The sequence below is a fragment of the Glycomyces tarimensis genome (assembly GCF_054776215.1).
Map to the genome: position 1 here is coordinate 268,905 of NZ_BAAHCB010000001.1, position 54,697 is coordinate 323,601.

The following is a 54,697-nucleotide window of genomic DNA, read 5'->3' on the forward strand; positions in this document are numbered from 1 at the left end:
CGAACATGCCGTTCTCGGTCTCCACCAGGTCGAGCCGCTGCAACGACTGCTGCCCGAGCCCGTCCAACAGCTCCTCACCGGAGTCGAGGGCGGCTTGGAGCTCGTCGAGCTGGGCGTGCACGTCCTTCACCGTCGCGTGAATGCAGTACTCGGCGATCAAGTGCTCCGGGGTGGGGCAGAGGATGTCCGCGTCGAACGGGGAAGGGACCGGTTTGCGGTAGGGAGTCCTCGCGTAGACGCGGAGGGCCTTGGTGGCGTCCAGGCGGCGTACGGCTGCCGCGACTCGGTCGATGCGCGCGGCAGCGGAGGTGGCGGTCTGGGCGAGGACGGTGAACTTACCTGCGGTGCGGGCGATGGCGGCGAGGTCGGCGGCGACGCGGAGGTGGAAGTCGAAGGTGGCGACCAGCCACTCCCGCAAGGCCGAGAAGCCGTCGCAGTCGCGGTGGATATTCCACGCCTTCGCCTCGATCACATCAGCGAGCACTTTGGCATGGGCCTGGTTGATCATGGCCGCAGCTTCGTCAAGGTGGGTGTGGATCGCCGCTGCCCGCTCGGTCCGCTCGGTCCTGCTGGGCTTCGTGCTTGCTTTGGCCATCTGACACCTCCTTGAGGTCTCGTACGAACCTGCTGTTTCCGCCGGTTCGTGCTATACCTCTATTCTCCCAGGTCACAAGACCCCTGTCATCACCCATTAGGGTGGGAAAACACTCACGTTTCCGGCCCGCCAGCCACCAACCGCCCTGCGCTGCAAGCGAAACCGGAAACAAAGGAACCGCCCTGGCCGTGCAGAGGCACATCCCACCGGCATGCCCGCCGACCCAACCTCCACAAAGAACCCAGGTCTTCGTCGCCGCCCGCTTGAAGCCGCATTCACACGGACCCGGAAGCCGAAGAGCTGTCCGCACCTACCCGCCCCCCCCGCGTGGCGATCCGCATTCCTCCCTCGTTCGGGCTAGGCTCGTCCGATGTCGATCTCGGATGCCAAAGCCCAACTGCTGCAAGCCGTCGAGCAGGGCGAAGAGGCCGCCCGTATGGCCCGTGAACTCATGTCCAAGGCCGAAGAGGCGGCGGGCACGACCGCGAGCGCGGCCGAGGACAGCGCCCACGACAAGCCCGGCGAGGCGATCGGCCTCTACCAGCAGGCGCGCGAGAAGGCCGAGGAGGCCGCGCAGTCGCTGACGGCCGCGAACGCCGCCGTCCAGGACTACATCGGCGCGATCTGACCCCGATTGTCGGTGGTTCGCGGGACCATTGAGGCGACGAAGGGAGCCTCACCATGCCGACATGGGACGATGTCGTGGCGATCGCGAAGCGGTTTCCGGAGGTCGAGGAGACCACGAGCTGGCAGACGCCGTCGTTGAAGGTCAAGGGCCGGTTCTTCGCCAGGCTGCGCACCGAGGCCGAGGGCGGTCTCGCGATCGTGTGCGACCCGAGCGAGAAGGCCGCGCTGCTGGCCGCTGCCGATCCGGCGTTCTTCACGACGCCGCACTACGACGGGTACGCGATGATCCTGGTCGACCTCGATCGGATCGATCTCGAGCGGCTGGAGGACCTTGTGGAGGACGCCTGGCAACGCAAGGCGCCGGTGCGGGTCCGCAAGGCCTTCGAGGCCGCCCGCTGACGGCGGTTCGCGGCCCGTCCTGCCTCGGGCCGCGAACCGTCCCCGCTCACGCCTTGAGGCAAGCTCCAGACCTGAACCGTCTCCGTGCCGGAGCCGTCGGTCCCCATGCCGCCGGGACTGTCGCCGGGCCGAGGCCGCCGAGGGCCTGCCCGCTTCGCGCGCGACGCGGCTGAGGACGGCGGCGATGACGCTCGTGACCGGCAAACCCTGGTCGCCGAGGAGGATCGTGCCGTCGTCGATGCGGCGCTTGGGATTGGGTTCGTACCGCTCGGGCTTGCTGCGTCCATGTGGTGGACGGCGTCTGAACCGACGACCTATACCGCGACTGCAGTGAGCAGCGTCTCCCTCTCCACCGGAGGCAGGCGAGGCCGGACCCGTGCGGGTCCGGCCTCGATGTCGTTGCGGCGCTGGGTATCACACGATGATGCCGGCGGCGACGGTGCGGTTGTCGGATTCGTCGATGACGATGAATCCACCCGTCAGCCGGTTGCGGCGGTAGTCGTCGCACAGCAGCGGCTTGGTGGTGCGCAGGGTGATGCGGCCGATCTCGTTGAGTCTGAGTTCGGTGGCGCTCTCGTCGCGGTGGAGCGTGTTGACGTCGAGCTGGTACTGGACGTCCTTGACGACGGCGCGCACGTCCGCCGTCGTGTGCTTGATCGCGTACTTGCCGCGCAGGCGCAGCGGTTTCTGCTCGTCCATCCAGCAGACCATCGCCTCGACGTCCTGGGTGACGCGCGGCTGGTTGCCGGGGCGGCACAGCATGTCGCCGCGGGAGACGTCGAGCTCGTCTTCGAGGCGGACGGTGACGCTCAGCGGCGGGAAGGCCTCTTGGAGGGGTCCGTCGGCGGTCTCGATCGAGGCGATCTTCGAGGTGAAGCCGCTGGGCAGGACCATGACCTCGTCGCCGGGCTTCATGACCCCCGAGGCGATCTGGCCGGCGTAGCCGCGGTAGTCGTGGTTGTCGTTGGAGTGCGGCCGGATGACCTGCTGGACCGGGAAGCGCACGTCGACGAGGTTCCGGTCGGAGGCGATGTGGACCTTCTCCAGGTGGTGCAGCAGGCTCGGACCCTCGTACCACTTCATGTTCTCGGAGCGCTTGACGACGTTGTCGCCCTTGAGCGCGGAGATCGGCACGACGGTGAGGTCGGGGATGTCGAGCTTGGTCGCGAAGGCGGAGAACTCCTGCTCGATGCGCTTGAAGGTGTCCTCGTCGTAGTCGACCAGGTCCATCTTGTTGACGCACAGGACCATGTGGGGCACGCGCAGCAGCGAGCACAGGAACGCGTGGCGCCGCGACTGCTCGACCAGGCCCTTGCGGGCGTCGACCAGGATCAGCGCGAGGTCGGCGGTCGAGGCGCCGGTGACCATGTTGCGCGTGTACTGGATGTGGCCGGGCGTGTCGGCGATGATGAACTTGCGCTCGGGCGTCGCGAAGTAGCGGTAGGCCACGTCGATGGTGATGCCCTGCTCGCGTTCGCTTCGCAGGCCGTCGGTGAGGAGCGCCAGGTCGGTGTACTCGTCGCCGCGGCCGGCGGAGACGGCCTCGACGGCGTCCCACTGGTCGTCGAACAGCGTCTTGGTGTCGAACAGCAGCCGCCCGATGAGGGTGGACTTGCCGTCGTCGACACTGCCGGCGGTGGCGAAGCGCAGCAGCTCGGTGGCCTCTTCGGGCGCCTCGGGCGCGAAGGTCTGAGCTTGCGTCATTAGAAGTACCCTTCCCGTTTGCGGTCTTCCATCGCGGCTTCGGAGGTCTTGTCGTCGCCGCGGGTGGCGCCGCGCTCGGTGATGCGGGTGGCGGCGACCTCGGCGATGATCTGGTCGACGGTGCTCGCGTCGGATCGCACGCCGGCGGTCAGGGTCGCGTCGCCGACGGTGCGGTAGCGGATCTTCTCGGTGAAGACCTGCTCGCCGTCCTTCGGCTGGATGAAGCGGTTGACCGCGTAGAGCATCCCGTCGCGCTCGACGACCTCGCGATCGGCGGCGAAGTACACCGGCGGCAGCTCGATGCCCTGGTCGCCGATGTAGCGCCACACGTCGAGCTCGGTCCAGTTCGAGAGCGGGAATACCCGGATCTGCTCGCCGGGGTGGACCCGGCCGTTGTACAGGTTCCACAGCTCGGGGCGCTGGTTCTTGGGGTCCCACTGGCCGAAGTCGTCGCGGAAGGAGAAGACGCGCTCCTTGGCGCGGGCCTTCTCTTCGTCGCGGCGGGCGCCTCCGAAGAGGGCGTCGAACTGGTACTTCTCGGCCGCCTCGAGGAGGACGGGCGTCTGGATGCGGTTGCGGGTGCCGTCCGGCGGCTCGGTGACCAGACCGCGGTCGATCGCGTCCTGGACGGAGGCGACGAGGAGCTGGATGCCGGTCTGGGCGACCCTGCGGTCGCGGTAGTCGATGACCTCGTCGAAGTTCTGCCCGGTGTCGACGTGCATGACCGGGAACGGGATCGGCGCGGGCGCGAAGGCCTTCTGCGCCAGGTGGAGCATGACGATCGAGTCCTTGCCCCCCGAGAAGAGCAGCACTGGTCGCTGACAGGTCGCGGCGACCTCACGGAAAATGAAGATCGCCTCCGCCTCCAGCGCGGCGAGATGGCTGACGCGGTAGTCGCTCACCGGCGCAACACTCCTCTCAGCAGGACCCCTGCAGGGGTTCGGTTCGTCATGGCGGCCCGGCGCGCCTGGTTGAGCCGGGCCGGTGTCAAGCCGCTCCGTTGACCGCCGCGAGCAGCGGCTCGGCCAGGTCGGGGCGGCAGACCAGCAGGTCTGGCAGGTATGGATCGGGGTTGTTGTACCGCAGGGGACTGCCGTCGATCCGGGTGGCATGCCAGCCGGAGGCGAGCGCTACGGCGACCGGAGCGGCCGAGTCCCACTCGTACTGCCCACCGGCATGCACATAGGCGTCCACCTTACCTTCGACGACGGCCATCACCTTCGCTCCGGCCGATCCCCACGGGACGAGGGTGGCGTCGAGGGCCGCGGCGGCGGCCTCGGCCTGTGCCGGGGGCCTGGTGCGAGACACGGCGATGCGCGGGCGGTCGAGCAGGGAGCCGGGCACTCCATAGGCCTTGTCGGTGCGCAAGGTCACACCTTGCGCGGGCAGGGCGACCGCGGCGGCGGTGAGGCCGAGGTCGCGCTGCCACAGGCCCACGTGCACGGCCCAGTCGTCGCGGCCGGCCTCGGAGTACTCGCGGGTGCCGTCGAGCGGGTCGATGATCCAGACCCGGTCGGCATCCAGACGGGCGGTGCCGCTGCGTCCCTGTTCGCCCGCGGCCTCCTCGGAGAGGACGGCGTCGCCGGCGCGTTCGTCGGCGAGGCGGCCGAGCAGGAAGTCGTTGGCCTCCTTGTCGCCGGCGTCCTTGAGAGCGCGGGCGTCGTCGAAGCCGAGTTCGGCGCGGAGCTTGAGCAGCAGCTCCCCTGCGCCGGTTGCCAATGCAGCCGCGAACGCCACGTCGGCTTCGGAGGCGGCCTCCGGAGTCGCGGTAGGGGCTTCGGTCATAACGGGCAGTCTACGCTGCGTCACAACGCCGTCCAAATGGTGGCGGCGTGATCCCGGTGGATGGGAGATGCCCTCGGATGCTAATAGGCTCCGCGGGGCCTCAGGATCGCGGTGACCGTGCGCAGCAGGATCACGAAGTCGAGCGAGAGCGTCCAGTGCTCGACGTAGCGCAGATCGAGACGCACCGCCTCCTCCCACGGCAGGTCGGAGCGGCCCGAGACCTGCCACAGGCCCGTCATACCCGGCTTGACGACCAGGCGGCGGCGCATGTCGGCCTCGTAGGCGGCGACCTCGGTCGCCAGCGGCGGGCGCGGCCCGACCAGGCTCATGTCGCCGCGCAGCACGTTCACCAACTGCGGGAACTCGTCGATCGAGAAGCGCCGCAGATACTTGCCGACCGGGGTGATGCGCGGGTCGTCCTCCATCTTGAACAGGACGCCGTCGGTCTCGTTGAGGTGCGTCAGGTGGGCCAGACGCCGCTCGGCGTCGGTGTACATGGTGCGGAACTTCCAGATGGTGAACGGCTGTCCGTCCTTGCCGATGCGCTCCTGCTTGAAGACCGCCGGCCCCGGGGAGGTGCAGCGGATCAGGAACGCCGCGCCCAGCAGCAGCGGCGCGAGCATGAACAGCAGGAAGGCCGCGCCGAGCTTGTCGACCGTGCCCTTCGCCCAGCGGCGCACGCCGGTCAGGTTGGCGTGGTCGAGGTGCAGCATCGGCAGGCCGTCGACCGGGCGCACCGTGGTGCGGTCTCCGGCGACGTCGACGAGCGCCGAGGCCACGATCAGGTCCACTTCCGACCGCTCGAGCTTCCACGCGAGGCGGCGAAGCGCCTGTCCGTCGATCTCGGGGCACGAGAGGACGATCACGGTGTCGGCGCGCTCGGCGGCGACGGCCTCGCCGATGCGATCGAAGGTCCCGCGGACACGGGTGTCGAACTCCAGCAGCGCGCCTTCGGCCCGCTCGGTCGGCAGACAGGCCGCGACCACGTTGAGCCCGTGGTAGTGCTCGCGCCGCAGCTGCACGATCAGCGCGGCCACGGAGGACTCGTGGCCGACCAGGACGACGCGCTTCATGCACCTGCCCTGGCGCCGCATCCGGTGCAGCCATTTGCGCCAGGCGAAGCGCGCGGCGATGGAGGCGAAGGCGGCGGTCGGGATGGCGATGAGCACGAACACGCGCGAGGTCGGCAGCTCCAGACCGTAGGAGACGAGCGCGACGACGGCGGTCAGGGCGACCGCGGCGTGGACGACGCGCTGGTACTCCTCGGTGCCGACGAACAGGTACCGGCTCTCGAACGCGCGGGACAGCCCGAGCGCGGCGAGCCACGCCGCGGGCATGGCGATCAGGGCGAGCACGTAGAGCTGGCTGTGGTCGTTCAGGCCGCCGAAACGCGCGAAGAAGGCGACCGCGGCGCCGATGAAGCCGGCGGCGATGTCGCTGCCGACGATCCCGGTGAAGTATTTGCGCTGCCAGGCCGGCGGGGCGCTGAATCGGCGCCCCTGCTGCTGATTGATCGAGTAGACGTGCCCGCCGGTCCCGGCCTGTCGCAGATCTCCACGTGCCTCTGTTGCCGTCACATTCGATCTAACGACCGAGGGAACAAAGAGTGACGCCGCGGCTACTTTGCGACGTTGAAGATGTTCTGGGCCGGTTCGACGCCCTTCTCGATGACGGCCTCGACGGCGTCGGCGGCCAGCTCGATGTTCAGATCGAGCTCGGCGCGCTCGGCCTTGGAGAAGTCCTTGAGGACGTAGTCGGCGGCGTCCTGGCGGCCCGGCGGGCGGCCGACGCCGAACCGCACCCGCGCGTAGTCCTTGGTGCCGAGGTGCTTGGAGAGCGAACGCAGGCCGTTGTGGCCGCCTTCGCCGCCGCCGCGCTTGATCCGCAGCTGCCCGTAAGGGATGTCGAGCTCGTCGTGGACGGCGATGACCGATTCGGGCGCGACGTTGAAGTACTTCGCGAGCGGACCGACGGCCTCGCCGGCGAGGTTCATGAACGTCAGGGGCTTGACGAGGATGACGCGAGGCCCGCCTATCCCCAAGCGGGCCTCGCACATCTCGGCGCGGGCTTTGCGACTCACGGCGAAACGACCGCCGACGCGCTGGGCGAGCACGTCGGCGATCATGAAACCGACGTTGTGACGGTTCGCGGCGTACTTCGGCCCGGGGTTGCCCAGGCCGACCACGATGGTCGAGGAGTCGGTCATGTCCTTAGTATTACTCTGCTTCGGCTACTCGGCCGGGGCGGCTTCGCCCTCGGCTTCCTCTTCCTCGGTCTCCTCGGCCGCGGCCTCGGCGCGCGGGACGGTGACCGAGGCGAGGACGGTCTCGGGGTCGGTCAGCAGCGTGACGCCCCTGGGCACCTGGATCTCGGCGGCGGTCCGCTGCGATCCGACGGCCAGTCCTTCGAGGGAGACCTCGATCGACTCGGGAATGACGGTGGCTTCGGCCTCGATGCTGAGCGAGTCGACCTCGTGGACGACCAGGCCGCCCTTTTCGACTTCACCCGTCCAGTGGACGACCACGTCGGTGGTGATCTTCTCACCGCGGCGCACGATCAGCAGGTCGGCGTGGACGATGTCGTCCTTCAACGGGTCGCGCTGGAGGTCCTTGGGAATGACCAGCTCGCGGCTGCCGTCGGTCACCTCGATCTCGATGAGCTGGTTGAGGCCGCCCTTGCGGAGGATGGCCGCGAACTCAAGCGAGGGAAGAGAGATGTGACGAGGCTTCTCGCCGTGGCCGTAGACCACGGCCGGAACCTTTCCAGCCCGGCGTGTACGGCGCGCACCGCCCTTCCCGAAGTCAGTGCGAGGCTCTGCGCTGATACGAACTTCGGACACGGAAATACTCCCCTGGTTCTCAGAAAATTCTCGCGGCGCTCGACGCTCACGTCGGCATCAGAAGGACAGAACAGTCCTGCGTTAGACCTACGCCTTTGCGTCGATAACGGCGCCCATTTGGAGGACACCCTCGCCGTCGGCAACCCCACAAGCCTACTACGAGCGTTCATCCGCGCTTCTCACGGGCGTCGATGTGTGATCCTCACGGTGAAGCTTGCGAGCCGTACATTGGCACCGCGTCGAAGCCCGCGAGCCGTGGACATGTCAGGAGAGGCCACCGAACAGGGTGGTGACCGAGCCGTCGTTGAAGACCTCCCAGATGGCCTTGGCGACCAGCGGGGCGATGGACAGGACGGTGATCTTCTCGAGCTCGGCGACCTTCTGCGGCAGCGGGAGCGTGTTGGTGACGATGACCTCGCTGACCGGGGCGGCGGCGAGCCGCTCGGCCGCCGGGTCGGACATGATCCCGTGGGTGGTGGCGATGACGATGTCCTCGACGCCCTCCTCCTGGAGGAGCTCGGCGGTCGAGCAGATCGTGCCGGCGGTGTCGATCATGTCGTCGATGACCAGGCAGGTGCGGCCGTCGACGTCGCCGACGACCCGATTCGCCACGACCTGGTTGGGCTTGAGCGGGTCGCGGGTCTTGTGCACGAAGGCGATCGGGCAGCCGCCGAGGCGGTCCGACCAGCGCTCGGCCAGGCGCACGCGCCCGGTGTCGGGTGAGACGACGGCCATCTGGCGGTCGGCGTACTTCTCCTCGACGTAGCGCGCGAGCGTGCCCATCGCGAAGAGGTGGTCGACCGGGCCGTCGAAGAAGCCCTGGATCTGGGCGGTGTGGAGGTCTACGGTGAGGATGCGGTCGGCGCCGGCGCACTTGAACATGTCGGCCATGAGGCGCGCGGAGATCGGCTCGCGGCCGCGGTGCTTCTTGTCCTGGCGCGCGTACGGGTAGAAGGGCAGCACCACGGTGATGCGCTTGGCCGAGCCGCGCTTGAGCGCGTCGATCATGATGAGGGTCTCCATGACCCATTCGTTGATCGGCGCCGGCATGGACTGCACCACGAAGGCGTCGCAGCCGCGCACGGACTCCTGATAGCGGACGAACAGCTCGCCGTTCGCGAAGGAGTAGGCGCTCATCGGGGTCGGCGCGACCCCGAGGTGCTTCCCGATCTCCTCCGCCAGCTCCGGGTAACCGCGCCCGGAGAACAGCATGAGCATCTTGGAGTTGACAGCGGACATGCTCGCCATGGCGTTGGATCCCCCATAGGTCTTCACCTGAACCTCGACGGTTCAAGTGTCTCCTGCCCGAACAAGCGGCGCACACCGACGGGGGTGTTAAATGTGCCGTTACTCTCCGGCAACTTCTTCATCTTTGAGCGCACGCTTCGCAGCCTCATCGGTGACGGTGCCGGCGCGGTTCTTGGCCACCCAGCCTTCCTTGTTGGCCTGGCGGCCGCGGGCGATGGCGAGCTCGCCGGGGGCGACGTCGGCGTTGATGGCCGAACCGGCCGCGACGTAGCTGCCGTCGGCGATGTCCACCGGGGCGATGAGGACCGAGTCGGAGCCGACGAAGGAGCCTTCGCCGATGGTGGTCTGGTGCTTGGCGACGCCGTCGTAGTTGGCGATGATGACCCCCGCCGAGACGTTGGCCTTGGCGCCGATGGTGGCGTCGCCGACGTAGGACAGGTGCGGAACCTTGGCGCCGGGGCCGATCTCGGACTTCTTGACCTCGACGTAGGCGCCGACCTTGGCGCCCTCGCCGAGCTTCGCGCCGGGGCGCAGGAAGGAGAACGGGCCGACGGTGGCGTTCTCGCCGACGGTGGCCTGGTCGGCGTGGCTGCGCACGACCGTGGCGCCGGCCTCGACGATGGTGTCGTTCAGGGTCGTGTCGGGGCCGATCTCGGCGCCCATGTCGACGGCGGTGGCGCCCTTGAGCTGGCATCCGGGACGGATGAGCACGTCGGGGGCGACCTTGACGGCGGCGTCGATCCAGGTGGTCTCGGGGTCCTCGATGGTGACGCCCGAGCGCATGAGCTCGGTGTTGATGCGCCCTTGCAGGATGCGGCGCAGCCCGGCGAGCTGGGCGCGGTCGTTGCAGCCGAGGACCTCGGTGGGGTCGTCGACGACGACGGCGCCGATGGGCTTGCCGGCCTCGCGGGTGAGCTCGAGGACGTCGGTGAGGTACTCCTCGCCCTGGTCGTTGGCGGTGGTGATCCGCGCGAGCTGCTCGCGCAGGGTCTCGGCGTCGAAGGCGTAGGTGCCGGAGTTGATCTCGCGGATGGCGCGCTCGTCGGCGTCGGCGTCGCGGTGCTCGACATTGCGCAGGACCTCGCCGTCGGCGTCGCGGACGATGCGCCCGAAGCCGGTCGGGTCGTCGACGACGGCGGTGAGGACGGTGGCGGCGTTGCCGGCCTTCTCGTGGGTCTCGACGAGCTGGTTGAGGGTGTCCGACCGCAGCAGCGGGGCGTCGCCGCAGGCGACGATGACCGTGCCGGTCAGGTCCGGGGTCGCCTCCATGGCGATGCGGACGGCGTGCCCGGTGCCGAGCTGCTCGGCCTGGTGGACCGTCTCGACGTCGGGAGCGTGCTCCTCGAGGTGCGCGGCGACCTGGTCGGCCGCGGCGCCGACGACGACGATGCGCCGGTCGGGCCTGATGGCCTTGGTACTGCGGAGCACGTGGCCGAGGAGGGTCCGGCCCAGCAGCTCGTGGAGGACCTTGGGTTTCGCGGACTTCATCCGGGTGCCGAGACCTGCGGCCAGGATGATCGCCGAACGCTCACTGCTCATGATGGGCAATCCTAATCGGTGACGGTGCGGTGAACCGCGATGGCCCACCTGTGTCCACCATTACCAAATCGTTACCGCTGAAACGTTTTTCTCTGCCCCTCGAGACTTGTGCGACCTTCGTCACTCGTCATATGTTGCTGACAGCAACAAATATCGGAGGTACCTCTCTCATGACCATCTTCAGAACCACAGCAGCGCTCGCCGCCGCCTCAGGCCTCGTCATCACGGCCGCCGCCTGCGGCGGCGGCGACGACTCGAGCGGCGACGAGGACACCCCGCTCATCGGCGTGATCCTCCCCGACTCCGCCTCATCGGACCGGTGGGAGACCGCCGACCGGGCCTACCTCGAGGCGGCCTTCGAGGCGGCCGGCGTCGACTACGACATCCAGAACGCCCAGGGCAGCCGCGAGGACTTCCAGACCATCGCCGACCAGATGCTCACCAGCGGCGTCAACGTCCTCATCACCGTCAACCTCGACTCCGGGACCGGCGCCACCGTCATCGAGAACGCCAAGGACCAGGGCGTCGCCACCATCGACTACGACCGCCTCACCGAAGGCGGCGGCGCCGACTACTACGTCAGCTTCGACAACGAGGCCGTCGGCCGCCTCCAGGGCGAGACCCTCGTCCAATGCCTCGAAGGCGTCGACACACCGCTGGTCGCCGAGCTCAACGGCTCCCCCACCGACAACAACGCCACCCTGTTCAAGAACGGCTACGACTCCGTGCTCGACCCGCTCTACGAATCCGGCGAGTTCGAGAAGGGACCCGACGAGTGGGTGCCCGACTGGGACAACGCCCAGGGCGGCACCATCTTCGACCAGATGCTCACCGACACCGGCGCCCAGATCGACGGCGTCCTGGCCGCCAACGACGGGCTCGCCCACGCCGTCATCACCGTCCTGGAGCGCAACGGCCTCAACGGCACCGTCCCGGTCACGGGGCAGGACGCCACCCTCCAAGGCCTCCAGAACATCCTCACCGGCGACCAGTGCATGACCGTCTACAAGGCCATCGAACAGGAGGCCAACGCCGCCGCCGACCTCGCCGTCGCGCTCGCGAACGGCGACCGGCCCGAGACCGAGTTCTCCGTGACCGACCCGGTCAGCGAAGCCGACGTCCCCGCGGTCCTGCTCGACCCCGTGCCGATCACCACCGAGAACATGCAGATCGTCCTCGACGACGGCTACATCGCCTACGACGACCTGTGCGCCGGCGACTACGCCGCCCTCTGCGACGAAGCCGGACTCTCCGAGTAAGGACCCCGACAAGTGCTGCTCGAACTCTCCCGCATCTCCAAGAGCTTCGGCCCCGTCGAAGTCCTCTCCGAGGTCGACCTTGCCATCGACGCCGGCGAGGTCTGCGCCCTCGTCGGCGATAACGGGGCCGGCAAGTCGACGCTGGTCAAATGCATCGCGGGCATCCACGCCATCGACGGCGGCACCATCGCCGTCGAAGACCGGGTGCGCGAGATCCACGGCCCCCGCGACGCCGCCGCCCTCGGCATCGAGATCGTCTACCAGGACCTCGCCCTGTGCGACAACCTCGACGTCGTCGACAACATGTTCCTCGGGCGGGAGAAGCGCCATGGCGTCGTCCTCGACGACGACGCCATGGAGCAGCTCGCCGCCGAGACGCTCGACTCCCTGGCCGTGCGGACCATCCGCAACCTCCGCCAGACCGTCGCCAGCCTCTCCGGCGGCCAGCGCCAGACGGTCGCCATCGCCAAGGCCGTGCTGTGGAACTCCAGGCTCGTCATCCTCGACGAACCGACCGCCGCCCTCGGCGTCGCCCAGACCAGGCAGGTCCTCGAGCTCATCCGACGCCTCGCCGACCAGGGCCTGGCCGTCCTGTACATCAGCCACAACCTCAACGACGTGTTCGCCGTGGCCGACCGCATCGCCACCCTCTACCTCGGCCGCATGGCCGCCGTCCTCGACGCCGCCGACACGACCCAGTCGCAGGTCGTCGAGCTCATCACCAGCGGCCGGTCCGGCACCGTCGGCCTCACCGAAACGAACGGAGTCCGGCAGTGACCGCGAATCTCCAGACCCGCCCCGAGCCCGAGGCCGAGACCGAGCGCGGCGCCGTCCGGTCGGTCGTCGACCACGCCCGCGGGTACGTCGTCAAGGTCCGCGGCGGCGAGGTCGGCGCGCTGCCGGCCGTCGCCGGGATCGTCGCGCTGTGCGCCGTCTTCGGCTTCGTCGAGCCGGTGTTCCTGTCCGTGGGGAACCTCGCCAACCTCTTCGGGCAGGGCGCGGCCGTCGCCTGCATCGCGATGGGGCTCGTGTTCGTCCTCATCATCGGCGAGATCGACCTGTCCGCCGGGTATGCCTCGGGGCTGTGCGCGGCGATCATGGCGGTGCTCCTCACCGACTGGGGCATGCCGTGGCCGGTCGGCATCGGGGTGGCGATCGTCTGCGGCGCGATCATCGGGCTGACGCTGGGGACGCTCGTCGTCAAGCTCGGGGTGCCCTCGTTCGTGGTGACGCTCGCGGCGTTCCTGGCGTTCCAGGGTCTGGTGCTCATCGTCCTCAAAGAGGGGACCAACATCACCATCGACAACGAGGTCGTCAAGGCCATCGCGGGCGGCAACCTCACCCGCTGGCAGGGGTGGGCGCTGCTGGCGCTGACCGTGGCCGCTTACGGGGCGCTCCAGTTCTCGCGCTGGCGCAGGCGGGCCGCCCGCGGTCTCGTCCACGACCCGTTCCCGGTGGTGTGCGCCCGCGTCGGAGCGCTCGCGGCGCTGCTGACGGCGACGGTGTTCCTGCTGAACATGGAGCGCTCGGCCAACCCGCAGCTCGTGTCGCTCACCGGCGTGCCGATCGTCGTGGTGGTGCTCGGATTCCTGTTCGTGGTGTGGTCGTTCGTGCTGCACCGCACCAGGTTCGGGCGGCACCTGTACGCCGTCGGCGGGAACGCCGAGGCGGCCTTGCGGGCCGGCGTCGCGGTCGACCGGGTTCGCATCGCCGCGTTCGTGATCTGCTCCTCGATGGCGGCCGTCGGCGGCATCGTCGCGGCGTCCCGGGCGGCGTCGGTGGACCCGAACACCGGTGGTTCCAATGTGCTGCTGCTTTCTGTCGGGGCCGCTGTGATCGGCGGTGCTAGCCTGTTCGGTGGCAAGGGAACGGTACGTGCGGCCCTGCTTGGAGGGGCGGTTGTGGCGATCATCAACAACGGCATGGGGCTCATGGGCCTGAGCGCCGGGGTTCGTTTCGGGGTGACCGGGGCGGTGCTGCTGCTCGCGGCCGCCGTCGACGCGATGTCCCGCGGCCGGGGTTCGCTCTTCGGCAGGCATTGACCGGTGGCCCGACCAGCCACGGAGGAGCTGCGCCGGCGAAACCGCAGTGCCCTGCTCGAGCAACTGCACCGCCACGGGCCGCAGACGCGGGCCGAACTGACCGAGGCGCTGGGCCTGAACCGGTCCACGATCGGGGCGCTCGCGGCGGACCTGTCGCAGTCGGGCCACATTCACGAGACGACGGGGAGGTCGACCGGCAGCGCCGGTCGGCCTTCGACGCTGGTGGAGTGCGTGGCGGAGGCGGCGACGGTCGCGGCGGTCGAGATCCGCGCCGACCTGGTCCGCCTCGCGGTGGTCGGGCTCGGCGGGGCGGTGCTGGAACGAGCCGAGGCGAGGCTGGGCGAGGACGTCGAGGCGTCGCAGGCGGCAGCGGCGGTCGCGCGGCTGCTGGACGAGGCCGAGGTGTCCGACGCGGTGGCGGCGGTGCCGGGGCTCGTCGACGGCGGCGTGGTCGCGCAGTCGAGTGAGCTGGGCTGGGACGGCCGCGATTTCGGCGATGACTTGCAGAAGGAGACGGGGCGGCGCTGGCGTGTGGTCGACACGGCGACGGCGGCGGCGGTGGGCGAGTGGTCGCGCGGCGAGGCGGGAGCCTCGTCGAATCTGCTGTATCTGCACGGCGGGCGGGGCCTGACCGCGGGGATGGTGGCGGACGGGCGGCCGCGGCGAGGCAGCTCGTCGATCGTGTTGGGTCACATCGTGGTGAATCCGGGCGGCATGGCGTGCCGGTGCGGGCTGCGCGGGTGTCTGGAGGCCGAGATGGGGCCGTTCGAGTATTCGGAGACGATCGAATCGACGACGGTGGCGGCGTGGATGGGCGACACGGTGGCGCGGGAGACGGTGCAGCGCTCGGGCGAGTTCATGGGGCGGGCGCTGGGCGCGGTGGTGACGGCGACGAACCCGGACGAGATCCTCTTCGGCGGGTGGCTGCGCGAGCTGTATCTGGCCTCGGCGGCGACGGTGCGCTCGAGCCTGGCGGAGGCGACGCTGCCGCAGTTGCGGGCGAGGCTGCGGTTGCGGACGCCGACGTTGGGGGCGGAGGGGCCGCTGGTGGGCGCGGCGGAGACGGGCTTCGAGGCGCTCATCGACGACATGCGCTGACGGTAGTCGCTGGCCCACCAGGACTCGAACCTGGAATGACTGAACCAAAATCAGTAGTGTTGCCGATTACACCATGGGCCAATGCGGGCCGCGTCGAGTGGACGGTGCGGCCCGGTCAAGGATAACGCCATACGTTCGAGCGCACGTGCCGGGGCGCTGGGACGCGGACGTCGCCTCCGTTGCGGAGGTTCGGGTGCGCCGCCCCTCGGAGGCGGGCTCAGCGGTTCGACCATACGTGCCGGGGCACTTGGGCGTACACGTCGAGCAGGAAGTCCGCGTAGAAGAAGACCTCTTCGAGCTTGAGCGGCCCCGATCGGATGGTCATCAGCCACGGGCCTTCGAAGCGCCACGGGTAGGACAGTGCCCGCTGGTCGGCGAGCATCCATTCCATGGTGCGGGCGTGGATCACGTCGAACGCGAACCGGCGGTTGGGCGCTTTGACCCTGAAGGTGTCGTTGAAGCGCTGGTTCTCGAAGTCGATGTCCTTCTGGAAGCGCTTGGAGAACGCGTTCTCCCGGCTGATGTCGAGCAGCGGGCGGGCGGTGGGCAGGCCGATCGCGACGACTTGGTTGGTGTGGGTCGTGGAGTTCTTGCCCGAACCGGTCGTGTAGTTGTACTGGAAGAACAGCAGGTGCGTGTTCTTGTACATGCCCCGGAAGACGTCGAGGCCCTGGCGCGAGCGGCCGGTGTTGAACGGCTCCATGCTCGACAGGCCCACGACCGAGTCGTCGCGCGGCTCGTAGTGGTAGCCGTACTGAGCGGCCCAGGCCCGGTAGGCGGCGATCTTCTTCTGCCTGGCGCGGTAGCCGAAGTAGGCGATGGCGGCGACCGCCAGCCCGCAGAGGACGTAGACCAGCCAGTCGGTGACATCGTTGCTGCTCTCCTGGGCGAGCAGTATCTCGTTCACTGGGGGGAGTTCCTTCAAGGCGAAGCGTTCGGGCCGCCGAGCGGTCGGGTCGGGGGTGGTCGGTCAGTGGCGGTTACCGGCCGTAGGGCTGCTGGCCGTACCCCGGCGGTTGGGGCTGCTGCGGCTGCTGCGGGTAGCCGGGGTGGGGCTGGCCGTAGCCGGGCTGCGCCTGCGGCTGACCGTAGCCGGGCTGCGCCTGCGGCTGACCGTAGCCGGGCTGGGCCTGCGGCTGGCCGTACGCCGGCTGCTGCGGGTAGCCGGGCTGCTGCGGGGGCTGGTACGGCATCTGGCCGGGAGCCGGCTGCGGCGGGAGCTGCTGCTGGGGCTGCTGGGGCTGCATGTAGCCGGGCTGGCCCATATCGCGCAGGCGCGGGGCCTGGCGGGCCTCCGGGCTGTCGAGCTCGAAGTACTCCTCGGGCTGGAAGTCGCCCATCTTCGCCGAGATGTTCCCCGGGAAGACCTGGAGCGCGGTGTTGTACTCGCGGACGTTCGCGTTGTAGAACCGGCGCGGTGCCGCGATGCGGTTCTCGGTCTCCACGATCTCGGCCTGGAGCTGGAGGAAGTTCTGGTTGGTCTTGAGCGTCGGGTACGCCTCCTGCATGTGGATCACGCCCCGGATCGCTCCCGAGAGCTGGCCCTCGGCCTGGCCCTGGGCGGCGTGGCCCTGGTTCGGGTCGTGGCGCGCGTGCATGGCCGCCGCCCGCGCCTGAGCGACCTGGTTCAACGTCGCGTTCTCCGCGCCGGCGGCCTGCTGGACCACGTGCATCAGGTTGTCCAGCAAGTCGTACCGGCGTTGCAGCTCCACGTCGATCTGCGCCCACGACTCCTGGGTGATGTTGCGCAGCCGCACCAGCTTGTTGCGCCCGCCCAGCGCGACGAACACCAGGATCAGCGCTATCAGCAGCACCACTACGAGGATCACGATGGCTGTGGTCATGAAACGAGAGCCTAGCCCATCTACGCCAGCGCGGTGGAACCGCGCGGACGGGCCTTCCCACCGCCAAGGCTCACGGGACCAGCGCGTTCTCCACGACCGCGGCGAGCTCGGCGGCGACGGACTGCGCGACCGGTTCCTCGGAGGCCTCGACCATGACGCGCACGAGCGGCTCGGTGCCCGAAGGCCGCAGCAGGACCCGGCCGTCCGAGCCGAGCTTGGCCTGCCAGGTGGCGACGGCAGTGCGCACGGCCTCGGCCTGGATGACCGACTTGTCGGCGACGCGGACGTTGATGAGGACCTGCGGGGCCGGGGTGAACACCGACGCGAGCTCGGCCAGGCTCCGGCCGGTGGCGGCCATGCGGGCCAGCAGCATGAGCGAGGTCAGGGTGCCGTCGCCGGTGGTGGCGTGGGCGGGCAGCACGATGTGCCCGGACTGCTCGCCGCCGAGGGAGAACCCGCCTTCGCCGAGGCGTTCGAGCACGTAGCGGTCGCCGACCTTGGTGGTCTCGAGCTTGATGCCGGCGGCGCCCATCGCCTGGTGGAGGCCGAGATTGCTCATCACGGTAGTGACGAGCGTCTCTCCTTGGAGGGTGCCTGCCTCGTGCATCGACACCGCGAGGATCGCCATGATCGCGTCGCCGTCGACGAGCTCGCCCGCGGCGTCGACGGCCAGGCAGCGGTCGGCGTCGCCGTCGAGGGCGATGCCGACGTCCGCACCGTGTTCGAGGACGGCGGCGCGCAGCCCGTCGATGTGGGTCGAGCCGCAGTCTTCGTTGATGTTGAGCCCGTTGGGTTCGGCGTTGATCGCGATGACCTCGGCGCCGGCGCGGCGCAGGGCCTCGGGGGCCGCGACGGTGGCGGCGCCGTTGGCGGGGTCGACGACGACCTTGAGGCCCGCCAAGGGGTGGGGGCAGACCGAGACGAGGTGCTCGATGTAGGTGTCGACGGGGTCGACGGAGCGGGCGATGCGGCCGACGTCGGCGCCCTGCGGGAGCGGCGCGGGCTCGGCCATGGCGCGCTCGATGGCGTCCTCGGTCTCGTCGGGGAGCTTGCGGCCGCCGGCCGCGAAGAACTTGATGCCGTTGTCGGGCATGGGGTTGTGCGAGGCCGAGATCATCACGCCGAAGTCGGCGCCGGTGACGGCGGTGAGGTGCGCGACGGCGGGGGTCGGCAGGACGCCGAGGTCGAACACCTTCGCTCCGGCGGCGGCCAGGCCCGCCGCGGAGGCGGCCTCGAGCATCTCGCCGGAGGCGCGGGGGTCGCGGCCGATGACGACGGTGGGCCGGCGCTCGGCGGAGCCGAGCACTCGGACGGCGGCGATGTTGAGTCGGAGCGCCAATTCAGGCGTGAGGTCGGCGTTGGCCCGCCCCCGGACGCCGTCGGTGCCGAACAGTCGTGACACGGTGAGTACCCCTCATGGCAGAGCTTGCGAGCCGTACATTGGCGCGGACGATCAGGATATGACAGAAAACGGGGGCTGCCGAGGATGACCTCGGCAGCCCCGTTGCATGTGCAGACTAGCGCGTCCCCTTCGACGGGGGAACCCGTGCTAGCGCTTCGAGTACTGCGGCGCCTTGCGGGCCTTCTTGAGGCCGTACTTCTTGCTTTCCTTCTCGCGGGCGTCGCGGGTCAGGAAGCCGGCGGCCTTGAGGGCCGGGCGCATGTTCGGGTCGACCTCGACCAGGGCGCGGGCGATGCCCAGGCGGAGCGCGCCGGCCTGGCCGGTGGCGCCGCCGCCGGTGATGTTGACGAGGACGTCGAAGTTGTCGCCCGCCTCGACGGTGACGAACGGCTCGGCGACGGTCTGCTGGTGGACCTTGCTCGGGAAGTAGTCCTCGAGGCTCTTGCCGTTGACGACGTACTTGCCGGAGCCCGGGACCAGGCGGACGCGGGCGATGGCGCGCTTGCGACGGCCGACGGTCTGGATGGCGCGGTCGGACGGGACGGCCGGGACGCTGGGCACGGTCGGTGCCGCGGCGACATCGGCCGGAACCTCGACGGGAGCCTCGGCGACGGGCTCGGGAGCCTCGGCGGGTGCCTCGGCGACGGCCTCGGGGGCCGCAGCGGCCTCGGTCTCAGTGGTCTCGGGGACCTGGTTCTCTTCGGTCATGAGTGAATTGCTCCTCGCCGCGCCTACTGCGCGATCTTCTTGATCTCGTACGGCTTCGGCTGCTGGGCGGCGTGCGGGTGGCCGGGGCCGGTGTACACCTTCAGCTTCTTGTACATGGCGCGACCGAGCTTGGTCTTCGGGAGCATGCCGAGCACGGCCTTCTCGACGACCTTCTTCGGAGCCTTCTCCATCATCTCCGCGTAGGTCTTCTCCCTGAGGCCACCGGGGTACCCGGAGTGCGTGTAGGCCTTCTTCTGGAGCAGCTTGTTCCGCGTGAGGACGACCTTCTCGGCGTTGATCACGATGACGTAATCGCCGACGTCGGCGTTCGGAGCGAACGTGGGCTTGTGCTTGCCTCGGAGCAGTTGGGCCGCGTGTGTCGCGAGACGACCCAACACCACGTCGTCCGCGTCGATCACGAGCCACTGCCGGTCGATGTCGTCCGGCTTAGGGCTGTACGTGCGCACAGGTTTACCTAGCTTTCGTTGTCGGTGTGGAACGAACCCCGTGGAGATACCGCGGAGCCGCCTGAATCCCGCGGAACCTTCCGGTTCTTCGGTGCGGGATTCGTTGGACAGTGCCTCGTGACGAGCGCACTCGAACAACAGCTTCTCATTTTACGCGGCCCCGGCGGCCACCTCGAAGGCGGCCGCCGTGACCTCGGATACAGCGCCGTCCGGCCTGCTGTCCGGCCCTCACGGCGAAGCCCGTGAGCCGTTAATCGGCGTCGACGACGGGCAGGTACACCTTGCCGCCGGACTCCACGAACTCCTCGCTCTTCGCGAACATGCCCTGCTGGGCGTAGTCCTTCAGCTCCTGGCTGATCTTCATGGAGCAGAACTTGGGACCGCACATGGAGCAGAAGTGCGCGGTCTTGGCGGGCTCGGCCGGGAGGGTCTCGTCGTGGTACTCGCGGGCCCGGCCCGGGTCGAGCGAGAGGTTGAACTGGTCCTCCCAGCGGAACTCGAACCTGGCCTTGGAGAGGGCGTCGTCCCAGGCCTGCGCCGAGGGGTGGCCCTTGGCGAGGTCGGCGGCGTGGGCGGCGATCTTGTAGGCGATCACGCCTTCCTTGACGTCGTCGCGGTTCGGCAGGCCGAGGTGCTCCTTGGGGGTGACGTAGCAGAGCATCGCGGTGCCGAACCAGCCGATCATGGCCGCGCCGATCGCGGAGGTGATGTGGTCGTAGGCGGGCGCGATGTCGGTGGTGAGCGGGCCGAGGGTGTAGAACGGGGCCTCGCCGCAGAGCTCCTGCTGGAGGTCGACGTTCTCCTTGATCTTGTGCATGGGGACGTGGCCGGGGCCTTCGATCATGACCTGGACGTCGTACTCCCAGGCGATCTCGGTGAGCTCGCCGAGCGTCCGCAGCTCCGCGAACTGGGCCTCGTCGTTGGCGTCGGCGATGGAGCCGGGGCGCAGGCCGTCGCCGAGGGAGAAGGCGATGTCGTACTTCGCGAAGATCTCGCACAGCTCCCGGAAGTGCGTGTAGAGGAAGCTCTCCTCGTGGTGGGCGAGGCACCAGGCGGCCATGATGGAGCCGCCGCGCGAGACGATCCCGGTGACGCGGTCCGCGGCGAGCGGGACGTAGCGCAGCAGGACTCCCGCGTGGACGGTCATGTAGTCGACGCCCTGCTCGGCCTGCTCGATGATGGTCTCGCGGTAGACGTCCCAGTTGAGTTCGACCGGGTCGCCGTTCACCTTCTCGAGGGCCTGGTAGAGGGGGACGGTGCCGATGGGGACCGGGGAGTTGCGGACGATGTGCTCGCGGGTCTCGTGGATATGCTTGCCGGTGGACAGGTCCATGACCGTGTCGGCGCCCCATTTGACGGCCCAGGTGAGCTTCTCGACCTCGGCGGCGATCGAGTCCGAGACGGCGGAGGTCCCGATGTTGGCGTTGATCTTGGTGAGGAAGTTCTTGCCGATGATCATCGGCTCGGTCTCGGGGTGGTTGACGTTGGCCGGGAGGATGGCCCGGCCGGCGGCGATCTCGTCGCGCACGAACTCGGGGGCGAGGCCTTCGCGGATGGCGACGAAGGACATCTCGGGGGTGATGATCCCCTGCTTGGCGTAGTGCAGCTGGGTGTTGCACTTGGCGTCGAGACCGCGTTCGTCGATCCAGGCTTTGCGCAGGCCCGGCAGGCCGACCTCGGGGTCGGAGCCGGGGCCGGAGGTGTCGTAGAGCCGCACGGGGTCCTCGCCGCCGCTGAGCTCGACCTCGGCGAACGGGACGCGGATGTCGGGGCGCGGGCCCTCTGCGTAGATCTTCTTCCTGGCGGTGGATGCCATGCTCGCTCCTTATTCGCTGATGGTGGACCACCCGTGGTGGTCCTGGTGGTCGAGCCACCAGAGGTGGTCGGCTGGTCCCGGTCCCCTCCCGAGGCGCCAGGTCGCGGATGCGGCCAGCGCGCCGGTCAGGTACTTCTTGGCCTCGCCGATGGCGTCGAACAGGTCGAGGCCGCGGGCGAGGTTGGCGGCGATCGCGGCGGAGAAGGTGCAGCCGGTGCCGTGGGTGTTGTTGGTGTCGATGCGCGGTGCGGCGTACTCGGTGAAGTCGCTGCCGTCGTAGAGGACGTCCACGGAGGTGTCGCCGTCCAGGTGGCCGCCGGTGACGAGCACCGGGCAGGGACCGGACTCGGCGAGGGTGCGGGCGGCCTCGCGGGCGTCGTCGAGGTCGCGGATGGTGGATTCGGTGAGCGTCTCGGCTTCGGGGACGTTCGGGGTCAGGAGCGCGGGCGCGTCGCCGAACGCGTCGAGGTAGGCGCCGGGGTCGCCGGTGAAGAGGCCGTCGCCGGTGGTGGTGACGAGGACCGGGTCGATCACGAGGTTCGGCAGCCGGCCGGCTCTGGCGGCGGCGCCGACGATGACGAGTGTGGGCAGGTCGGCGAGCATCCCGGTCTTGACGGCGGCGACCTCGAAGTCGGCGAGGACGGCGTCGAGCTGGGCTTCGAGCATTTCGGTGCCGACGGGTGCGGCGGCGGTGACGCCGAGGGTGTTCTGGGCGGTGATCGCGGTGACGCCGAGGGTGTTCTGGGCGGTGATCGCGGTGATGACGCTGGTGCCGTGCACGCTGTGGGCCGCGAACGTCCGCAGGTCGGCCTGTATGCCGGCGCAGCCTCCGGAGTCGGAGCCGGCGACGGTGAGCGCTATCGGCGGTCGCATCAGAGGTTCGCCATCCCTTCGAAGCTGGTGGAGGCCTGTGCGAGGTGGCGTTTGGGGATGCGTCCGGCGAGGCGGGCGGCGCGGCCGGCGCCCACGGCGTCGCGCATGGCCCTGGCCATGAGGACGGGGTCGGCGGCGCGGGTGACGGCGGTGGCGAGCAGGACGGCGGCGCAGCCGAGCTCCATGGCCTGGGCGGCGTCGGAGGCGGTGCCGATGCCGGCGTCGCAGATGACCGGCACGGTGGCCCGTTCGCAGATGAGGGCGAGGTTGTGCGGGTTGCGGATGCCGAGACCGGTGCCGATGGGGGCGGCCAGGGGCATGACGGCGGCGCATCCGGCTTGTTCGAGGTGGCGGGCCAGGATGGGGTCATCGTTGGTGTAGGGCAGGACCGTGAAGCCGTCGGCGACGAGGGTCTCGGCGGCGTCGAGCAGTTCGACGGGGTCGGGCAGGAGGGAGTCCTCGTCGCCGATGACCTCGAGTTTGATCCAGTCGGTGCCGAATGCCTCGCGGGCGAGGTGGGCGGTGCGGACGGCCTGTTCGGCGGTGAAGCATCCGGCGGTGTTGGGCAGGAGGTCGACGCCGCTGCGCTCGAGGAGATCCGCGATGGAGCCTTGGGCGGAGGGGTCGACGCGGCGGAGGGCGACGGTGACCAGCTCGGTCCCGGACGCCGCGATGGCCTCGGCGAGCTGGGTGTGGTTGGCGGCGCCGCCGGTGCCGAGGATCAGGCGCGAGCCGAAGGTCTTGTCGGCTATCTGGAGTTTTTCCATGGGTCACCCTCCTTGTGTGGCGGTGAGGACTTCGACGGCGTCGCCGTCGAGGAGCGGGCGGTCCCATTCGGAGCGCGGGACCACTTCGCCGTTGACGGCGACGGCGGTGCCGCGCCCGAGCGCGGCGTCGGGCTTGCCGAGCGCGGCGCGGACGGCGTCGGTCACCGTGGCGAGGCCTTCGCGCGCTTCGCCGTTGAGTTCGATGTTCATGGGCTCCCCTCGAATCGCTGCGGGTCGAACGCCTTCGGCGCCTCGACTTCGTCCCCCAGGGCCAGGGCGGAGGCGCTCGCCGCGGTCGCCGGGATGAGCGCTATGCCGTGCCGGTAGTGGCCGGTGGCGGCGACGGTGCGCTCGTCGATGCGGCCGATGAGCGGCAGGTTGTCCGGGGCCGTCGGCCGGAATCCGACCGTGACCTCGTCGAGGTGGTATTCGGCCACCTCCGGGACCAGATCGATGGCCCGGCGGAGCAGATCGTGAACCGCCCCGGCGGTTCCCGTCAGCCGGTCGAAGCCCCGTTCGTCGCTGGTGGCGCCGATGACGACCTCTCCGGATGCCCTAGTCACAATGTAAACCGGATGGCCCCGCACCCACCCGCGAACGGTGGTGCGCGGCATCGGTTGTCCTTCGGAGGCGAGCAGTCGCAGGACGGCGCCGCGGACGGGCCGGATCGGCAACCCGAAGTGGGAGGAGCCGCATCCGGCGGCGAGGACCACCTGGTCGGCGTCCAGCGCGGCGAGGTCCTCGACGCGTTCGGCCCGGAATCGGACGCCGGCGTTCTCGGCGGCGGCGGTGAGGGCCGCGTGGACGGCGCGGGGCTCGGCGGCGTGGTCGCCGGGGACGAGTACGCCTCCGCGGGTCCGGTGGCTGAGCAGCGGTTCCACCTCGCGGGAGGCGCGGCCGCCCAAGGTCTCGAATTCGCGGTCGGTCGCGCTGTAGATCTGGGTCTGGCGCCGGATCTCGGCCCGGTCGGCGTCTTCGAGTCCGACCATGAGCGTCGGGACGTCCCGGTAGCCGGTCGGCATGCCGGATGCTCGTTCGAGTTCGCGGGCGAACGCGGGCCAGGCGTCGGCGGAGGCGGCCATGAACGGGAGGAGTTCCTCCTCGCCGAATTGGGCCTCGGTGACGGCGGCGAGCATGCCGGCGGCGACCCGGGAGGCGCCGGAGCCGGGGTCGGGGTCGTAGACGGTGGTGTCGGCACCGCGCTGGGCGGCTCGCCATGCGATGGCGAGTCCGATGGACCCGGCGCCGACGACGGCGAGTCGCATCACTCGCCCACTGCCTCGAGGAGTTCGGCGGTGGCTCGTTTGGGGTTGTCGCAGGTGGAGATCGCCCCGACTGCCGCGACGCCGTGGGCTCCGGCCCGGCGGCAGTCCGCGGCGCGTTCGGCGGTGATGCCGCCGATGGCGATCACGGGGAGGTCGACGGCCTCGCAGACGGCGGCGAGCCCGTCGAGGCCGATCGCCTGGGGCAGGCCGGTCTTGGTGTCGCTGGTCCATACCGGGCCGACACCGAGGTAGGTGGCGCCGGCGCGGCGCGCGGCGCGGGCGGCCTCGGGTTCGCGGCAGGTGCCGCCGATGATCGCGGTGTCGGGGAGGATGCGGCGGGCGACGTCGAGGGGGAGGTCGTCGGCGCCGAGGTGGACGCCGTCGGCGCCGACGGCCTGAGCGATGTGGACGCGGTCGTTGACCAGGCACATCGCGCCCTGCTCGTCGCACAGCTCGGCGAGGGCGGTGGCCAGGTCGAAGGCGGCGCGGTCGCTGTAGTGGTCCTCGGGCCGGATCTGGACGAGGCGGGCGCCGGCCTCGAGCGCGGCGGCGATGACGGCGATCGGGGTGGCACCCTCGCGAGTGTCGGTGATGACGTGCAATCGCGGTAGACGAGTAGCGTTCATATCTCCTTCTCCCTGCGCCAGCATGATCTGGGTCAGGTTCGACGGTCGGGACTACGCAGTCCCCTCTCAGCCCGATGCATCGGACTCCCGTGGGTGTATTCGCTTACGTCGATCACGGTACGTCATCGTGCGCTGCGATGGCAAGGGCCGTCGCAGCATGTGGTCAGTCGGAGCCGCTCTGGATCGGCGGCTCGGCCTCCCACTGGGTCCGAAAGCCCCTGGTGACGATGAACGCGCCCACGCCCGCGACGACGATCCCCGGGATCGTCCAGCCGATCGCGAAGGCGTTGAGTTCGCCCTCCTGCTCCTCGGCGGTGACCTCGACGCCGTCGCGAAGGCACAGGACCGTCGCGCTCGGCTCGCATACGGTCTGCCCCGAGCGCCAGACCAGGGCGCCGACGATGACGGCCGCGCCGACGAGCATGAGCGCCAGTCCGCCGATGATGGCCTTCGTCCCGGACCGGCGCACTTCGCGCTGCTCGGGCGTCGCCGGCGTCTCGGCGTCGATCCGCACCAGCAGGTCGCCGCGCTGTTCCGGGCGCTCGCGCGAGGGCATGCCCTGTCCCTCGACGCGCAGCACCGCACCCGCCTCCTCGCCGGGTTCGATATCGACCAGGACCTCGCCGTCGAGCGTCTCCACATCGACGGCCCCGCCGCGCTCCAGCAGGAACGGTTCGACGCTCACCGTGGTGCGCAGATCGAGCCCGTCGCGTTCGAACACCGGGTGGCGCCGCTGGTGGACGAGGAGGACGAGGCCAGGGTCGCTGCCGCCGGGGTCGACGTGGACGACCTCGCCCTCGCCCAATCCCGCCGGAAGGTCGACCGTCGCGCTGCGAGTCACCACCATGGTCCCCGTGCCGTCGCAGTACATGCAGACCTGGCCATCGTCACGGCCCGAGCCCTCGCAGTTGACGCAGTCGCCGGGCGCGTCGAAGTCCACCTCCCGCTCGCAGCCGAACGCCATCTCCTCAAGCGTCAAATGGACTTCGATCGCGGCGGCCGAGGAATGCGGGGTGGTCATGGTCGGTCCTTCCAGGAGGGCGGTGTCGAATACCGTGGGCGCCACCAGCGTAGGTGGTGAACGCCACCATGCCTACCGGGCGCGGTCGACTCTCAGGACGCGGTAGCCCTTGGCGCTGGCGTGCTTGCCGACCGTCCAGCCCTGCTCGCTCAGCCAGCGCGCCAGCGAGTCCGCGCCCAGGTGCTTCGAGACGACGAGCCATGCCACGCCGCCCTCCCTCAGGCGCGGCAGCCACGTCTCCAGCAGCTCGTGGAGCGCCTCCTTGCCCACCTTGATCGGCGGATTCGACCAGATCTCGTCGAACGCGACCTCCGCCGGCACCTCCTCGGGCGTCGCCACGCGCACCGTGCCCGGCAGCCGCTCGGTGTTGCGCCGCGCCAGCTCGAGGGCACGCCGGTTCACGTCCACCGCCCACACCTCGGCGTCGTCCCGCTGCGCCAGCACCGCGCTGATCGGCCCGTAACCGCAGCCCAGGTCGAGGAACGTCCCGGCTGACTCGGGCGGTACGACCTTGTTGAGCAGCACGCTCGTCCCCGGGTCGAGCCGGTTGCCGGAGAAGACCCCGGTCGAGGCGGTCAGCTCGTAGTTCACTCCGTCGAGCTCGAAGGTGACGGTGCGCTCGCGGTCGTCGACGGCGGGCCGCTCGCTGAAGTAGTGCTCTGGCTGCTCGGACACGCATGTATTGTCGCTCCTCCCCCATGCCGCGTCACCCCGGATCTCGGGGCGGGGTCGGCCACGGCACACACCGCACCCGTGTGACGCCAGATGCTGAAGGAGTCTCGCGTTCCGTTCGGTGGTGCGCCGACGCGCCCCGCCTACTCCGCAGGGGGGAACAATGACCGGCAAAGGAGGGCACTGGGTCTATGCTCCGTGTCATGGCATACGGCCCGTCCCCCTTCGGGGTCCCGCAGCGCGAGCAGGGGCATGAGTTCGACACGGATGCGGATCTCGACCCGACTGACAAGCTCAGTCGCGCTCAGGTGACCGCGCCGACGATGCGGCTCAGTCCCGAGGAGATGGCGCTGCCGCGCTCGTCCTCGCGGCGCTCCGCCGAGGAGGAGATGGAGGAGCACCTGGAGCGCATCCATGCCTCCCGGCCGCTCCGCCGCGCCGCCCAGCGCGCACGCCGACGCACCCGCTGGTGGCTCATCGCGCTCGCGGTGGTCAGCGGCCTGGCCGTCGTCGCCGCCTGCGGCGCGGGTGCGTTCATCGTCCTGCGCGAGGGCGAGACCGCCCCGCAGGCCCCGCGTGCGACCGCCGCCGCGAGCGAGCAGGCGCAGCCCGACGCGGACTCCTCGGCCGACGCGCCGGACGTCGTCGACCCGATCGCGAACCGGGCGACCGACCCCGAGCCGACCTCGGTCGCCGAGCTGTTCGGATCAGCCGCTTTCACACCGGCCGGTGCGGCCGGGCCGTACGAGGTCCTGGAGACCGAGGAGCTCGCCGACTGCGTCGAGGCGGGTCTCGACGAGCTCGCCGAGATCCTGGCCGACTCCGACTGCACCCAGACCGTGCGCGCCACCATCGTGAACCCGGACGGCGAGTACGCGGCCACCGCCGGCGTCCTCAACCTCGGTGACGCCGACGAGGCCGAGCAGCTGCGCGCGGCCATCGAAGAGGGCCTCGAAGGCGGCTTCGCGGCTCTGCGCACCGACGGCGCGGGGTCCGAGCTCGGCCGTGCGCCGACCATGGTCGGCTACAACACCTACGGGCACTACCTGATGTACGTGGTCATCGGCCGCACCGACGGCGAGCCGCTCGAGGACGCCGACGAGACCGTCATGTCGGTGGTCACCGATATCGTCGACGTGTGGCTGGTGGACCAGCTCAAGCACCGCCGCGCCGTCGAGTGAGCCGGGTGGAACTCAAGCGTTCTTCAACATCGCCTTGGTCTTCGGCGGCAGCTCGGGGTCCTGACGGCACTCGGACCGGTCGGTGAGCACCCTCCGGCCGGCCCACGCCTGGTAGCCCCAGAAGACGGCGAGCACCGCGGGAATCCACAGCAGCCGCACCTCGAGTTCGAGACTCGCCCACAGGATCGAGGCGGCCGTCGCCGCGTACCCGCTCTGGGCCCGCACATAGAGCTTCGGGCTGGAGGGGTGCAGTCGCTTCGCCCGCGCGGCATACTCGCCGACGCCGGCGAAGTTCAAGCCCAGCACACTCCGAACGCCATCGTGAACGCGCAGACCAGCGCCGTCACCGCCAGGGCGTCCTCCGAGCGATCGCCGTCGCCGTCGGTGAGCTGGCCGAGGCCCCAGACGAATCCGGCAGCGGCGGCGGCGATGCACAGGCCCGCCATCGATGCCACGACGGCGCACAGGATCTTCCGCGAGGCCCTCAGATCGCCCCAGGAACTTCTATGTGGACACTCAGAGCCGCCGAACGCGCCGCCTCCCCGCACCCAAAGGGACCCGACCGGGTCCGCATCGACGCGCGGCCCGGCCTCGACCGATATCGACGGCTCGGCCGGACCCTCGTGGTCGTTCATCGCATCCATGACCTTCCTCGGCTGTCCAACTGCGCTCCCATGAGGGCCAATGGGTCTCAGTCCAATGCGGACATATCCAGATGCGAAGGGGTACGCGGGGAATCATCTCATTGATACGGGAATGTCGAACTCGTGAATACTTTCCGCGGCTATTGACCGGCCGGATCATCCCATGATTCCATCGGATGAAGCGACGAACGGCAATCCCGGCCGCCGCTTGGATCTGGTCCCCGGTAGGTCCGCGCCCGCTGCAACCCCGCAGGAGTACAAGACATGCATATCGCCAGACGCCTGGCGCACGGTGCCTTCGCGCTGACCGCAGCCTCGGCACTCGCCCTCGCCCTCGTACTCACCGCCGACACCGACCGGGCCGAGGCGGTCCGACCTCCCGGCATCCCCTCGGCCTCCACCGCGCAGTCCGAACTCGACGCGCTCACCGTCGCCGCCGAGTCCCACAACTCCAGCTACGACCGCGACCTGTTCCCGCACTGGTCGAGCGTCGGCGGCGGCTGCACCGCCCGCCAGCACGTGCTCTCCCGCGACGGCGTCGACGTCCAGACCGGCTCGGACTGCCAGCCCGACTCCGGGCGCTGGCAGTCCGACTTCGACAACACCTGGACCACCTCGGTCTCCAACGCCACCATCGACCACGTCGTGGCGCTGGGCGAGGCGTGGGGCTCGGGCGCCTGGGCGTGGAGCACCGCCCAGCGCGAGGCGTTCGCCAACGACGTCGACGCCCCGCAGCTGTGGATCGCGACCTCCTCGGTCAACTCCTCGAAGGGCGCCTACGACCCGGCCCAGTGGATGCCGCCGAACAGCTCGGTGCGCTGCGACTACGTCAAGGCCTGGATCCACGTCAAGTACCTGTACGCGTTGACGGCGGACCCCGCCGAGAAGAGCGCCCTCCAGTCGCACATGTCGAGCTACTGCGGCACCGGCGGTGGCGACCCGGGCACCGGCCAGTGCTCCGGTTCCTTCAACGGCCCCAGGACGATCACCGAGGGCCGGACCCTGACCACCTCGGTCGCCCTCACCTGCGCGCGCGACGCCTCCAGCAGCAGTCGGATCAGCGTGGACATCTCGCACCCGTACCGGGGCGACATCACCATCGCCCTCGTCGCGCCGGACGGGACCGTCCGCTCGCTCAAGGGCGCTGATGCCGACTCGGGGAACGACATCGTCGCCACCTACACGGCCGACCTCTCCGGTGAGCGAGGGTCGGGCACCTGGTCGCTGCGGGTGGTCGACACCTACTTCGGCGGATCGACCGGCACCCTGAACAGCTGGTCGATCAGCATCTAGCCATCTCCCCCCCCCGAGGGCCGCCGCCTCCCCGCGGCGGCCCTCCCTCGTTCGCGCTCCAGAACTCGACGTCGCCTTCGTGCCAGCATCGGGCCTCACCGGTGACGAGACTTGCTCCTTGTCAACCATGGACAACCAGGTAGGAGCAGTCATGTCCGCACGATTCAAGTCTAAAGTGGTCATCGTCACCGGCGGGGCGACCGGCATGGGATTGGCCGTCGCCGAGCGCGTCGCGGCCGAGGGCGGGACGGCGGTCATCGCCTCGCTGCGGAAGGACGTCGCCGAGACCGCGGTCGCCTCGATCACCGCGAAGGGCGGCCAGGCGGCGTTCGTGCCGACCGACGTCACCGACGAGGAGCAGGTCGAGCGCCTCATCGCGAGGACAGTGGACGAATTCGGCGGCCTCCACGGCGCCTTCAACAACGCCGGCGGGCTCAATGCCTTCGGCACGGTCACCGAGATCGACGCCAAGGCCTGGGACACCGACATCACCCTGACACTGACCAGTGTGTTCCACGGGCTCAAACACCAGATCCCGGCCATCGCCGCCTCCGGAGGCGGCGCGATCGTCAACAACGCCTCCAACCTCGGGGTCGTCGGCATGGGTACCGTAGCGCCGTATGTGGCCGCGAAGCACGGCGTGGTCGGCCTGACCAAGGCCGCCGCGCTCGAGACCGCGAAGCAGGGCGTGCGGATCAACGCGGTCCTGCCGGGAGGCGTCGACACGCCGCTGTACCGCTCCACGACGGGAGCCACCGAGGAGGGCCGCGAGAAGATCGCGGGGCTCCACCCGATGGGCCGGATCGCCAGGCCCGAGGAGGTGGCCGCGTTCATCTGCCACCTGCTGAGCGACGAGGCCTCGTTCATCACCGGAGCGGCGCTGTCGATCGATGGCGGCTTCACCGCGCAGTAAACGCGTGGCCCGCAGCACGACCACGCTGCGGGCCGAGTTGCCATCTGGGGACGCACCACACGTTCGAAGACTTCGAAGAGGGATTCGAGCGCATGACCGTGCCGAGGGCCGTCCAGCATTCATGGAGCGCGGTCTACGCCTGGGGGAGACCGGCAATGGAAGGTGGGGCGCTGGCGGGAACGGTGTGGCGTTGATGGTTGCACTGCGCTAAAGGCGTCAGCGACGAAGAGGTGAGTGCTCTGTGGAGGCCGGGTTCGCGGACATGCCGGTGGGGTGTGGGTTCGCGTGCGGGCCGGGGCGGTTCCTTGGTTCGCGGTATGGCTTGCGGGGCAGGGTGGTTGGTGGCTGGCGGGCCGGAAACGTGAGTGTTTTCCCACCCTAATGGGTGATGACAAGGACCCTGTGACCTGGGAGAATAGAGGTATAGCACGAACCGGCGGAAACAGCAGGTTCGTACGAGACCTCAATGACCGAGGGAGGTGTCAGATGGCCAAGGCGAGCATGAAGCCCAGCAGGACCGAGCGGACCGAGCGCGCCAAGGTCATCCACACTGATCTCGATGAGGCCGCTTCCCTGATCAACTCCGTGCACGCCGAGGTCCTGCGCCGGGTGATCGAGGCGAAAGCCTGGAACATCCACCGTGACTGCGACGGCTTCTCGGCCCTGCGCGAGTGGCTGGTGTCGACGTTCGACTTCCACCTGCGGGTCGCGGCTGATCTGGCGGCGATTGCCCGCACCGCCGGGAAGTTCACCGTCCTCGCCGAGACCGCCACCTCCGCTGCGGCGCGGATCGACCGGGTCGCCGCGGCCGTGCGGCGTCTGGACGCGACCAAGGTCTTGCGTGTGTACGCCCGGACTCCCTACCGCGAGCCGGTCCCTTCCCCGTTCGACGCGGACATCCTCTGCCCGACCCCCGAGCATCTGATCGCGCAGTACTGCATCCACGCCACCGTCAAAGACGTCCACGCCCAACTCGACGAACTCCAAGCCGCGCTCGACTCCGGTGAGGAGCTGTTGGACGGGCTCGGGCAGCAGTCGTTGCAACGCCTGGATCTGGTGGAGACCGAGAACGGCATGTTCGTCCTCTCCGGGCTCCTGTCTTCGGACACCGGGAAGCTGTTCGCCAAGCTCCTGACCACCGCCGTGCCCCCGCCCCGGCAGGACGAAGTCGACCAGGACGGGTCGCTGCCGCCTGCGGCGAACCGGCGGGCCGAGGCGTTCCACCAGGTGCTCGCGGCCCACGGGGCCGACCCGAACGCGGCCAAGCGGCACGGCCACACCGCCATCCTGCACCTGTCAGTCGACATCGAAACGTTGGCCGGGGAAGACACCGGACGCGTCCCGACCCTCGAAGGCGACCCCATCTCCCTCGGTAAAGCCCGCCTGCTCGCCTGCGAAGGCTTGGTCATCCCCAACGTGTTCAACTACCGCACCGGCGAAGCGATCGAACTCGGCCGGGCACTCCGGCTCCCCAACAGCGCACTGCGCAGGAAGCTGGAACTCGAGCAGCCCGGCGGGTGCGCCTGGAACGGCTGCCGCGCACCGGTCCAGTGGACCGAAGCCCACCACATCGTGCATTGGGCCAACGGCGGCCCGACCGTCGCGGAGAACCTGATCCTGTTGTGCCGGTTCCACCACGGCCGCATCCACACCCCCGGCTGGACCATCACCAAAACCGGACCGGGCAAGGCCCTGATCGTCCACCACGACGGGCACGAGGACACCGACCCCGACCTCACATGCGGGTGCGCCGACTGGCGCACCGACACCGACCTGGATCTGGGCTTCGCCGAGGACATCGCGAACGCCTTCCCCACCGGCCTGTACCCCGAAGAATGGTCCGAGACACTGAAACCCGACCTCGAAGCCGCCGCCGAGCAGGCCGAGACCGAGCAGGTCATGGCCGCCGCGAAAGCCGCCCGCGCCAAACTGCGAGCACGCTTCACCACCCCGACACCCCAACACGCGACCGAACCCGAACCGCCTACAGCACCGGCACCCGAACCGGGGCAGGAACAGAGGCGGGCATACGAGACTGCCACACCATTTGGCGAACCGAGGCGGACTCGCGACCTTGCCAGCGCCATACCGGCACCGGACTACGGACCGCCCCCGTTCTTAGGGTGCCCGCTACGGGAGGCCGTGGCGGGGAAGGCACCTCATAGGTCGCCAGCTCGAAACCGGACACCCGGTTCGAGCCCCTTCCCATGCCCAGGCCCCGAACCGGACCACAGATCACCTCGAATCCGCCGCGCAGCCAGACCCAATCCGACCCGGCACGAGCCCACCGACCACCTCCGCGCCGACCAGCCAACGCCACCCCACCTGCCACAGCTTTTGTCGCTGCCTTGGCGCAGAACGACCATCACACCCGACCGACCCCGCCAACGCCCCCGCTTCCATTGCCGGTCTCAACAGGCCACGGCCGCCTCTCTCACCGGACGGCCATGAGCTGCGCATTCGGCCCGCGCTGCCGGTCACAGATCCTCGAAGGCGACCCCTACGATGCCGGTCTCTCCGGTCAGCGTCGTGGTCAAGTCCACCACCGAGCCTCTCCGGCTCGGCGGCTCTCTCCGCCTGTCGCTGCACGCGGCCAGCGCCGGGAGCGGCGCCGCGGCTAAACTCGTGGATTCGATAAGGCGTCTCATGGATATGTCCCTTCGTACTTGGCCGTAGCTGGGATATATCCATGAGACTGCCTTTTTCGGCCACTGGTTCCTCTTGCGTCCCAACCGTGATGCTCCAGTGAGCAAGCAGGATCGACCGGTGACCGTTTCGCTGCAAGGCGACGGGCAGGACTTTAGCGGGCGCGGTAGCGCTTCGGGAGTTTGAAGCCGTAGTCGCACATGAGCTCTCGCAGCACGTCCGGCCGGTCGGTGATGATGCCGTCCACGCCGGCCTCGATGAGCGAGCGCATGGTGGCCTCGTCGTTGATGGTCCACGGGACGACTTCGATGCCCGAGTCGTGGGCGTGGTCGACCATCTCGGCGGTCACGTACGGCTCGTAGTCGGGATCGTCGACACTGCCGTGCTGCGGGAATCCGTGCACGGGCGAGAACGCCGAGGCGCCGAAGGAGTCGATCGCGGCGATCGGGTCGTCGCCGAAGTCGTCGATGTCGATGCCGCCCAGCCACGGCGAGGCGCCGGGCCGGTCGATCTGGAGGAAGTCGTAGTTGGTGAGCGCGACGAGCGGCAACTCGGGCGCGGTCTCGCCCATGAGCATGAGCGCGCCCCAGTCGAAGCTCTGGATCGTCACCTGGTCGGCGATGTCCGCCGCTTCGATGTCGGCGACGACGGTCTCGACGAAGGCCTCGCGCGGCGCGGTCTCCTCGGGGGCACCGGCCTCCACTTTGGTCTCGATATTGAGGGTGACCTTGCGGGCCTTGTAGGACTGCACGAGGTCGAACACCTCGGACAGCAGCGGCATGCGCTCGCCTGGCACGGCCCGCTGTCCGGGGTGGCTCGGCTGGGTCAGGGTGCCGCAGTCGAGCGTGTGGACCTGTTCGAGGGTGAGGTTCTTGACGTACTTGCCGACATACGGGTACTCGGGGTCGCCGGCGAAGGCCGGTTCGGTGTCGAGGCACTTCGATCCGGAGACGCGCCGGTCGTGGGTGACGACGGCGTGGCCGTCCTCGGTGATCTGGACGTCGAGTTCGAGGGTGCTGACCCCGAGTTCGAGCGCGTTCGCGAAGGCCGGGAGGGTGCTCTCGACGACCAGGCCGAGGCCGCCGCGGTGGGCTTGGAGGTCGAAGTCGCGCTTGTGGCCGTGCCCGAAGGCCGGGGCGGGAAGTGAGACGAGGAGGGCCGCGGCGGCGGTGGCGGCCACGGCGGGGATGAGACGTCGCATGACCCTCAGCCTGGTGGCGGCGCGTTGCGCACCGGTGAATGACACGCGACCGGTGACCGTCGAATCGGTGAGGTCAAAGCGTCCTGACGCGCCGGGTGAGGTCGATGCGGGACTTCCAGTCCTCGGGATCCTCGGAGTACGAGACCTCGACGAGCGAGAGTCCTTGCGGGCCGACGACGTGGACGTCGTTCGCGCGCTCGGTGAGACTCAGGAGCGAGGCCAGCCACGCCGCGTCGCGGTGGCCGTCGCCGACGGCGAGGGCCGCGCCGACGAGGCTGCGGACCATCGAGTGGCAGAACGCGTCGGCGCGCACGGTGGCGACGGCGACGCCTTCGGCGTCGCGCGCCCAGTCGTACTGGAGCAGCTCGCGGATGGTCGTGGCGCCCTCGCGCTGCTTGCAGAAGCCGACGAAGTCGTGCTCGCCGAGCAGCGTCTGGCAGGCGGCGTGCATGTGCTCGACGTCGAGCGGCCGGGGCCAGGCGAGGGTGTCGGCGCGTCGCAGCGGGTTGACGCCCCAGCGGGCGTCGGCGACGCGGTAGACGTAGCGGCGCCAGCGCGCCGCGAAGCGGGCGTTGAACGACGGGTCGACGGCCTCGGCCGCGGTGACGCGCACGTCCGGCGGGAGGATGCCGCGCAGCCGCCACAGGAGCTTCTCGGCGAGCGCCTCCCACTTCGCGGTGGGGACGTCGACGTGGACGACCTGGCCGACGGCGTGGACACCGGCGTCGGTGCGGCCGGCGACGGTGAAGTGCTCGATCTCGCCGAACAGCAGCTCCAAGGCGCGGATCACCTCAGCGGCGACGGTGCGCCGGCCCGGTTGCAGCGCCCAGCCGGAGAACTCGCCGCCGTCGTATGCGACGCCCAGCCGCAGCCTGGTCCTGTGGTCCACGAATGCCTCCAGATACGAAAAACCGCGCGCAAAGCATATGCCCTGCGCGCGGTGATCCGCGCTGCTAGTCGACGAGCTCGATGATCGCCATCGGCGCGTTGTCGCCCTTGCGGTTCCCGGCCTTGATGATCCGGGTGTAGCCGCCTTCGCGCTCGGCGAAGCGGGGGGCGACCTGCTCGAACAGGTCGTGCGTGGCGTCCTTGTTGCGCAGCTTGGCCAGCGCCAGGCGGCGGTGGTGCAGGCTGCCCTTCTTGCCGTACGTGATCAGACGCTCGGCGTAGGGACGCAGGCGACGAGCCTTCGTCAGCGTGGTCGTGATGCTGCCGTGCTCGAACAGCGAGGCCGCGAGGTTGGCCAGCATCAGCTTCTCGTGAGCCGGGGAACCGCCCAGGCGCGGGCCCTTGGAAGGTTTGGGCATTGGTCTTACTCCTCTGGTCTTGGCGCGGCCGGCCGTCTTACGGAACCGACCGCCACTTGGCGGGCAGCGTTAGAGCTGCTCGGTCTCGCGGAGGTCCTCACCGTCGTCTTCGTACTCATCGGCCTCGCCGGGCTCTTCGGACCCGTAGGCCACTGCGGCCTCGGACGGGTCGAAGGTCCCGGGCGAGTCCTTCAGGCTCAGGCCCATGCCGGCGAGCTTCATCTTGACCTCGTCGATCGACTTCTGCCCGAAGTTGCGGATGTCGAGCAGGTCCGCCTCGGTGCGGTTGATGAGTTCGCCGACGGTGTTGACGCCCTCGCGCTTGAGGCAGTTGTAGGACCGGACGGTCATGTCGAGGTCCTCGATCGGCAGGGCCAGATCGGCCGCCAGCTGCTGGTCGGCCGGGCTCGGCCCGACGTCGATGCCCTCGGCTTCGGTGTCGAGCTCGCGGTAGAGCCCGAACAGCTCGACCAGGGTCGAGCCGGCGGACGCCAGCGCGGTGCGCGGCGAGGTCGAGGCCTTGGTCTCGACGTCGACGGTCAGCTTGTCGAAGTCCGTGCGCTGCTCGACGCGGGTGGCGTCGACCGAGTAGGCCACCTTCAGGACCGGCGAGTAGATCGAGTCGACCGGGACGCGGCCGATCTCGTTCGTGTCGGCCTTGTTCTGCGGGGCCGAGACGTAGCCTCGGCCGCGCTCCACCACGAACTCCATGTCCAGGCGGCCCTTCGAGTTCAGGGTCGCGAGCTTGAGTTCGGGGTTGTGGACCTGCACTCCGGCGGGCGGCTGGATGTCTCCGGCGAGGACTTCGCCGGGGCCTTCCTTGCGCAGGTACATGGTGGCCGGCTCGTCGTTCTCCGAGGAGACGCAGATCTGCTTGACGTTCAGCACCAGTTCCACGACGTCTTCCTTGACGCCGGGGATGGTGGAGAACTCGTGGAGCACGCCGTCGATCTTGATCGAGGTGACCGCCGCGCCCGGGATGGACGACAGCAGCGTGCGCCGCAGTGAGTTGCCGAGCGTGTAGCCGAAACCGGGCTCGAGCGGTTCGATGGTGAACTTCGAACGGGTCGGGCTGAGCTGCTGCTCGGAGAGCGTGGGCCGCTGAGTGATAAGCACTTCGGTGTTTTCCTTTGTTCGGGGCGCCCGCTATATGACGCCGCTAACGTTTGGAGCTTGAGGTCGGAGACCTCACGGTGTGGAACCCGGCTAGACGCGGCGGCGCTTCGGCGGGCGGCAGCCGTTGTGCGGCTGCGGAGTGACGTCGTTGATCGAGCCGACCTCGAGACCGACGGCCTGGAGGGAACGGATCGCGGTCTCACGGCCGGAGCCGGGACCTTTGACGTAGACGTCGACCTTGCGCATGCCGTTGTCCATCGCCTTGCGGGCGGCGGCCTCGGCCGCCATCTGCGCGGCGAACGGGGTCGACTTGCGCGAGCCCTTGAAGCCCACCTGGCCCGAGGAGGACCAGGAGACGACCGCACCGGTCGGGTCGGTGATCGACACGATGGTGTTGTTGAAGGTGCTCTTGATGTGGGCGTGCCCGTGGGGCACGTTCTTCTTCTTGGCGCGCGGGTTCTTCGACCCGCCACGAGTCTTCGGAGGCATTAGCGGGCCTTCTTCTTTCCGGCGACGGTCTTCTTCGGGCCCTTGCGGGTCCGAGCGTTGGTCTTGGTGCGCTGACCGTGGACCGGCAGACCGAAGCGGTGACGCAGGCCCTGGTAGCAGCCGATCTCGATCTTGCGGCGGATGTCGGCCTGCACCTCGCGGCGCAGGTCACCCTCGACTTGGTAGTGCTCTTCGATGTGGTCGCGGAGCTTCACCAGTTCGTCGTCGGTGAGATCCTTGACGCGCTTGTCGCGGTCGAGGCCGGTGGCCTCGATCGTCTGCAGCGAGCGCGTGCGGCCGACACCATAGATGTAGGTGAGTGCGATCTCCAGGCGCTTGTCGCGCGGGAGGTCCACTCCAACCAGGCGTGCCATCTAGGCGTTCTCCTTGGCGTGTCGGAGGTCTGACCGCCGCCGTCCCGCCAGGGCGTGATGCCCCTGCCCTCGATGGGCGATGCGAGCCTCGGCCTCCGAGCCGAGGGTTGTGCGCTTGCCCGCGCACTGGCGGCGGTTCCCCATCTCTGAGCGTGGGGCCTTGCTTATAGGCGTGTGAAGATCTAGCCCTGACGCTGCTTGTGACGCGGGTCGGACGAGCAGATGACCATCACTCGTCCGTGCCTGCGGATCACGCGGCAGTTCTTGCAGATCTTCTTGACGCTCGGTTTGACTTTCACGAGTCCTACTTACGTGTAGTCGTCAGGTCAGCGGTAGCGGTAGACAATCCGCCCGCGCGACAGGTCGTACGGCGAGAGTTCGACGACTACGCGGTCCTCGGGGAGGATCCGGATGTAGTTCTGTCGCATCTTGCCGCTGATGTGAGCGAGTACTTTGTGGCCGTTGGTGAGCTCCACCCGGAACATAGCGTTCGGGAGGGACTCGACGACCTTGCCTTCAATCTCGATGGCACCGTCTTTTTTCGGCATGTCCTCCGCTACCGTGACAACTCGGTCCGAACACTCCGTGCCCTTCCGGGCTCGAAGCGACTGGTACACGCCCGGCAACACCGCGGGCCCCGTGCGGGGACCGCTGGCGTTGATCAGGCATGTTTCGCGGCCCAGCCATTGCGAAGCTTGCGAGCAAGGCGTTCGCACTCATGGCGAAGCCTGCGAGCCGTACATTCGCGCTGTGGGGCCGCTAGCGCGACCGCAGTGCGGCCTTCGAGGGCCGCGTGCTGGTCGCACCGGTGCAGTTCGCCGTCAAAGCCTGCGTTCCGTTTCGCCGGAGCGCGGGCGAACTCAAGACAGAACGCACTGCACCGCTGGCTAAGTCTACTCGCGTCGGCGAGGCGGCTACCAGCGGGGAGACCGTGACGGACGGCACTGCCGCGAACACGAGACGGCCCGCCGTTGATGCGGCGGGCCGCTCCGTTGCACGCTTACTTCGAGTAGTACTCGACGACGAGCTGCTCGTCGCAGATCACGGGGATCTGCTTGCGCTCGGGCACCTGGATGAAGCGTGCCACGAGGCCGTCGAGGTGGGACTCGATGTAGGCCGGGGTCTGCTCGCCGGCCCACGCGCCGGCCGCGGCCAGCTGGAACGGCGTCGTCGTGCGGGACTTCTTGCGGACCTGCACGAAGTCGTTCGGCTTGAGCCGGTACGACGGGATGTCGACCTTGCGGCCGTTCACCGTGAAGTGGCCGTGGTTGACGAACTGGCGCGCCTGGTAGATGGTGCGCGCGAAGCCGGCGCGCAGCACGAAGGCGTCGAGGCGGGACTCGAGGAGGCCGACGAGGACCTCACCGGTCTTGCCGGGCTTGCGCACGGCCTCGGCGTAGGCGTTGCGCAGCTGGCGCTCGGAGATGTTGTACTGCGCGCGGAGGCGCTGCTTCTCGACGAGCTGGTTTTTGTAGTCGGATTCCTTCTTGCGGCCGCGGCCGTGCTGCCCCGGAGGGTAGGGACGGCGCTCCATGTACTTGGCGGCCTTCGGCGTCAGGGCGATCCCGAGCGAACGGGAAAGCTTGACCTTCGCCTTTGCTTCCATGCAATCTCCATTAATTCATTACTGCCTCGTTTGAGGCACGACTCGCCTCCGACCTGCGGGGGCGCGAGAGTGAAACACGCTCGAACGGCGTGTCCACGGGATGTACAGCGTGCCTGGCACCCTGGATTCCAGGGTGTCAACCCGGCTAATCTACTCGGCATTCGGCCGAGCATCAACGCCGGGATGCCGCCAGAGTGACCAAGCGCTCTACGAGCTCGCCGTATTCGACCCCGGCCGCGGCGAACGCCTGCGGCACGCCGCTCATCGGGGTGAGGCCCGGCATGGTGTTCACCTCGTTGAGGTAGACGATCCCGTCGGGGGCCAGGAAGCAGTCCACGCGCGCCAGGTCGCGGCATTCCAGCAGCCGGAAGACCTTTTTGGCCAGCGCCTGGGCCTGCTCGGCGACGCCGTCGGGGAAGTCGGGCTCGAGGTTGAACGGCTCGGGGTTGTCGAGGTACTTCGCGTCGAAGTCGAACCAGCCGTCGCTGCCCTGGGCGAGCACCTCGAGCGGGTAGGTGACCTCGAGCTCGCCGTCGAGCGTGGCGAGCACGCCCATCTCGATCTCGCGGACGCCCTCGAAGGCGGCCTCGAAGACGACCTTGTCGTCGACCTCGCGGGCCTTCTGGACGGCATCGGCGAGCGCGGCGCCGGACTTGACCTTGCTGATGCCCAGGCTCGACCCGGCCCGGGCGGGCTTGACGAAGACCGGCAGGCCGAGCTTCTCGATGACGGCATGCGCGTCGAGTTCCTCGCCGGCCTTGAGGACCGCCCACTTGCCCTGCGGGACGCCCTCGGCGTCGAGCAGGCGCTTGGTGAACTCCTTGTCCATGCAGATGGAGCTGGAGAGCACCCCGGAGCCGACGTAGGGCACGCCGGCCATCTCGAACAGGCCCTGGATGGTGCCGTCCTCGCCGAAGGGACCGTGGAGCACCGGGAAGGCGATGTCGGCGGGAGTCTGGTGTCCCGGACCGAGTTCGAGCGCGACGGACTTGCCGGAGTCGGCGGTGACCTCGGGGAGCGAACCGGCCTCCTCGATGGCGAAGGTGGCGTCCCCGGGGAGCTGCACCCAGTCGCCTTCGCGGGTGATGCCGACGGCGGTGACCTCGTAGCCGCGCTCGCGCAGGGCCTCGGCCACCCCGGATCCGGACGAGCAGGACACGGGCTGTTCGACGCTGCGACCGCCGAAGAACACGGCGACGGTTGGCTTAGTCATGGTTTGACCTCAAGGAATCGGTTTCAGGTTTGGTCTCGCGGCCCATGAGCTCGGCGACGGCGGCACGGGGGTCGAGCCCCTCGTGGCAGACGCGCTCGACGGCGTCGCAGATCGGCATCTCGACGCCGACCTTGTGGGCCAGATCGGTGATCGAACGGCAGCTCTTGACGCCCTCGGCGGTCTGCTTGGTGACCCGGGCGGCCTCGTCCAACGTAGCCCCGAGGCCGAGCTGCTCGCCGAAGGTGTGGTTGCGCGACAGCGGCGAGGAGCAGGTCGCGACCAGGTCGCCGAGGCCGGCGAGCCCGGCGAACGTGGTGGGGTCGGCGCCGAGCCGGATGCCGAGGCGGGTCGTCTCGGCCAGGCCGCGGGTGATGATCGTGGCCTTGGTGTTGTCGCCCAGGCCCATCCCGGCGGCCATGCCGTAGGCCAGGGCGATGACGTTCTTGGTGGCGCCGCCGAGCTCGCAGCCGATCACGTCGGTGTTGGTGTACGGCCGGAAGTAGTTGGTGATCACGGCGCGCTGGACGGCGACGGCTCGGTCGTGGTCGGCGCAGGCGACGACGGAGGCGGTCGGCTGCTCCTCGGCGATCTCGCGCGCGAGGTTCGGTCCGGACAGGACGGCGACGTGCTGCTCGTCGACGCCGGCGACCTCGACGATGACCTCGGTCATGCGCGCGGTGGTGCCGAGCTCGATGCCTTTCATGAGGCTCAGCAGCGTCGCGTCGGGGTCGATGAGGCCGGACCAGGCGGCGAGGTTCGGGCGCAGGGTCTGGCTCGGGATGGAGAGCACGACGATGCCGGCGCCGCGCAGGGCCTCGGCGGGGTCGGTGGTGGCCGAGACGCCTTCGGGGAGCGTGATGTCGGGGAAGTAGTCGGGGTTGCGGCGGTGCTCGTTGACGGCCTCGGCGACGCTCGAGCGCCGGGCCCAGAGCGTGACGGGCGTTCCGGCGTCGGCGAGGATCTTGGCGAACACGGTGCCCCACGACCCGGCTCCCATGACGGCTGCTCTCACTCGCTCGGCTCGCTTTCTTCGTCTTCGCGCTGGTTCATGCGACGTTCGCGGACGTCGAACAGGGGCGGTGCCTCCTCGCCGCGGATCTCGGCGACGCCTGCCCGCAGCGTCTCCATGACCCGCTCGGCCACGGCGGCGAGATGCTCGCGGGTGATCTCGGCGCCGCGCCACTGCGACAGGTCGACCGGCGGCCCGGCGACGACGGTGACCGTCTTGCGCCGACCGAGCTTGAACTTGGGTGTGCGCCGGCGGTCGTGGATCGCGAGCGAGCCCCACTGGGCGACCGGGACGACGGGCGCGCCGGACTCCAGGGCGAGGCGTGCGACGCCGGTCTTGCCGCGCATCGGCCAGCGGTCCGGCTCCTTGGTCACCGTGCCTTCGGGGGCCATGACGACGGCGCCGCCCGCCTTGAGGACGTCGAGCGCCTCGCGGAGGGAGTCGGCGGCGTCCTTGCGTCCCCGGTGGACGGGGATCTGGCCGGTGGCCTTGATGATCGGGCCGACCACGGGGATCTCGACGAGGGAGCTCTTGAGCAGGAAGCGCGGGTGGCGCCCGGAGTTGTAGACGAAGTGGGCGACCGGGAGCGGGTCGAAGTCGGAGTAGTGGTTCCACACGAGGATGACCGGGCCGCCGAGCGGGATGTTGCCCATCCCGTCCCACCGGCGCTTGGTGAGGAGTACGAGGGCGCCCTTGACGAGGCCGCCCGCGACGTGGACGAGCCAGGGGAGCCGGTCGCCACCGGATCGCCTGAAGGCGTACCGGGCATCGGCTCGGTCCTCAGTCACCTGCGTGCTCCTCTCGGCGATGCCTGCGAGCGATAAATTCGGCACAGGGTGTGCGATCGTCTGTGTGGAGAGCACTCTATAGCCCGACCTGTCATGGGCGGGAGACGGGAACCGGGCCGTGGGCTCTGACTCAGAGGGCCCCGCCTGGTCAACACGGGGTGTGAGGCCGCCGGTACGGACGGCCGCGCACCGTGGTCGCTGCTCTATTCCTTGGGAGCGCGAACCGCTGCGACGTGCCGGCACCACGGGGCGGCTTGCGCTGACAAACAAATGATGTCATCATAGAGTCAAAATGACATCGACCCTGCCGACGGACTGCGGCAGCCCGGACCTCTAACTCGACCGGAGTGAATGAATATGAACTGGCGTCTCCTCGGATGGCTCGCGGCCCTGTTCGGCGGCGCGATCGTGGCGATCTGGCTCGTGGCCACCGTCGTCGGCTGGATCTTCGCGGGCATCGGCGCGCTCATCAAGATCGCCCTCATCGTCGGCGTCGTGGGCGGTCTGGTGTTCCTCGGCTGGAAGGCCAAGAACGCCATCACCGGCACCGACCGGAAACAGCTCCGCAGGTAGACCGCCTTGCAGGGGACTGTCGCGAACTTCAATGAGGACACCTCCGGCGAGGTCGTCCTCGACTCGGGCCGCCGCGTCGCCTTCGACGCGGCGGCCTTCGCCGTATCCGGGCTCCGCTTCCTGCGGCCCGGCCAGCGCGTCCAACTCGACGCGGACGACACGGGATCGGTCACCGCGATCCGCATGCTCACCATGCATCCGTAAGGGTGTGGTGGTACCCGTTCGTGGCCGCGCACCAGTACCGTATGAGGCGTGAGCAGGACACGGAAGCGGGTGGCCGCGGCCGGGGGCGTGCTGTGGCGCACCGGCGCGCGGGGGCGCATCGAAGTGGTCGCCGTGTGGCGGCCGAAGGTCGGCAACTGGTCGCTGCCCAAGGGCAAGCTCGACGAGGGCGAGCACCCCTTGACGGCCGCGTGCCGGGAGGTCGAGGAGGAGACCGGCGTGCCGGTCATTCCGCAGATGTGGCTGTGCCGGGCGGCTTACGTGCTGCCCAACCCCACCGGCGACGTGTACAAGACCGTGGACTTCTGGTCGATGCGCACCGAGAAGCCCGACGCGGCGTTCGTGGCCGACGAGGAGATCGGGGAGCGGCGCTGGATGGCGCTGGCCGAGGCGCGCGAGCGGCTCGACCGGCCGCGGGACCAGCAGGCGCTCAAGGCGTTCTCGGCGATGCCGGCGGTCAGCTCCACGATCCTGCTGGTCGCGCCGGCGGAGATGGAGCGGGCCTTCGACGGTCCGGACGTGGCCCGCCCGCTGAGCGCCGCCGGCCGCGAGCAGGCGGTGCGGCTGGCCGCCCTCGCGGCGCTGTACCAGCCCGAGCGGGCCTTGAGCGCCACCGGCAGGGCGAGCGTGCAGACGCTCGAACCCGTGGCGACAGCGGTGCGCTGCGGCCTGACCGGCGACTCGGTGTTCGACGCCGACGCGCACGGGCGCAACCCCGAGCGTTCGAGCACGCGGCTGCGGGAGCTGGCCGCGGCCGGGGGGTGCGCGATCGTGTGCGCCGAGCCGGAGGTCGTCAGCGACACGGTGGCGATCCTGGCCGACGAGGACGATCTGGCGGCAGCCGACGTGTCGACGCGCGCGGGCGAGGGCTGGGTCCTCTCGCTGGCCGGGCAGCGGCTCATCGGCATCGAGCGCCTCTGACGCCGTTCGCGGTACCGTTGCCCGCTCCGCGAACTCACAGCTCGAGGTCGTCGCAGCGGCGATTGCGCCAGGAGCCGTAGATTGGTGGAGCAACCGCATTCAAGGAGGTACCCGTGCCCTACTCCCCCGATGGAGCGGCGGCCCCCGCGCTCACCAACTGGGCGGGCAATATCGCGTTCGACCCCGAGCGCTTCGAGCCCGTCGCGAGCCTCGACCAGGCCCGGGAGGTCGTGGCCGCCGCATCGCGCCTGCGCGTGCTCGGCTCGGGCCACTCGTTCAACACGATCGCCGACTCCAAGGCCGTCCTGCTGTCCCTCAGCGGCATCGAGCCGGAGGTGGCGATCGACGCCGAGGCGAAGCTGGTGCGGGCCTCCGCTTGGATCACGTACGCCCGGCTCGGGCAGGCGGTCCACGAGGCCGGGTTCGCGCTGCACAATTTCGCCTCGCTCCCCCACATCTCGGTGGCCGGCTCGATCGCGACCGGCACGCACGGATCGGGGAACCGCAACGGGAACCTCGGGACCACGGTGGCGGCCTTGGAGTTCATCGGGCCCGACGGGCAGACGCGCACCGTCAGGCGGGGCGAGCCGGACTTCGACGGCTCGGTGGTCCACCTGGGGGCCTTGGGCGTGGTCACGGCCGTGACGCTGGACCTGCTGCCGTCCTACCAGATGCGCCAGTACGTCTACGACCGTCTGCCGTTCGACGCGGCCGTCGCCAACCTCGACGAGTTGACCTCGTCGGCGTACAGCACGAGCATGTTCACCGTCTGGGGCGCCGATCCGTCGTTCGACCTGTGGGTCAAGGAACGCGTGTCGGATCAGACGCAGCCGTTCCCGGCGCCGAATCGGTTCGGCGCCTCGCTCGCCGACGGGCCGCGGCACCCGATCCCGGGCGTCGACCCCGCGGCGTCGACCGAGCAGCAGGGCAGGACCGGCCCGGCGCACGAGCGCCTGCCGCACTTCCGCCCCGAGTTCACGCCGAGCACCGGCGCGGAGTTGCAGTCGGAGTACCTGGTCGATCGATCGGACGGGCCGGCCGCCCTGGAGGCGCTGCGCGGCATTTCGGAGCGGCTCGCATCGGTGGTCCAGGTGTGCGAGGTGCGCACGATGGCGGGCGATGATCTGTGGTTGTCGCCCGCGTACGGACGGGACACTGTGGCCTTCCACTTCACGTGGGTGAGCGACTATGAATCGGTTCAGCCGGTGATGGGATTGGTGGAGGAAGCACTCAACCGCTTCGATGCGCGGCCCCATTGGGGGAAATTGTTCACGATTCCCATTCCCGAAGTCCGTTCGTACTATCCCCGAATGGGTGAGTTCCAAAAACTGCGCGATCGCGTCGATCCAGATGAGAAGTTCGCGAACGACTTCTGCGCGGAAGTGCTCGGGGGAAGCGATCGATTACGCGTAGTGCCGGTCTATCCGGGCGGCGCATGAGGGCGGACATAGCCGAGGGCATTCAGGTGGATCCTGAATGCCCTCTGTCCCCGTGCGAGTGCAATATCGATGCTTCGCGGAGACCCGGGATCATCGCCGGGCCGTAGGTCTTCAGCGGCGCCCGCGCTTGGGCGTGGACTTGCCGGCCGACGCCTTCTTGGCGGCGGTCTTCTTGGCGGTGCTCTTGGTGGCCGCCGTCTTGCGCGTCGCCTTCTTGGCGTTGGCCTTCTTCGCCGCGGTCTTCTTCGTGGCTCCGACCCGGCCCGTTGCCATCGAGCGCGTGCCGGCGCCGGCGGCCCGCGTGGTCTTCTTGGCGGCCTTCTTCGCGGTCTTCTTGGCCGCCGTCTTCTTCGCGGGCGACGCGGACGTCTTCTTCGCACCGCCGAGTCTGGGAAGCTTCCGCTTTCCAGTCACCAGTTCTTTGAAGCCAGTACCGGGGCGGAAGGCCGGAATTACGGTCTTCTTGACCCGTACGGCTTCACCAGTGCGCGGGTTGCGGGCCATACGCGCGGCACGCTGGCGCTTCTCGAAGACACCGAATCCGGCGAAGGAGACCTTCTCCCCTTTCACCACCGCCCGCTGTATCTCGTCGATCGCCACATCCACGACTTCCTTCGCGGCCTGACGGTCGCCCGTGCGGGCGGCTATCCGATCTACGAACTCTGCCTTGTTCACGAGTCCTTCCCTCCCGATAAGGTTGTCTAGCTAAACCAGCCGTTAAGCGCACGGTATGACGTTTCGAAAGCGAACGCAACTGTTTCGAGGAAAAAACCCCTTGTGTCGCAGGGCTTTTTTATTTGGACGCCCGAAATCGATGCCCGCAACACCGTTGGGGCGGGCCAAAACACGTCTGGAGCCGGTGGGCGGACCACCGGCTCCAGACGTGCGGTATTCGATTCTCGGCGCGCTGTGCGCTAGGCGGCGCTCGGCAGAGTCCTAGGCCGCCAAGCCTCCCGGTCCGATTCGAAGGCCGCGATCCGGTCCTCGTCCCGGAGGGTCAGCGCGACGTCGTCGAGGCCCTCCATCAGGCGCCAGCGGGCGAAATCGTCGAACTCGAAGGCCCAGCTCTCGCCCCCCGCACGGACTTCGCGACCTGCCAGGTCGACGGTCACCTCGAGCGTGGGATCGGCCTCGACCGCATCCCAGAGCGCCTCGACGGCCTCGGTCGGCAGCTCCACTGTCAACAGACCGTTCTTGAGCGAATTGCCGCGGAAGATGTCGCCGTATCGGGGCGCGATGACGGCCTTGAAACCGAAGTCCTTCAGCGCCCAGACCGCGTGCTCGCGGCTGGAGCCGGTGCCGAACTCGGTTCCCGCGACGAGGATCGTGGCGCCCTGGTAGGCGTCCTGGTTCAGCACGAAATCGGCGTCGTCGCGCCACTCGGCGAACAGGCCGTCCTCGAAACCGGTCTTGGTGACCCGCTTGAGGTAGACGGCGGGGATGATCTGGTCCGTGTCGACGTTGGAACGCCGCAGCGGAGCCGCGGTTCCGGTGTGCGTCGTGACTTTCTCCATGTCCCTGTCCTCTCCTACAGGTCGGCCGGGCTGGCCAGGCGGCCCGCGACGGCGGTTGCGGCGGCGACCTCGGGACTCACCAGGTGCGTGCGTCCGCCCTTGCCCTGGCGGCCCTCGAAGTTGCGGTTCGAGGTCGACGCGGCGCGCTGGCCCGGCGTGAGCTGGTCGGGGTTCATGCCCAGGCACATCGAGCAACCCGCGAAGCGCCAGTCGGCTCCGGCCTCGGTGAAGACCTTGTCGAGCCCTTCGGCCATCGCCTGCTCGCGCACGCGGGCCGAGCCGGGCACCACCATCATGTCGACCGAGTCGGCGACCTTGCGGCCCTTGATGACCTCGGCGGCGGCCCGGAGGTCCTCGATGCGCCCGTTGGTACAGGAGCCGAGGAAGACCACGTCGACGCCGACCTCGCGCATCGGCGTGCCGGCCTCCAGGCCCATGTAGCTCAGGGCGTTCTCGGCGGCGGTGCGCTCGACCGGGTCGGCGTAGGAGGCGGGGTCCGGGACGGCCCCGGAGAGCTCGACGCCCTGGCCCGGGTTCGTGCCCCAGGTGACGAACGGGCTCAGCTCGGCGGCGTCGATGACGATCTCGCGGTCGAACTCGGCGCCCTCGTCGGTCCGCAGGCTGCGCCAGTACTCGACGGCGGCGTTCCAGTCCTCGCCGGCCGGAGCGTGCGGGCGGCCCTTGACGTAGGCGAAGGTCTTCTCGTCGGGCGCGATCATGCCGGCCTTGGCGCCCCACTCGATCGACATGTTGCACACCGTCATGCGGCCCTCCATGGAGAGCTCCTCGACGGCCTGCCCGCGGTACTCGACGATGTGGCCCTTGCCGCCGCCGGTGCCGGTGATCGAGATGATCTTGAGGATGAGGTCCTTGGCGCTGACGCCTTCGGGCAGCGAGCCGTTCACGGTGACGGCCATCGTCTTCGGCTTCGACTGGGGCAGCGTCTGGGTGGCGAGCACATGCTCGACCTCGCTGGTGCCGATGCCGAACGCGATCGAGCCGAACGCGCCGTGGGTCGAGGTGTGGGAGTCGCCGCAGACGACCGTCATGCCCGGCTGGGTGAGTCCCAGCTGGGGGCCTACCACGTGGACCACGCCCTGCTCGGCGTCGCCGAGCGAGTGGATGCGCACCCCGAACTCCTCGCAGTTCGCGCGCAGCGTCTCGATCTGCTTGCGGCTGGTGGGGTCGGCGATGGTGAACAGGTTGTCGGTCGGCGTGTTGTGGTCCTCGGTCGCGATCGTCAGATCGGTCCGGCGGACCTTGCGCCCGGCCTGACGCAGGCCGTCGAACGCCTGCGGGCTCGTGACCTCGTGCAGGAGGTGCAGGTCGATATAGAGCAGGTCCGGCTGCTCGCCGTCGGATCGGACCACATGGTCGTCCCAGACCTTCTCAGCGAGGGTGCGCGGTCGCGTCCCCTCGGATCCTTGTGGTGTACGTGACATCTCTTATCCCAGTCGTTGGACTTCTCGAATAATGGGAGGTAATGTTCAGCTCGTGAGAACGAATACTATCAGCGGAGTGGGCGTCCTCGACAAGGCGGTGCTCATCCTCACCGCATGCACCAACGGCGCCAGCCTGGCTGAGCTCGTGCACGAGACGGGGCTCCCCAGGGCCACCGCCCACCGCCTCGCCCAGGCCCTCGAGGCCCACGAGATGCTGCAGCGCGACCACGAAGGGCGCTGGCGTCCGGGCCCGAAGCTCGGCGAGCTCGCCGGTTCCACGGCCGACGTCCTCCTCAGCGCGGCCGAGCCGGTGCTGAACCTCTTGCGCGACCAGACCGGCGAGTCGACGCAGCTGTACCGGCGCCGCGCCGACGAGCGCATCTGCGTGGCCGCGGCCGAGCGCGCCTCCGGCCTGCGGGACACCGTGCCGGTGGGCGCGTCGCTGCCGATGACCGCCGGATCCGGCGCGCAGGTCCTGCTCGCCTGGGAGCCGCCCGAAGGCATCCTGCCGCTGCTGCCGAAGTGCCGCTTCTCGTCCAAGACCCTCGCCGAAGTGCGCCGCAGGGGCTTCGCCCAGTCGGTGGCCGAGCGCGAGGCCGGCGTCGTGAGCGTCTCGGCTCCCGTGCGCGACAAGACCGGCCGCGTCGTCGCCGCGATCTCCGTGTCGGGACCGCTCGAACGGCTCGGCCGGCGCCCCGGAGACCGCCTCGGCATGGCCGTCATCAGGGCCGGCCAGAAGCTCTCCGGACTCTGAACCCGCGGGCGCTCCCGCACGGAGAGCCTGCAGTCCCAGGAGTCCCGAGTACTGCCGATCACGCATGCGATCGCGCATGTCCGGGGCGAACGCAACGGCCCCGAGCCACTGCCGATCATCGACGCGTTCATCGCCGCCACGGCGATCGTCCACGACATGGTGCTGGTGACTCGCAACGTCACAGACTCCGACCGGATCGACGTCCGTGTGCTCAACCCGTTCGAGCGCCGATAGGCGGTTCTCCGGTGGCGCGCCCGGTCACGAGAGTCGGCCTACCGCCGCTTCGATGTCAGAGCGCAGGTGCGGGCCTTCGATCAGGGATTTGATCTGCTCGATCACCGGGGCCATGAACTGGTCCGGGCCCGGCTTGTCGGCGATCCGCTCGACGGCGGCGATCGCGACCATTGCCGCGGGCGAGGGCCGCATCGGCTCCCGCAGCTGCAATGCGCGGGCCGCGCTCAGCAGCTCGACGGCCAGGAGACTGCCGAGGTTGTCGAGCACCTCGCGCAGCTTGCAGCCGGCCGACCAGCCCATCGAGACATGGTCCTCCTGCATGCCGGAGGTCGGCACCGAGTCGACCGAGGCCGGCTGCGCGAGCCTGCGGTTCTCCGCGACGATCCCCGCGGCCGTGTACTGCGCGATCATCAGCCCGGAGTTGACGCCGGGGTCGGGACTGAGGAACGCGGGCAGGCCGCGCGATCGCGTCACGTCCAGGAGCCGGTCCACTCGGCGCTCGGAGATCGAGCCGACGTCGGCGGCCGCGATCGCCAGGAAGTCGGCGGCGTAGCCCAGCGGCGCGCCGTGGAAGTTCCCGGTCGACTCCACGCGCCCGTCGGGCAGCACCACCGGGTTGTCCACGACCGACAGCAGCTCGCGGTCGGCCACGGTCACCGCGTAGTCGAGCACGTCGCGGGCGGCGCCGGCGACCTGCGGGGCGCAGCGCATCGAGTAGGCGTCCTGGACGGCGTGCATCAGGTCCTCGCGGTGGGAGTCCATGATCTCGGAGTCCTGGAGCAGCTTGTAGATGTTGGCGGCGCTCGCCGCCTGCCCGGGCTGCGGGCGGATCTCGTGGAGCTCGGGCATGAACGGCCGGTCCGAGCCCAGCATCGCCTCGATCGACAGGGCGGCGGTCACATCGGCCATCGCCAGCAGGTGCCGGGCGTCGGCCGCCGCGAGGATGAGCATCGCGAGCATGCCGTCGGTGCCGTTGATGAGCGACAGGCCCTCCTTTGAGGACAGCGTGATCGGCGACAGGCCGGCGCCCTTGAGGACCGGGGCCGCTTCGAGGCGTTCGCCGTCGGGTCCGCACACCCAGCCCTCGCCGAGGAGCACCATCGCGCAGTGCGCCAAGGGCGCGAGATCGCCCGAGGCGCCGAGCGAGCCGAACTTCGGCACCCACGGCGTGATGTCGGCGTTCAACAGGTCCGCGAGTGCGGCGGCCACCTCGGGCCGCACCCCGGACCTGCCCATCGCGATCGAGCGCAGCCGCAGGAGCATCATCGCGCGCACGACCTCGTTCGGCATCGGCTCGCCCACGCCGGCGGCGTGTGAGCGGATGAGCGAGTGCTGGAGTTCGGCGCGCCGCTCAGGCGCGATGAACGTGCTCGCCAGAGCCCCGAATCCGGTGGAGACGCCGTAGACGGGGCGCTCCTCGCGTTCGATGGCGTCGACGATCGCTCTGCTGCGCGCCATGGCCTCGACCGCGTCGTCGTCGATGACGACGTCCGCGGCTTCCCTCGCGACGGCGATGACGTCGGCCGGGCCGACGCCGGTGGCTTTGATGTGGACGGTCATGTTCTGGCTCCTGGGCACGGCGTTCACTCCGGTTCGGGTGGTGGTAGGAGGCGTGAGGGCGCGAGCGTGCCGCCGAGGACGACGGCGTTGACCAGGGGCGTGCCGGGCCGGTAGGCCAGGTGCACGTGGGACGGGGCGGCGAGCACAGCGAGGTCGGCGCGCGCGCCGACCGCGAGGTGCCCGATGTCGCCGCGGCGCAGCGCCTTCGCGCCGCCGATGGTGGCGGCGGTGACGGCCTCGGTCGGTGTCATGCCCATCTCGCGGACCGCCAGGGCGATGCAGAAGGCCATGCTGCTGGTGTAGGAGGAGCCGGGATTGCAGTCGGTGGCGAGCGCGACGGTCGCCCCGGCGTCGAGGAGCCTGCGCGCGTCCGGGTACGGCGAGCGGGTGGAGAACTCCGCGCCGGGCAGCAGGGTCGCGACGGTGTCGCCGCCCGCCAGGGCCCGGACGTCGTCGTCGCTCAGGTGCGTGCAGTGGTCGGCCGAGGCCGCGCCGAGCTCCACCGCCAGGCGCACGCCGGGGCCCTCGGTGAGCTGGTTGGCGTGGACGCGCGGGAGGAGCCCGGCCTTGACGCCGGCGGTGAGGACCTCGCGGGCCTGGTCGCCGTCGAAGGCGCCCCGTTCACAGAACACGTCGACCCACTTGGCGTGCGGCGCGCAGGCCTCCAGCATCTCGCCGCACACGAGCCGCACGTACTCGTCGGGGTCGGCGGCGGCCGGAACGGTGTGGGCGCCGAGGAAGGTGGTCTCGGAGGTGAACTCTCGGGCTATGCGCAGCTGGCGCACCTCGTCGGCGACGTTGAGCCCGTAGCCCGATTTTATTTCCACTGTGGTCGTTCCTTGGCAGAGCATCTCCAGTGCGAGGCGGGCGCAGGTGGCGCGCAGTTCGTCGTCGCGGGCGCGCCTGGTGGCGGTGACGGTGGTGCGGATGCCGCCGCCGGTGTAGGGCTCGCCGGCCATGCGCGCGGCGAACTCGGCGGTGCGGTCGCCGGCGAAGACGATGTGGGAGTGGCTGTCGACGAAGCCGGGGATCACGGCGCCGCCGGCGGCGTCGAGATGGTCGTCGGCGGCGGGCGCTTCGGCGGCGGGCCCGATCCAAGCGACGGTGCCGCCGTCGACGACGACGGCGGCGTCGTTGCGGATGCCGTGCTCCTCGGTGGCGGTGAACAGTTCACCGATGTTGCCGATCAGAAGGCTCATGTCCACAGCTCCTCTATCGCTTCGGTCAGTTCGGCGGCGGCGTCGATAGCGGTGTGGCGGCCTTCGGCGACGACGCGGCGGCCGTCGACGACGACGTCGGTGACCTCGGCCGCTGTGGCGGCGTAGACGATGCCGCCCGGCGCGCACCCGGCGGTGCGGGGCGTGTCGAGCGCGACGGTCACCAGGTCGGCGCGCCGCCCCGGCGCGATGCGCCCGGCGTCGTCCCAGCCGAGGCTGTCGTGGCGGGTCATGGCCCCCAGCAGTTGCGCGGGCGTGAACCTGCCGCGATGCTGCGAGACGAGGCGCTCGTGCATCTCGATGGCGCGGGCCTCCTCGAACATGTCGACGACGGCGTTGGCGTCGGTGCCGAGGGACAGCGGTATCCCGGCCTCGGCCATGGCGTAGGCGGGGCCGATGCCGTCGGCGAGGTCCCGTTCCGTGGTGGGGCACAGGCACACGGTGGCCCCCGAGCGGCGCAGCAGTTCCAGGTCGTTGTTGGCCGGGTGGGTGGCGTGGACGGCCGTCATGTCGGTCCCGAGCAGACCGCAGCGCTCCAGCAGTTCGGTCGGGGTGCCTCCGTGTTCGGCGCGGCAGGCCTCGTTCTCGGCGGGCTGCTCGGAGACGTGGACGTGCACGGGCCGGCCCTCGGTGGAGCAGGCGAACGCCTCCATCGCGGCGTCGGGGACGGCGCGCACGGAGTGGACGGCGGTCCCGGTCAGGGCGTGCGGGCCGAGCTCGAGCTTGTCGACCCGGTTCATCCACGCCTCGAGTCCGCCGTCGCCGAAGCGCTTCTGCACGCCCTCGAGCGCCCGCCCGAAACCGCCGGCGAGATACAGCGTGTCGAGCAGCGTGATGCGCACCCCGGCATCGGCGGCGGCGGCGATGAGCGCGTGGCCCATCGCGTTGGGGTCGGCGTAGGGCCGCCCGCCGGGCGAGTGGTGCAGGTAGTGGAACTCCCCCACGCACGTGATCCCGGCCAGCGCCATCTCGGCGTAGACGCCTCTGGCGAGCCGGTAGTAGGAGTCGGGGTCGAGGCGTTCGGCCAGGCCGTACATGCGCTCGCGCCACTCCCAGAACGTGCCGCCCTGCTCGTGGGTGCGTCCGCGCAGCGCGCGGTGGAAGGCGTGGGAGTGGGCGTTGGCGAAGCCGGGCAACGTGATCCCTCGCAGGATCGTCCCTTGCCGTTCGGCACCGGCGGTGACGGTGCGGATCCGTCCGTCGTCGACCCCGATCGCGACCGCCTCGGCCGGGCCGTCCTCGAGCCATGCCCGCTCGGCCCAGTAGGTCAGCACGCCAGCTCCCGCAGGACGGCCGCGAGCGCGTCGACGCCCGCGGCGCAGTCGGCGTCGTCTGCCGTCTCGGCCGGCGCGTGCGAGATGCCGGTGCGGTTGCGCACGAACAGCATCGCGGTCGGCACGTGCGAGGAGACGACGCCGGCGTCGTGGCCGGCGCCGGTCGCCAGGACCGGGACGCTGCCCAGTGCGTCGGCGAGCCGGTCCCGCAGGGCGGTGTCGAAGGCGACCAGGGGCGTCTCGGACTCGACCCGGACGGCCACCTGGGTGCCGTCGCGTTCGGCGCGTTCGGTCACTTTGGACTCGATGCCGTCGAGGATCTGGGTGAGCACCGCCGCGTCGGGCGCGCGGGCGTCGAGCCAGGTGTGGACCTTCCCGGCGATGACGTTGGTCGCGCCCGGGTCGGATTCGATCCTGCCGACCGTGGCGAGGCCGCCGGCGATCCGCGCCTCCTTGCGGGCGGCGAGGACCATGAAGGCCGCGGTCAGCATCGGGTCGTAGCGGTCGGCGAGGCGGGTGGTCCCGGCGTGGTTGGCTTCGCCGGTGAAGGTGAACCGCCAGCGCCCGTGTGGCCAGATCGCGCTGGCGACGCCGACGGGCGCGTCCTCGGCGTCGAGCGCGCGCCCCTGTTCGACGTGGAGTTCGATGAAGGCGCGGGTCCGGTGGAGGCGTTCGAGGTCGGGGCCGAGGATGCTCGGGTCGGCTGCCGCGGCGTCCATGGCCTCGGCGAGGGTGACGCCGTCGTCGTCGGTCAGGTTCCTCGCCCGGTCGGGGTCGAGCGCGCCGGTCATGAGGCGGGAGCCGACGCACGGCACGCCGAAGCGGCCGCCTTCCTCCTCGGTGAACGCGACGATGCCGATGGGGTGCGCGGGCTTCGCACCGCTGGCGCGCAGTTCGTCTACGGCGAGGAACGCCGAGGCGATCCCGAGCGGGCCGTCGTAGGCGCCGCCGTGGGGGACCGAGTCGAAGTGGCTGCCGGTGAGGACGGCGTCGCCGTCGTGGTGCGAGCCCCACCAGGCGTAGAGGTTGCCGTTCTTGTCGGTCTCCACCTCCATGTGTCGCTGCTCGGCTTGGGCGCGGAACCAGTTGCGGCACTCCAGGTCGGCCTCGGTCCATGAGAACCGCAGGTAGCCGCCGCGCGGGGACCGCCCGATCGGTTCCAGCTCGTCCC

57 protein-coding genes, 1 tRNA gene, 1 pseudogene and 1 riboswitch (1 of these 60 running past the window's edge) are annotated in these 54,697 nt (G+C 69.6%); of the genes and pseudogenes, 15 read left to right on the top strand and 44 right to left on the bottom strand.

All coding sequences use genetic code 11. From position 1 onward, the window contains the following. Positions 1-595: hypothetical protein (locus ACYVK3_RS01260; RefSeq protein WP_460495415.1), on the bottom strand; the 595-nt coding region annotated here is incomplete at its 3' end. 370 nt (positions 596-965) lie between these two features. Between ACYVK3_RS01260 and ACYVK3_RS01265 the strand changes: the two genes are divergently transcribed. Both ACYVK3_RS01265 and ACYVK3_RS01270 read left to right on the top strand, forming a co-directional pair. Beyond that, a complete protein-coding gene (locus tag ACYVK3_RS01265) occupies positions 966-1,223 on the top strand; it encodes a hypothetical protein (RefSeq protein WP_460495416.1) in 258 nt (85 codons plus the stop codon). A gap of 53 nt (positions 1,224-1,276) precedes the next feature. Beyond that, entirely contained in the window at positions 1,277-1,621 is a 345-nt protein-coding gene (locus ACYVK3_RS01270) for an MmcQ/YjbR family DNA-binding protein (protein WP_460495417.1), read from the top strand. Positions 1,622-2,035: 414 nt separating this feature from the next. On the opposite strand, the gene ACYVK3_RS01275 is transcribed toward ACYVK3_RS01270, so the two are convergent. The 8 genes from ACYVK3_RS01275 to glmU form a co-directional block, all read right to left on the bottom strand. Further along, the gene (locus tag ACYVK3_RS01275; protein ID WP_460495419.1) at positions 2,036-3,325 is read right to left on the bottom strand and encodes a sulfate adenylyltransferase subunit 1; all 1,290 of its coding nucleotides are present in this window, start codon (positions 3,323-3,325) and stop codon (positions 2,036-2,038) included. After that, positions 3,325-4,227, bottom strand: a complete 903-nt coding sequence (gene cysD, locus ACYVK3_RS01280; RefSeq protein WP_460495421.1) for a sulfate adenylyltransferase subunit CysD — start codon at positions 4,225-4,227, stop codon at positions 3,325-3,327. The genes ACYVK3_RS01275 and cysD overlap by 1 nt, the downstream gene beginning before the upstream one ends. A gap of 85 nt (positions 4,228-4,312) precedes the next feature. Beyond that, positions 4,313-5,110: a 3'(2'),5'-bisphosphate nucleotidase CysQ gene (locus ACYVK3_RS01285; protein ID WP_460495422.1), complete on the bottom strand. Its 798-nt coding sequence runs from the start codon at positions 5,108-5,110 to the stop codon at positions 4,313-4,315. Positions 5,111-5,190: 80 nt separating this feature from the next. Beyond that, entirely contained in the window at positions 5,191-6,687 is a 1,497-nt protein-coding gene (locus ACYVK3_RS01290) for a sugar transferase (RefSeq protein WP_460495423.1), read from the bottom strand. 41 nt (positions 6,688-6,728) lie between these two features. Further along, positions 6,729-7,316 (bottom strand): aminoacyl-tRNA hydrolase, encoded by a 588-nt coding sequence (pth, locus tag ACYVK3_RS01295; protein WP_460495425.1) that lies wholly within the window; start codon positions 7,314-7,316, stop codon positions 6,729-6,731. 24 nt (positions 7,317-7,340) lie between these two features. Then, complete coding sequence (locus ACYVK3_RS01300) at positions 7,341-7,949, bottom strand: 50S ribosomal protein L25/general stress protein Ctc (protein WP_460495426.1); 609 nt, start codon at positions 7,947-7,949, stop codon at positions 7,341-7,343. A 264-nt stretch (positions 7,950-8,213) separates the two neighbouring features. Then, entirely contained in the window at positions 8,214-9,197 is a 984-nt protein-coding gene (locus ACYVK3_RS01305; RefSeq protein WP_460495427.1) for a ribose-phosphate diphosphokinase, read from the bottom strand. Between the two features lie 99 nt (positions 9,198-9,296). Further along, complete coding sequence (glmU, locus tag ACYVK3_RS01310; protein ID WP_460495428.1) at positions 9,297-10,736, bottom strand: bifunctional UDP-N-acetylglucosamine diphosphorylase/glucosamine-1-phosphate N-acetyltransferase GlmU; 1,440 nt, start codon at positions 10,734-10,736, stop codon at positions 9,297-9,299. Positions 10,737-10,906: 170 nt separating this feature from the next. On the opposite strand from glmU, the gene ACYVK3_RS01315 reads away from it, so the two are divergent. Genes ACYVK3_RS01315 through ACYVK3_RS01330 form a run of 4 tightly spaced genes read left to right on the top strand, consistent with a single transcriptional unit; the run spans position 10,907 to position 15,135 of the window. Beyond that, positions 10,907-11,995, top strand: coding sequence for a sugar ABC transporter substrate-binding protein (locus ACYVK3_RS01315; RefSeq protein WP_460495429.1), 1,089 nt, complete (start codon positions 10,907-10,909; stop codon positions 11,993-11,995). A gap of 15 nt (positions 11,996-12,010) precedes the next feature. Further along, complete coding sequence (locus ACYVK3_RS01320; protein ID WP_460495603.1) at positions 12,011-12,772, top strand: ATP-binding cassette domain-containing protein; 762 nt, start codon at positions 12,011-12,013, stop codon at positions 12,770-12,772. Further along, positions 12,769-14,037, top strand: a complete 1,269-nt coding sequence (locus ACYVK3_RS01325; RefSeq protein WP_460495430.1) for a sugar ABC transporter permease — start codon at positions 12,769-12,771, stop codon at positions 14,035-14,037. Before ACYVK3_RS01320 ends, ACYVK3_RS01325 begins: the two co-directional genes overlap by 4 nt. 3 nt (positions 14,038-14,040) lie before the next feature. Continuing rightward, positions 14,041-15,135, top strand: coding sequence for an ROK family protein (locus tag ACYVK3_RS01330; RefSeq protein WP_460495432.1), 1,095 nt, complete (start codon positions 14,041-14,043; stop codon positions 15,133-15,135). A 9-nt stretch (positions 15,136-15,144) separates the two neighbouring features. Here the strand turns inward: ACYVK3_RS01330 and ACYVK3_RS01335 are convergent. From ACYVK3_RS01335 to ACYVK3_RS01400, 14 genes are all read right to left on the bottom strand, one after another. Continuing rightward, positions 15,145-15,216 (bottom strand) — tRNA-Gln (locus ACYVK3_RS01335). 136 nt (positions 15,217-15,352) lie between these two features. Next, positions 15,353-16,042: a hypothetical protein gene (locus ACYVK3_RS01340; protein WP_460495434.1), complete on the bottom strand. Its 690-nt coding sequence runs from the start codon at positions 16,040-16,042 to the stop codon at positions 15,353-15,355. Positions 16,043-16,115: 73 nt separating this feature from the next. Next, positions 16,116-16,979 (bottom strand): LemA family protein, encoded by an 864-nt coding sequence (locus ACYVK3_RS01345; RefSeq protein WP_460495435.1) that lies wholly within the window; start codon positions 16,977-16,979, stop codon positions 16,116-16,118. A 70-nt stretch (positions 16,980-17,049) separates the two neighbouring features. Then, on the bottom strand, positions 17,050-18,381 hold the full coding sequence (gene glmM / locus ACYVK3_RS01350; RefSeq protein ID WP_460495437.1) for a phosphoglucosamine mutase: 1,332 nt from the start codon (positions 18,379-18,381) through the stop codon (positions 17,050-17,052). Between the two features lie 147 nt (positions 18,382-18,528). Beyond that, a complete protein-coding gene (gene rpsI, locus ACYVK3_RS01355; RefSeq protein WP_460495438.1) occupies positions 18,529-19,089 on the bottom strand; it encodes a 30S ribosomal protein S9 in 561 nt (186 codons plus the stop codon). A 23-nt stretch (positions 19,090-19,112) separates the two neighbouring features. Beyond that, entirely contained in the window at positions 19,113-19,556 is a 444-nt protein-coding gene (gene rplM, locus ACYVK3_RS01360; RefSeq protein ID WP_460495440.1) for a 50S ribosomal protein L13, read from the bottom strand. A 250-nt stretch (positions 19,557-19,806) separates the two neighbouring features. Then, positions 19,807-21,372 carry a phosphomethylpyrimidine synthase ThiC gene (thiC, locus tag ACYVK3_RS01365; protein ID WP_460495442.1) on the bottom strand — a complete coding sequence of 522 codons (1,566 nt, stop codon included), beginning with the start codon at positions 21,370-21,372 and terminating at the stop codon, positions 19,807-19,809. A gap of 9 nt (positions 21,373-21,381) precedes the next feature. Further along, a complete protein-coding gene (thiD, locus tag ACYVK3_RS01370; RefSeq protein WP_460495443.1) occupies positions 21,382-22,245 on the bottom strand; it encodes a bifunctional hydroxymethylpyrimidine kinase/phosphomethylpyrimidine kinase in 864 nt (287 codons plus the stop codon). After that, entirely contained in the window at positions 22,245-23,012 is a 768-nt protein-coding gene (locus ACYVK3_RS01375; RefSeq protein ID WP_460495444.1) for a thiazole synthase, read from the bottom strand. The genes thiD and ACYVK3_RS01375 overlap by 1 nt, the downstream gene beginning before the upstream one ends. 3 nt (positions 23,013-23,015) lie before the next feature. Further along, on the bottom strand, positions 23,016-23,222 hold the full coding sequence (gene thiS, locus ACYVK3_RS01380) for a sulfur carrier protein ThiS (protein WP_460495445.1): 207 nt from the start codon (positions 23,220-23,222) through the stop codon (positions 23,016-23,018). Next, positions 23,219-24,277: a glycine oxidase ThiO gene (gene thiO / locus ACYVK3_RS01385; RefSeq protein WP_460495446.1), complete on the bottom strand. Its 1,059-nt coding sequence runs from the start codon at positions 24,275-24,277 to the stop codon at positions 23,219-23,221. Before thiO ends, thiS begins: the two co-directional genes overlap by 4 nt. Next, entirely contained in the window at positions 24,277-24,903 is a 627-nt protein-coding gene (gene thiE, locus ACYVK3_RS01390; protein ID WP_460495448.1) for a thiamine phosphate synthase, read from the bottom strand. Before thiE ends, thiO begins: the two co-directional genes overlap by 1 nt. Then, a riboswitch (TPP riboswitch) is annotated at positions 24,894-25,004 on the bottom strand. (Overlaps the previous gene by 10 nt.) Before the next feature lie 62 nt (positions 25,005-25,066). Next, positions 25,067-25,924 (bottom strand): DnaJ C-terminal domain-containing protein, encoded by an 858-nt coding sequence (locus ACYVK3_RS01395; protein WP_460495450.1) that lies wholly within the window; start codon positions 25,922-25,924, stop codon positions 25,067-25,069. Positions 25,925-25,996: 72 nt separating this feature from the next. Then, positions 25,997-26,599 carry a class I SAM-dependent methyltransferase gene (locus tag ACYVK3_RS01400; protein ID WP_460495451.1) on the bottom strand — a complete coding sequence of 201 codons (603 nt, stop codon included), beginning with the start codon at positions 26,597-26,599 and terminating at the stop codon, positions 25,997-25,999. A gap of 200 nt (positions 26,600-26,799) precedes the next feature. Between ACYVK3_RS01400 and ACYVK3_RS01405 the strand changes: the two genes are divergently transcribed. Beyond that, on the top strand, positions 26,800-27,777 hold the full coding sequence (locus ACYVK3_RS01405; RefSeq protein ID WP_460495452.1) for a hypothetical protein: 978 nt from the start codon (positions 26,800-26,802) through the stop codon (positions 27,775-27,777). Positions 27,778-27,789: 12 nt separating this feature from the next. Here ACYVK3_RS01405 and ACYVK3_RS01410 read toward each other — a convergent pair whose 3' ends face one another. Beyond that, positions 27,790-28,083: a hypothetical protein gene (locus tag ACYVK3_RS01410; RefSeq protein ID WP_460495453.1), complete on the bottom strand. Its 294-nt coding sequence runs from the start codon at positions 28,081-28,083 to the stop codon at positions 27,790-27,792. Continuing rightward, positions 28,071-28,421, bottom strand: coding sequence for a hypothetical protein (locus ACYVK3_RS01415; RefSeq protein ID WP_460495454.1), 351 nt, complete (start codon positions 28,419-28,421; stop codon positions 28,071-28,073). Before ACYVK3_RS01415 ends, ACYVK3_RS01410 begins: the two co-directional genes overlap by 13 nt. A 264-nt stretch (positions 28,422-28,685) precedes the next feature. Between ACYVK3_RS01415 and ACYVK3_RS01420 the strand changes: the two genes are divergently transcribed. The 3 genes from ACYVK3_RS01420 to ACYVK3_RS01430 all read left to right on the top strand — a co-directional run bounded on the left by ACYVK3_RS01420 (position 28,686) and on the right by ACYVK3_RS01430 (position 33,078). Further along, on the top strand, positions 28,686-29,714 hold the full coding sequence (locus ACYVK3_RS01420; RefSeq protein ID WP_460495455.1) for a proprotein convertase P-domain-containing protein: 1,029 nt from the start codon (positions 28,686-28,688) through the stop codon (positions 29,712-29,714). Positions 29,715-29,865: 151 nt separating this feature from the next. Continuing rightward, entirely contained in the window at positions 29,866-30,627 is a 762-nt protein-coding gene (locus ACYVK3_RS01425; RefSeq protein ID WP_460495456.1) for an SDR family NAD(P)-dependent oxidoreductase, read from the top strand. A gap of 486 nt (positions 30,628-31,113) precedes the next feature. Further along, complete coding sequence (locus ACYVK3_RS01430; protein WP_460495457.1) at positions 31,114-33,078, top strand: HNH endonuclease signature motif containing protein; 1,965 nt, start codon at positions 31,114-31,116, stop codon at positions 33,076-33,078. Between the two features lie 349 nt (positions 33,079-33,427). On the opposite strand, the gene ACYVK3_RS01435 is transcribed toward ACYVK3_RS01430, so the two are convergent. The 12 genes and pseudogenes from ACYVK3_RS01435 to ACYVK3_RS01490 all read right to left on the bottom strand — a co-directional run bounded on the left by ACYVK3_RS01435 (position 33,428) and on the right by ACYVK3_RS01490 (position 42,376). Beyond that, on the bottom strand, positions 33,428-34,474 hold the full coding sequence (locus ACYVK3_RS01435) for a PI-PLC domain-containing protein (protein ID WP_460495458.1): 1,047 nt from the start codon (positions 34,472-34,474) through the stop codon (positions 33,428-33,430). Between the two features lie 73 nt (positions 34,475-34,547). Further along, the gene (gene truA / locus ACYVK3_RS01440; RefSeq protein WP_460495459.1) at positions 34,548-35,363 is read right to left on the bottom strand and encodes a tRNA pseudouridine synthase A; all 816 of its coding nucleotides are present in this window, start codon (positions 35,361-35,363) and stop codon (positions 34,548-34,550) included. Positions 35,364-35,433: 70 nt separating this feature from the next. Next, positions 35,434-35,781 (bottom strand): annotated as a pseudogene (gene rplQ, locus ACYVK3_RS01445) (50S ribosomal protein L17); the annotation flags it as partial. A gap of 69 nt (positions 35,782-35,850) precedes the next feature. Then, positions 35,851-36,897 (bottom strand): DNA-directed RNA polymerase subunit alpha, encoded by a 1,047-nt coding sequence (locus tag ACYVK3_RS01450; protein ID WP_460495460.1) that lies wholly within the window; start codon positions 36,895-36,897, stop codon positions 35,851-35,853. 90 nt (positions 36,898-36,987) lie between these two features. Beyond that, complete coding sequence (gene rpsK, locus ACYVK3_RS01455; RefSeq protein WP_460495461.1) at positions 36,988-37,386, bottom strand: small ribosomal subunit protein uS11; 399 nt, start codon at positions 37,384-37,386, stop codon at positions 36,988-36,990. Next, on the bottom strand, positions 37,386-37,760 hold the full coding sequence (gene rpsM / locus ACYVK3_RS01460) for a 30S ribosomal protein S13 (RefSeq protein WP_460495462.1): 375 nt from the start codon (positions 37,758-37,760) through the stop codon (positions 37,386-37,388). Before rpsM ends, rpsK begins: the two co-directional genes overlap by 1 nt. 182 nt (positions 37,761-37,942) lie before the next feature. Beyond that, the gene (gene rpmJ / locus ACYVK3_RS01465) at positions 37,943-38,059 is read right to left on the bottom strand and encodes a 50S ribosomal protein L36 (RefSeq protein WP_081687242.1); all 117 of its coding nucleotides are present in this window, start codon (positions 38,057-38,059) and stop codon (positions 37,943-37,945) included. 27 nt (positions 38,060-38,086) lie between these two features. Continuing rightward, positions 38,087-38,308: a translation initiation factor IF-1 gene (gene infA, locus ACYVK3_RS01470; protein WP_026929479.1), complete on the bottom strand. Its 222-nt coding sequence runs from the start codon at positions 38,306-38,308 to the stop codon at positions 38,087-38,089. 452 nt (positions 38,309-38,760) lie between these two features. Continuing rightward, positions 38,761-39,366, bottom strand: a complete 606-nt coding sequence (rpsD, locus tag ACYVK3_RS01475; protein WP_460495463.1) for a 30S ribosomal protein S4 — start codon at positions 39,364-39,366, stop codon at positions 38,761-38,763. Between the two features lie 172 nt (positions 39,367-39,538). Beyond that, positions 39,539-40,579, bottom strand: a complete 1,041-nt coding sequence (locus ACYVK3_RS01480; protein ID WP_460495464.1) for a D-alanine--D-alanine ligase family protein — start codon at positions 40,577-40,579, stop codon at positions 39,539-39,541. Then, positions 40,572-41,576, bottom strand: coding sequence for an NAD(P)H-dependent glycerol-3-phosphate dehydrogenase (locus ACYVK3_RS01485; RefSeq protein WP_460495604.1), 1,005 nt, complete (start codon positions 41,574-41,576; stop codon positions 40,572-40,574). The genes ACYVK3_RS01480 and ACYVK3_RS01485 overlap by 8 nt, the downstream gene beginning before the upstream one ends. An 11-nt stretch (positions 41,577-41,587) precedes the next feature. Further along, on the bottom strand, positions 41,588-42,376 hold the full coding sequence (locus tag ACYVK3_RS01490; protein ID WP_460495465.1) for a lysophospholipid acyltransferase family protein: 789 nt from the start codon (positions 42,374-42,376) through the stop codon (positions 41,588-41,590). Between the two features lie 357 nt (positions 42,377-42,733). Here ACYVK3_RS01490 and ACYVK3_RS01495 point away from each other — a divergent pair, with 357 nt between their 5' ends. The 4 genes from ACYVK3_RS01495 (at position 42,734) to ACYVK3_RS01510 (ending at position 45,531) form a co-directional block, all read left to right on the top strand. Further along, positions 42,734-42,949, top strand: a complete 216-nt coding sequence (locus tag ACYVK3_RS01495; protein ID WP_460495466.1) for a hypothetical protein — start codon at positions 42,734-42,736, stop codon at positions 42,947-42,949. Between the two features lie 6 nt (positions 42,950-42,955). Further along, a complete protein-coding gene (locus ACYVK3_RS01500) occupies positions 42,956-43,153 on the top strand; it encodes a hypothetical protein (protein ID WP_460495467.1) in 198 nt (65 codons plus the stop codon). 48 nt (positions 43,154-43,201) lie between these two features. Further along, on the top strand, positions 43,202-44,092 hold the full coding sequence (locus ACYVK3_RS01505) for an NUDIX domain-containing protein (RefSeq protein ID WP_460495468.1): 891 nt from the start codon (positions 43,202-43,204) through the stop codon (positions 44,090-44,092). A gap of 113 nt (positions 44,093-44,205) precedes the next feature. Next, positions 44,206-45,531, top strand: coding sequence for an FAD-binding oxidoreductase (locus ACYVK3_RS01510; RefSeq protein WP_460495469.1), 1,326 nt, complete (start codon positions 44,206-44,208; stop codon positions 45,529-45,531). A 111-nt stretch (positions 45,532-45,642) separates the two neighbouring features. Here the strand turns inward: ACYVK3_RS01510 and ACYVK3_RS01515 are convergent, their stop codons facing one another. The 3 genes from ACYVK3_RS01515 to leuC form a co-directional block, all read right to left on the bottom strand. After that, entirely contained in the window at positions 45,643-46,206 is a 564-nt protein-coding gene (locus tag ACYVK3_RS01515) for an HU family DNA-binding protein (RefSeq protein WP_460495470.1), read from the bottom strand. A 239-nt stretch (positions 46,207-46,445) separates the two neighbouring features. Beyond that, the gene (leuD, locus tag ACYVK3_RS01520; RefSeq protein ID WP_460495471.1) at positions 46,446-47,045 is read right to left on the bottom strand and encodes a 3-isopropylmalate dehydratase small subunit; all 600 of its coding nucleotides are present in this window, start codon (positions 47,043-47,045) and stop codon (positions 46,446-46,448) included. A gap of 14 nt (positions 47,046-47,059) precedes the next feature. Next, positions 47,060-48,487: a 3-isopropylmalate dehydratase large subunit gene (gene leuC / locus ACYVK3_RS01525; protein ID WP_460495473.1), complete on the bottom strand. Its 1,428-nt coding sequence runs from the start codon at positions 48,485-48,487 to the stop codon at positions 47,060-47,062. A 67-nt stretch (positions 48,488-48,554) separates the two neighbouring features. Between leuC and ACYVK3_RS01530 the strand changes: the two genes are divergently transcribed. Next, positions 48,555-49,241, top strand: a complete 687-nt coding sequence (locus ACYVK3_RS01530; protein WP_347177432.1) for an IclR family transcriptional regulator — start codon at positions 48,555-48,557, stop codon at positions 49,239-49,241. Between the two features lie 258 nt (positions 49,242-49,499). Here the strand turns inward: ACYVK3_RS01530 and hutH are convergent, their stop codons facing one another. The 4 genes in view from hutH to ACYVK3_RS01550 are tightly spaced (at most 23 nt apart) and all read right to left on the bottom strand, a layout consistent with a single transcriptional unit that may run on beyond the window. Beyond that, the gene (hutH, locus tag ACYVK3_RS01535) at positions 49,500-51,035 is read right to left on the bottom strand and encodes a histidine ammonia-lyase (protein ID WP_460495474.1); all 1,536 of its coding nucleotides are present in this window, start codon (positions 51,033-51,035) and stop codon (positions 49,500-49,502) included. Positions 51,036-51,058: 23 nt separating this feature from the next. Next, complete coding sequence (hutI, locus tag ACYVK3_RS01540) at positions 51,059-52,234, bottom strand: amidohydrolase family protein (RefSeq protein WP_460495475.1); 1,176 nt, start codon at positions 52,232-52,234, stop codon at positions 51,059-51,061. Beyond that, positions 52,231-53,526: a formimidoylglutamate deiminase gene (locus ACYVK3_RS01545; protein WP_460495476.1), complete on the bottom strand. Its 1,296-nt coding sequence runs from the start codon at positions 53,524-53,526 to the stop codon at positions 52,231-52,233. Before ACYVK3_RS01545 ends, hutI begins: the two co-directional genes overlap by 4 nt. Then, positions 53,520-54,697: the 3' portion of a Zn-dependent hydrolase gene (locus ACYVK3_RS01550; RefSeq protein WP_460495605.1), read on the bottom strand. The gene runs 28 nt beyond the window's last position; the window shows 1,178 of its 1,206 coding nt (coding positions 29-1,206); the start codon falls outside the window, past its right edge; its stop codon occupies positions 53,520-53,522. Before ACYVK3_RS01550 ends, ACYVK3_RS01545 begins: the two co-directional genes overlap by 7 nt.

Excerpts from the sequence above, each read along its gene's own strand:
- ACYVK3_RS01485 (WP_460495604.1), bottom strand. The coding sequence starts at position 41,576 with ATGGGAGCCGGGTCGTGGGGCACCGTGTTCGCCAAGATCCTCGCCGAC.
- infA (WP_026929479.1), bottom strand. The coding sequence starts at position 38,308 with ATGCCGAAAAAAGACGGTGCCATCGAGATTGAAGGCAAGGTCGTCGAG.
- hutH (WP_460495474.1), bottom strand. The coding sequence starts at position 51,035 with ATGACCGTCCACATCAAAGCCACCGGCGTCGGCCCGGCCGACGTCATC.
- ACYVK3_RS01495 (WP_460495466.1), top strand. The coding sequence starts at position 42,734 with ATGAACTGGCGTCTCCTCGGATGGCTCGCGGCCCTGTTCGGCGGCGCG.
- thiO (WP_460495446.1), bottom strand. The coding sequence starts at position 24,277 with ATGCGACTCGCCGTCGTCGGCGCCGGGTCCATCGGACTCGCCATCGCA.
- leuC (WP_460495473.1), bottom strand. The coding sequence starts at position 48,487 with ATGTCACGTACACCACAAGGATCCGAGGGGACGCGACCGCGCACCCTC.
- ACYVK3_RS01285 (WP_460495422.1), bottom strand. The coding sequence starts at position 5,110 with ATGACCGAAGCCCCTACCGCGACTCCGGAGGCCGCCTCCGAAGCCGAC.
- rpsM (WP_460495462.1), bottom strand. The coding sequence starts at position 37,760 with ATGGCACGCCTGGTTGGAGTGGACCTCCCGCGCGACAAGCGCCTGGAG.
- thiE (WP_460495448.1), bottom strand. The coding sequence starts at position 24,903 with ATGAACGCTACTCGTCTACCGCGATTGCACGTCATCACCGACACTCGC.
- ACYVK3_RS01375 (WP_460495444.1), bottom strand. The coding sequence starts at position 23,012 with ATGGAAAAACTCCAGATAGCCGACAAGACCTTCGGCTCGCGCCTGATC.
- rpsI (WP_460495438.1), bottom strand. The coding sequence starts at position 19,089 with ATGACCGAAGAGAACCAGGTCCCCGAGACCACTGAGACCGAGGCCGCT.
- glmU (WP_460495428.1), bottom strand. The coding sequence starts at position 10,736 with ATGAGCAGTGAGCGTTCGGCGATCATCCTGGCCGCAGGTCTCGGCACC.
- ACYVK3_RS01435 (WP_460495458.1), bottom strand. The coding sequence starts at position 34,474 with ATGCGACGTCTCATCCCCGCCGTGGCCGCCACCGCCGCCGCGGCCCTC.
- ACYVK3_RS01480 (WP_460495464.1), bottom strand. The coding sequence starts at position 40,579 with ATGACTAAGCCAACCGTCGCCGTGTTCTTCGGCGGTCGCAGCGTCGAA.
- ACYVK3_RS01425 (WP_460495456.1), top strand. The coding sequence starts at position 29,866 with ATGTCCGCACGATTCAAGTCTAAAGTGGTCATCGTCACCGGCGGGGCG.
- ACYVK3_RS01430 (WP_460495457.1), top strand. The coding sequence starts at position 31,114 with ATGGCCAAGGCGAGCATGAAGCCCAGCAGGACCGAGCGGACCGAGCGC.
- ACYVK3_RS01405 (WP_460495452.1), top strand. The coding sequence starts at position 26,800 with ATGGCATACGGCCCGTCCCCCTTCGGGGTCCCGCAGCGCGAGCAGGGG.
- ACYVK3_RS01415 (WP_460495454.1), bottom strand. The coding sequence starts at position 28,421 with ATGGATGCGATGAACGACCACGAGGGTCCGGCCGAGCCGTCGATATCG.
- ACYVK3_RS01345 (WP_460495435.1), bottom strand. The coding sequence starts at position 16,979 with ATGACCACAGCCATCGTGATCCTCGTAGTGGTGCTGCTGATAGCGCTG.
- rpsD (WP_460495463.1), bottom strand. The coding sequence starts at position 39,366 with ATGGAAGCAAAGGCGAAGGTCAAGCTTTCCCGTTCGCTCGGGATCGCC.
- thiS (WP_460495445.1), bottom strand. The coding sequence starts at position 23,222 with ATGAACATCGAACTCAACGGCGAAGCGCGCGAAGGCCTCGCCACGGTG.
- pth (WP_460495425.1), bottom strand. The coding sequence starts at position 7,316 with ATGACCGACTCCTCGACCATCGTGGTCGGCCTGGGCAACCCCGGGCCG.
- ACYVK3_RS01265 (WP_460495416.1), top strand. The coding sequence starts at position 966 with ATGTCGATCTCGGATGCCAAAGCCCAACTGCTGCAAGCCGTCGAGCAG.
- thiD (WP_460495443.1), bottom strand. The coding sequence starts at position 22,245 with ATGCGACCGCCGATAGCGCTCACCGTCGCCGGCTCCGACTCCGGAGGC.
- ACYVK3_RS01275 (WP_460495419.1), bottom strand. The coding sequence starts at position 3,325 with ATGACGCAAGCTCAGACCTTCGCGCCCGAGGCGCCCGAAGAGGCCACC.
- ACYVK3_RS01270 (WP_460495417.1), top strand. The coding sequence starts at position 1,277 with ATGCCGACATGGGACGATGTCGTGGCGATCGCGAAGCGGTTTCCGGAG.
- hutI (WP_460495475.1), bottom strand. The coding sequence starts at position 52,234 with ATGAGCCTTCTGATCGGCAACATCGGTGAACTGTTCACCGCCACCGAG.
- ACYVK3_RS01420 (WP_460495455.1), top strand. The coding sequence starts at position 28,686 with ATGCATATCGCCAGACGCCTGGCGCACGGTGCCTTCGCGCTGACCGCA.
- thiC (WP_460495442.1), bottom strand. The coding sequence starts at position 21,372 with ATGGCATCCACCGCCAGGAAGAAGATCTACGCAGAGGGCCCGCGCCCC.
- rpsK (WP_460495461.1), bottom strand. The coding sequence starts at position 37,386 with ATGCCTCCGAAGACTCGTGGCGGGTCGAAGAACCCGCGCGCCAAGAAG.
- ACYVK3_RS01305 (WP_460495427.1), bottom strand. The coding sequence starts at position 9,197 with ATGGCGAGCATGTCCGCTGTCAACTCCAAGATGCTCATGCTGTTCTCC.
- ACYVK3_RS01315 (WP_460495429.1), top strand. The coding sequence starts at position 10,907 with ATGACCATCTTCAGAACCACAGCAGCGCTCGCCGCCGCCTCAGGCCTC.
- leuD (WP_460495471.1), bottom strand. The coding sequence starts at position 47,045 with ATGGAGAAAGTCACGACGCACACCGGAACCGCGGCTCCGCTGCGGCGT.
- ACYVK3_RS01395 (WP_460495450.1), bottom strand. The coding sequence starts at position 25,924 with ATGACCACCCCGCATTCCTCGGCCGCCGCGATCGAAGTCCATTTGACG.